Origin of the sequence: Streptomyces panacea (genome assembly GCF_040560175.1) — a bacterium.
GTDB classification, from domain to species: Bacteria; Actinomycetota; Actinomycetes; order Streptomycetales; family Streptomycetaceae; genus Streptomyces; species Streptomyces panacea.
In genome coordinates, this window is the sequence record NZ_JARJHW010000004.1 from 56,124 (window position 1) to 98,806 (window position 42,683).

At 71.0% G+C, this 42,683-nt stretch carries 40 protein-coding genes (1 of these 40 only partly in view); 26 read left to right on the top strand and 14 right to left on the bottom strand.

Annotated elements, in window-relative coordinates:
• From pafA to P3L51_RS02325, 12 genes are all read left to right on the top strand, one after another.
• Nucleotides 1-1,062: the 3' portion of a Pup--protein ligase gene (pafA, locus tag P3L51_RS02270; RefSeq protein WP_354603294.1), read on the top strand. Its footprint begins 300 nt before the window's first position; the window shows 1,062 of its 1,362 coding nt (coding positions 301-1,362); its start codon lies beyond the left edge, outside the window; its stop codon occupies nucleotides 1,060-1,062.
• Between the two features lie 125 nt (nucleotides 1,063-1,187).
• Nucleotides 1,188-2,126, top strand: coding sequence for an FKBP-type peptidyl-prolyl cis-trans isomerase (locus P3L51_RS02275; protein WP_354603295.1), 939 nt, complete (start codon nucleotides 1,188-1,190; stop codon nucleotides 2,124-2,126).
• Nucleotides 2,127-2,169: 43 nt separating this feature from the next.
• Complete coding sequence (locus tag P3L51_RS02280; RefSeq protein ID WP_354603296.1) at nucleotides 2,170-2,544, top strand: FKBP-type peptidyl-prolyl cis-trans isomerase; 375 nt, start codon at nucleotides 2,170-2,172, stop codon at nucleotides 2,542-2,544.
• Nucleotides 2,545-2,718: 174 nt separating this feature from the next.
• Nucleotides 2,719-3,675 carry a helix-turn-helix transcriptional regulator gene (locus P3L51_RS02285; RefSeq protein WP_354603297.1) on the top strand — a complete coding sequence of 319 codons (957 nt, stop codon included), beginning with the start codon at nucleotides 2,719-2,721 and terminating at the stop codon, nucleotides 3,673-3,675.
• An 18-nt stretch (nucleotides 3,676-3,693) separates the two neighbouring features.
• Nucleotides 3,694-4,665: a helix-turn-helix transcriptional regulator gene (locus P3L51_RS02290; protein ID WP_354603298.1), complete on the top strand. Its 972-nt coding sequence runs from the start codon at nucleotides 3,694-3,696 to the stop codon at nucleotides 4,663-4,665.
• Nucleotides 4,666-4,679: 14 nt separating this feature from the next.
• Entirely contained in the window at nucleotides 4,680-4,940 is a 261-nt protein-coding gene (locus P3L51_RS02295) for a hypothetical protein (protein WP_354603299.1), read from the top strand.
• A 17-nt stretch (nucleotides 4,941-4,957) separates the two neighbouring features.
• Entirely contained in the window at nucleotides 4,958-5,155 is a 198-nt protein-coding gene (locus P3L51_RS02300) for a hypothetical protein (RefSeq protein ID WP_354603300.1), read from the top strand.
• A gap of 204 nt (nucleotides 5,156-5,359) precedes the next feature.
• The gene (gene tatA / locus P3L51_RS02305; protein ID WP_354603301.1) at nucleotides 5,360-5,653 is read left to right on the top strand and encodes a Sec-independent protein translocase subunit TatA; all 294 of its coding nucleotides are present in this window, start codon (nucleotides 5,360-5,362) and stop codon (nucleotides 5,651-5,653) included.
• A 113-nt stretch (nucleotides 5,654-5,766) separates the two neighbouring features.
• A complete protein-coding gene (tatC, locus tag P3L51_RS02310; protein ID WP_354603302.1) occupies nucleotides 5,767-6,657 on the top strand; it encodes a twin-arginine translocase subunit TatC in 891 nt (296 codons plus the stop codon).
• A 17-nt stretch (nucleotides 6,658-6,674) separates the two neighbouring features.
• Nucleotides 6,675-7,571 carry a diacylglycerol kinase gene (locus P3L51_RS02315; RefSeq protein ID WP_354603303.1) on the top strand — a complete coding sequence of 299 codons (897 nt, stop codon included), beginning with the start codon at nucleotides 6,675-6,677 and terminating at the stop codon, nucleotides 7,569-7,571.
• A 68-nt stretch (nucleotides 7,572-7,639) separates the two neighbouring features.
• Nucleotides 7,640-10,468 (top strand): DEAD/DEAH box helicase, encoded by a 2,829-nt coding sequence (locus tag P3L51_RS02320; protein WP_354603333.1) that lies wholly within the window; start codon nucleotides 7,640-7,642, stop codon nucleotides 10,466-10,468.
• 156 nt (nucleotides 10,469-10,624) lie between these two features.
• Nucleotides 10,625-10,909 (top strand): DUF6355 family natural product biosynthesis protein, encoded by a 285-nt coding sequence (locus P3L51_RS02325; RefSeq protein ID WP_354603304.1) that lies wholly within the window; start codon nucleotides 10,625-10,627, stop codon nucleotides 10,907-10,909.
• An 81-nt stretch (nucleotides 10,910-10,990) separates the two neighbouring features.
• Here P3L51_RS02325 and P3L51_RS02330 read toward each other — a convergent pair whose 3' ends face one another.
• From P3L51_RS02330 to P3L51_RS02340, 3 genes are all read right to left on the bottom strand, one after another.
• Nucleotides 10,991-11,950 carry an ADP-ribosylglycohydrolase family protein gene (locus P3L51_RS02330; protein ID WP_354603305.1) on the bottom strand — a complete coding sequence of 320 codons (960 nt, stop codon included), beginning with the start codon at nucleotides 11,948-11,950 and terminating at the stop codon, nucleotides 10,991-10,993.
• 43 nt (nucleotides 11,951-11,993) lie between these two features.
• Complete coding sequence (locus tag P3L51_RS02335) at nucleotides 11,994-12,647, bottom strand: fasciclin domain-containing protein (RefSeq protein WP_354603306.1); 654 nt, start codon at nucleotides 12,645-12,647, stop codon at nucleotides 11,994-11,996.
• Between the two features lie 96 nt (nucleotides 12,648-12,743).
• Entirely contained in the window at nucleotides 12,744-14,378 is a 1,635-nt protein-coding gene (locus tag P3L51_RS02340) for a molybdopterin-dependent oxidoreductase (RefSeq protein WP_354603334.1), read from the bottom strand.
• A gap of 226 nt (nucleotides 14,379-14,604) precedes the next feature.
• Between P3L51_RS02340 and P3L51_RS02345 the strand changes: the two genes are divergently transcribed.
• From P3L51_RS02345 to P3L51_RS02365, 5 genes are read left to right on the top strand one after another with little or no spacing between them, the layout of a single operon-like run.
• Nucleotides 14,605-15,909, top strand: coding sequence for an NAD(P)/FAD-dependent oxidoreductase (locus tag P3L51_RS02345; protein ID WP_354603307.1), 1,305 nt, complete (start codon nucleotides 14,605-14,607; stop codon nucleotides 15,907-15,909).
• A complete protein-coding gene (locus P3L51_RS02350) occupies nucleotides 15,906-16,685 on the top strand; it encodes a DUF1365 domain-containing protein (RefSeq protein WP_354603308.1) in 780 nt (259 codons plus the stop codon). The genes P3L51_RS02345 and P3L51_RS02350 overlap by 4 nt, the downstream gene beginning before the upstream one ends.
• Nucleotides 16,682-18,058, top strand: coding sequence for a class I SAM-dependent methyltransferase (locus P3L51_RS02355; RefSeq protein WP_354603309.1), 1,377 nt, complete (start codon nucleotides 16,682-16,684; stop codon nucleotides 18,056-18,058). Before P3L51_RS02350 ends, P3L51_RS02355 begins: the two co-directional genes overlap by 4 nt.
• Nucleotides 18,055-19,449, top strand: coding sequence for a class I SAM-dependent methyltransferase (locus P3L51_RS02360; protein ID WP_354603310.1), 1,395 nt, complete (start codon nucleotides 18,055-18,057; stop codon nucleotides 19,447-19,449). Before P3L51_RS02355 ends, P3L51_RS02360 begins: the two co-directional genes overlap by 4 nt.
• The gene (locus tag P3L51_RS02365; RefSeq protein WP_354603311.1) at nucleotides 19,446-20,252 is read left to right on the top strand and encodes a DUF1295 domain-containing protein; all 807 of its coding nucleotides are present in this window, start codon (nucleotides 19,446-19,448) and stop codon (nucleotides 20,250-20,252) included. The genes P3L51_RS02360 and P3L51_RS02365 overlap by 4 nt, the downstream gene beginning before the upstream one ends.
• 126 nt (nucleotides 20,253-20,378) lie before the next feature.
• On the opposite strand, the gene P3L51_RS02370 is transcribed toward P3L51_RS02365, so the two are convergent.
• The 4 genes from P3L51_RS02370 to P3L51_RS02385 form a co-directional block, all read right to left on the bottom strand.
• Nucleotides 20,379-21,137 (bottom strand): anti-sigma factor, encoded by a 759-nt coding sequence (locus tag P3L51_RS02370; RefSeq protein WP_354603312.1) that lies wholly within the window; start codon nucleotides 21,135-21,137, stop codon nucleotides 20,379-20,381.
• Entirely contained in the window at nucleotides 21,134-21,718 is a 585-nt protein-coding gene (locus P3L51_RS02375) for a sigma-70 family RNA polymerase sigma factor (RefSeq protein ID WP_354603313.1), read from the bottom strand. The genes P3L51_RS02370 and P3L51_RS02375 overlap by 4 nt, the downstream gene beginning before the upstream one ends.
• A gap of 477 nt (nucleotides 21,719-22,195) precedes the next feature.
• On the bottom strand, nucleotides 22,196-23,044 hold the full coding sequence (locus P3L51_RS02380; protein ID WP_354603314.1) for a siderophore-interacting protein: 849 nt from the start codon (nucleotides 23,042-23,044) through the stop codon (nucleotides 22,196-22,198).
• Between the two features lie 115 nt (nucleotides 23,045-23,159).
• Nucleotides 23,160-24,065, bottom strand: a complete 906-nt coding sequence (locus P3L51_RS02385; protein WP_354603335.1) for a 5'-3' exonuclease — start codon at nucleotides 24,063-24,065, stop codon at nucleotides 23,160-23,162.
• A 286-nt stretch (nucleotides 24,066-24,351) separates the two neighbouring features.
• On the opposite strand from P3L51_RS02385, the gene P3L51_RS02390 reads away from it, so the two are divergent.
• The 4 genes from P3L51_RS02390 to P3L51_RS02405 all read left to right on the top strand — a co-directional run bounded on the left by P3L51_RS02390 (nucleotide 24,352) and on the right by P3L51_RS02405 (nucleotide 29,689).
• Complete coding sequence (locus P3L51_RS02390; protein WP_354603315.1) at nucleotides 24,352-25,509, top strand: quaternary amine ABC transporter ATP-binding protein; 1,158 nt, start codon at nucleotides 24,352-24,354, stop codon at nucleotides 25,507-25,509.
• Nucleotides 25,502-28,123, top strand: coding sequence for an ABC transporter permease/substrate binding protein (locus P3L51_RS02395; RefSeq protein ID WP_354603316.1), 2,622 nt, complete (start codon nucleotides 25,502-25,504; stop codon nucleotides 28,121-28,123). The genes P3L51_RS02390 and P3L51_RS02395 overlap by 8 nt, the downstream gene beginning before the upstream one ends.
• A 282-nt stretch (nucleotides 28,124-28,405) precedes the next feature.
• Nucleotides 28,406-28,957 carry a helix-turn-helix domain-containing protein gene (locus tag P3L51_RS02400; protein ID WP_354603317.1) on the top strand — a complete coding sequence of 184 codons (552 nt, stop codon included), beginning with the start codon at nucleotides 28,406-28,408 and terminating at the stop codon, nucleotides 28,955-28,957.
• 15 nt (nucleotides 28,958-28,972) lie between these two features.
• Nucleotides 28,973-29,689, top strand: a complete 717-nt coding sequence (locus tag P3L51_RS02405) for a helical backbone metal receptor (RefSeq protein ID WP_354603318.1) — start codon at nucleotides 28,973-28,975, stop codon at nucleotides 29,687-29,689.
• Here the strand turns inward: P3L51_RS02405 and P3L51_RS02410 are convergent.
• Nucleotides 29,628-30,791, bottom strand: coding sequence for a TDT family transporter (locus P3L51_RS02410; RefSeq protein WP_354603319.1), 1,164 nt, complete (start codon nucleotides 30,789-30,791; stop codon nucleotides 29,628-29,630). The genes P3L51_RS02405 and P3L51_RS02410 overlap by 62 nt on opposite strands.
• 70 nt (nucleotides 30,792-30,861) lie before the next feature.
• On the opposite strand from P3L51_RS02410, the gene P3L51_RS02415 reads away from it, so the two are divergent.
• Nucleotides 30,862-31,785 carry a LysR family transcriptional regulator gene (locus P3L51_RS02415; protein WP_354603320.1) on the top strand — a complete coding sequence of 308 codons (924 nt, stop codon included), beginning with the start codon at nucleotides 30,862-30,864 and terminating at the stop codon, nucleotides 31,783-31,785.
• A gap of 61 nt (nucleotides 31,786-31,846) precedes the next feature.
• Here the strand turns inward: P3L51_RS02415 and P3L51_RS02420 are convergent, their stop codons facing one another.
• The 4 genes from P3L51_RS02420 to P3L51_RS02435 all read right to left on the bottom strand — a co-directional run bounded on the left by P3L51_RS02420 (nucleotide 31,847) and on the right by P3L51_RS02435 (nucleotide 36,611).
• Nucleotides 31,847-33,313: an alkaline phosphatase PhoX gene (locus P3L51_RS02420; protein WP_354603321.1), complete on the bottom strand. Its 1,467-nt coding sequence runs from the start codon at nucleotides 33,311-33,313 to the stop codon at nucleotides 31,847-31,849.
• A 113-nt stretch (nucleotides 33,314-33,426) separates the two neighbouring features.
• Entirely contained in the window at nucleotides 33,427-34,116 is a 690-nt protein-coding gene (locus P3L51_RS02425; RefSeq protein ID WP_354603322.1) for a gamma-glutamyl-gamma-aminobutyrate hydrolase family protein, read from the bottom strand.
• 78 nt (nucleotides 34,117-34,194) lie between these two features.
• Entirely contained in the window at nucleotides 34,195-35,694 is a 1,500-nt protein-coding gene (eat, locus tag P3L51_RS02430) for an ethanolamine permease (RefSeq protein ID WP_354603323.1), read from the bottom strand.
• Nucleotides 35,695-35,858: 164 nt separating this feature from the next.
• Nucleotides 35,859-36,611 (bottom strand): FadR/GntR family transcriptional regulator, encoded by a 753-nt coding sequence (locus tag P3L51_RS02435; RefSeq protein ID WP_354603324.1) that lies wholly within the window; start codon nucleotides 36,609-36,611, stop codon nucleotides 35,859-35,861.
• Between the two features lie 78 nt (nucleotides 36,612-36,689).
• On the opposite strand from P3L51_RS02435, the gene P3L51_RS02440 reads away from it, so the two are divergent.
• Genes P3L51_RS02440 through P3L51_RS02455 form a run of 4 tightly spaced genes read left to right on the top strand, consistent with a single transcriptional unit; the run spans nucleotide 36,690 to nucleotide 41,230 of the window.
• Nucleotides 36,690-38,060 (top strand): glutamine synthetase family protein, encoded by a 1,371-nt coding sequence (locus tag P3L51_RS02440; RefSeq protein ID WP_354603325.1) that lies wholly within the window; start codon nucleotides 36,690-36,692, stop codon nucleotides 38,058-38,060.
• An 11-nt stretch (nucleotides 38,061-38,071) separates the two neighbouring features.
• Nucleotides 38,072-39,445 (top strand): aldehyde dehydrogenase family protein, encoded by a 1,374-nt coding sequence (locus tag P3L51_RS02445; RefSeq protein ID WP_354603326.1) that lies wholly within the window; start codon nucleotides 38,072-38,074, stop codon nucleotides 39,443-39,445.
• 3 nt (nucleotides 39,446-39,448) lie between these two features.
• Nucleotides 39,449-40,252 carry a 3-oxoacyl-ACP reductase gene (locus tag P3L51_RS02450; RefSeq protein WP_354603327.1) on the top strand — a complete coding sequence of 268 codons (804 nt, stop codon included), beginning with the start codon at nucleotides 39,449-39,451 and terminating at the stop codon, nucleotides 40,250-40,252.
• A gap of 54 nt (nucleotides 40,253-40,306) precedes the next feature.
• The gene (locus P3L51_RS02455) at nucleotides 40,307-41,230 is read left to right on the top strand and encodes a DUF2510 domain-containing protein (protein WP_354603328.1); all 924 of its coding nucleotides are present in this window, start codon (nucleotides 40,307-40,309) and stop codon (nucleotides 41,228-41,230) included.
• Between the two features lie 10 nt (nucleotides 41,231-41,240).
• On the opposite strand, the gene P3L51_RS02460 is transcribed toward P3L51_RS02455, so the two are convergent.
• Both P3L51_RS02460 and P3L51_RS02465 read right to left on the bottom strand, forming a co-directional pair.
• A complete protein-coding gene (locus tag P3L51_RS02460) occupies nucleotides 41,241-42,443 on the bottom strand; it encodes an amino acid deaminase/aldolase (RefSeq protein WP_354603329.1) in 1,203 nt (400 codons plus the stop codon).
• A gap of 49 nt (nucleotides 42,444-42,492) precedes the next feature.
• A partial coding sequence (locus tag P3L51_RS02465; protein WP_354603330.1) for a hypothetical protein occupies nucleotides 42,493-42,683 on the bottom strand: 191 nt, incomplete at its 5' end.

Here is a 42,683-nt window from a genome sequence, read left to right on the forward strand (position 1 = left end):
GGAATCGCGGGCGACGTCTATCTGTTCAAGAACAACACCGATTCGGCGGGAAACTCCTACGGCTGCCACGAGAATTATCTCGTCGCACGCCACGGGGAATTCTCCCGGCTCGCGGACATCCTCATCCCGTTCCTCGTCACCCGGCAGCTGCTCTGCGGCGCCGGCAAGGTGCTGCAGACTCCGCGTGGCGCCGTCTACTGCGTCAGCCAGCGTGCCGAGCACATCTGGGAGGGTGTCAGCTCCGCCACCACCCGTTCCCGTCCCATCATCAACACCCGTGACGAACCGCACGCCGACGCGGAGCGCTACCGCCGGCTGCATGTCATCGTCGGCGACTCGAACATGTCCGAGACGACCATGCTCCTCAAGGTCGGCGCCACGGATCTCGTGCTGCGCATGATCGAGGCGGGCACGGTCATGCGCGACCTCACCCTGGAGAACCCGATCCGGGCGATCCGCGAGGTCAGCCACGACATCACCGGTCAGCGCAAGGTGCGCCTGGCCAACGGGCGCGAGGCGTCCGCCATCGAGGTCCAGCGGGAGTACTACGAGAAGGCCGTGGACTTCGTCGACCGCCGGGGCATCCGCACCGGCACCGTGGAGCAGGTCCTGGAGCTCTGGGGCCGTACGCTCGACGCCATCGAGGCCGAGGACCTGGACCGGATCGGCACCGAGATCGACTGGGTCATGAAGTACAAGCTGATCGAGCGCTACCGGGCCAAGCACAACATGACCATGTCCCACCCCCGGGTCGCCCAGATAGACCTCGCCTACCACGACATCCACCGCCGCCGCGGGCTCTACTACCTGCTGGAGAAGCGCGGCCAGGCGGCCCGGATCTGCAACGACATGAAGATCTTCGAGGGCAAGTCGGTGCCCCCGCAGACCACCAGGGCACGGCTGCGCGGCGACTTCATCCGCCGGGCCCAGGAGCAGCGGCGGGACTTCACCGTCGACTGGGTCCATCTCAAGCTCAACGATCAGGCGCAGCGCACCGTGCTGTGCAAGGACCCGTTCCGTTCCGTGGACGACCGGGTCGAAAAGCTGATCGCCGGTATGTGATCGTCGAAGGGCGGCATCCGCCGTTCCGGAACGCGACTCGGGCCCCGTACGTTCCTCGTGCGGGGCCCTTGCCACGCCCTAGAGTGTCGAGGACCCAAACCTTCCGTCTGAGATCTGAGGAATTCGTGCGCCGACTTGCCGGCCTCGTCGTCATCCCCCTACTGCTGCTGTCGCTGGCGGCGTGCGGTGACGACGGAGGCTCCGACTCCACCTCGTCCAAGAACGGTTTTCCCGAGATCACAGCGGGTGCCAAGTTCGGTGAGAAGCCGACCCTCGGGAAGGGTGAGGGAACTCCGCCGAAGGAGCTGCAGACCGACGTCATCAGTGAGGGTGACGGCGCGAAGCTCAAGAAGGGCGACGCGATCCAGGTCAACTACCTGGGCCAGTCGTGGGACTCGACCAAGCCCTTCGATAACAGTTTCGACCGCAAGGCCCCCTTCGACCTGACGCTCGGCGCCGGCATGGTCATCCAGGGCTGGGACAAGGGCCTGGAGGGCCAGAAGGTCGGCAGCCGTGTCGAGCTGGTCATCCCGCCGGACCTCGGTTACGGCGCGCAGGGCCAGGGCGAGGACATCAAGCCCAACGCCACCCTTGTCTTCGTCGTCGACATCCTGAAGGCGACCCAGGTCCCGACCACCGCCAAGGGCACCGAGGTCGCGCAGGACAACGTCGACCTGCCCAAGGTCGGGGTCAACACCGACGGCAAGGCGCCCACGGTCACGGTCCCGAAGACGGACCCGCCGAAGAAGCTCGTCTCCAACTACGTGCTGGAGAGCAAGGGCGAGGTCGTCAAGGCCACCGACTCGGTCGTGCTGAACTACGAAGCGCTGCTGTGGACGGACGCCAAGACCTTCGACAGCACGTACAAGAACGGCAAGACCGTCACGTTCCCGCTGCCGCAGCTCACCCTCAAGGGTCTGAAGGACGGCGTCGTGGGCAAGAAGGTCGGCAGCCGCGTGCTGGTCGTCATCCCGCCGGCCGACGCGTTCGGTGACAAGGAGCAGCAGGGCATTCCCAAGAACTCCACTCTGGTGTTCGCCGTGGACATCCTGGCGAAGGTGTAACACTGTCCCGGTTGCCCCGTTCATCATTTAGAGGAGCAGTTCAGTGAGCATCGAGAAGCCCGAGATCGACTTCCCGGGTGGCGAGCCGCCGGCCGACCTGGAGATCAAGGACATCTGGGAGGGCGAGGGTGCCGTGGCCAAGGCGGGCGACACCGTCTCCGTCCACTACGTGGGTGTGGCCTTCTCCACCGGTGAGGAATTCGACGCCTCCTGGAACCGCGGTACGCCGCTCCAGTTCCAGCTCGGTCAGGGGAAGGTCATCTCCGGCTGGGACCAGGGCGTCCAGGGCATGAAGGTCGGCGGCCGTCGTCAGCTGACCATTCCCTCGCACCTCGCCTACGGCGAGCGTGGCGCGGGTGGCGGCGCCATCGCGCCCGGCGAGACGCTGATCTTCGTCTGCGATCTGGTCGCTGTCTGATCGACGTCTCCGTGTGATCGGCGTCGTCGGGCGATCGACGACCCCGTCCGGTCACTTACGGACAGACCGAGGGCCCATGCTGTCCGGCATGGGCCCTCGGCTTTTACCGGGGGACCCCCGGGCGGTACGGTCGACGCGCGGATGCGGCACTATCAGATGAGGTGTAGGGCGTCGATGGCCATTGCCAAGGCCGAGCGGTTGATGAATCTCGCGCTGTGCCTGCTCGGCACCCGGCGCCCGCTCAGCAAGCGCGAGTTGCGCGAGTCCATCGAGGCGTATCTGGAAGCCGGCTCCGACGACTCCTTCAACCGGATGTTCGAGCGCGACAAGGACGATCTGCGCGAACTCGGCCTGGTCATCGAGACGGTGGAGAATCTGGACGGCGAGACCGGCTATCTGGCCCGCCGCGACAGCAACCGGCTTCCCGCCATCACCCTGGACGCGGAGGAGGCCGCCGCGCTGGGGCTCGCCGCCAAGGTCTGGCAGCAGGCGCGTCTCGCGGGCGCCGCCAGCGGGGCGCTCCAGAAGCTGCGGGCCGCGGGCATGCCCGAGGCGGAGGACTCCTACGAGGCGCACCACAGCGCACTGGAGCCGCGCATCCCGGTCCACGAGGCCGCGTTCGAGCCGCTGATGCTCGCCTGCCGTGACCGCAGGACCGTCGTCTTCGACTATCGCAAGGCCAACGCCGCCAAGCCCGAGCAGCGTCAGGTGGAGCCGTGGACGCTGGAGTGCTGGCGCGGCCACTGGTATCTGGCCGGCTGGGACCGGGAGCGCCGGGCCGAGCGGGTCTTCCGGCTCTCCCGGATCAGTGGACGGGTCCGTTCCAGGACGGGGGAGTTCACCGCGCCGGTGCCCGACGTGGTCACGGTGCGCGAGACGGTCGAGAGCTGGGCCGGGGAGACGGCGACGCGCTCGGCCCTGATCCGGCTCCGTTCCGAGAGCGGGTATCCGCTGCGCGCCAGGGCGGTGTCGTCGCGGGAACTGGGTGACGGCTGGGACGAGTTGGAGATCCCGTACGGCCATGGCCTGGACGCCTGGCTGGTGGAGTTCGGCCCCGACGTGGTCGTGCTGGAGCCCGCGGATCTGCGGGCAGACGTCGTGGACCGGCTGCGCGCCGTGGCCAAGGCCTGAGGGGAACTCGTACACACCATGGCAGCCAACGCCATCGACCAGACCCGCCGGATGCTCTCGCTGGTGACGTATCTGCGGGAGCGCCCCGGCGCGCACGTCCAGGATGTCGCCCGCGCCTTCGGTATCACCGAGGACGAGTTGATCTCCGACCTCGATGTGCTGCCCATGTGCGGGACGAGTTTCCGGGGCGGTGACCTCCTCGACATCGACACCGACGGGGACCGTATCTGGTGGCACAACCCGGACGATGTCGCCGAGCCGCTGCGGCTGGCCGCTGACGAGGCCACCGCGCTGCTGGTGGCCGCCCGCGCCGTCGCCACCCTGCCGGGGCTGCGGGAGAGCGACCGGCAGGCGCTGCTGCGCGCGACCGCGAAGCTGGAGGCCGCCGCCGGGGAGGCGGCGGGTGCCAGCTCCCGGCTCTCTGTCACCTTCGAGTCCGAGGGCGGTGTCTTCGCCGACGTGGACCGGGCCATCTCGGAGCGGCGGCGGCTCTGGCTGCGTTACTACTCCCCGGCGCGGGACGAGCTGACGGAGCGCGAGGTCGACCCGATCAGGCTGTTCGCGGTGGGTCATACGTACATGGAGGCGTGGTGCCGGCTCTCCGAGGCACGGCGTACGTTCCGGCTCGACCGGGTCGCGGAGATCAAGCTGCTCGACGAGCCGGCCGCGCCGCCGGAGCTGGAGCTGCGCGACCTCTCGGAGGGGCTGGTGCAGCCGTCGGCCGACGATCCCGAGGTGGTGGTCGATGTCGGTCCCGGCGGGCGCTGGGTCGCGGAGTACTACCCGCACGACAGCGCGGAGGAGCTGCCCGACGGCGGGCTGCGGATCACGCTGCGTACGCCGGCGCCCGCCTCGTTGCGGCGGCTCGCGCTGCGGCTGGGCGGGGACGGGCGTATCGCGTCCCCGCAGGATCTGGCGGAGAGCGCGCGGCGGGCGGCCCGCGAGGCGCTGGCGGCGTACGACTCCGACGACTCGCACCACCAGAACTAAGAGATTTGGGGGATATGTCCATGATGGTCGGTTTCTCGACGTCGGCGTCCATGGTGCCGATCCTCTTCCAGGCCGCCTGCCCCGAGTGCCGGGCCCGCTTCGAGCTCTCGGCCGGGGCGCTGCGGCTCGCGATCGGCGCCAGCCGCCGTACGACGTTCTACTCGTTCACCTGCCCCGAGTGCGAGACGGCGGTGCGCAAGCCCGCCGGTGAACGCATCGTCGAACTGCTCACCGGCGGCGGCGTGCGGACGCTGCGCCTGCATTCGACCCCCTAGGAGAGAAGGCTCCTCGTATGTTCTGGCCCATGCTCGCCATCGCCCTGGGGTTCTGCGGGATCGCCGTTCTCGGCGTCCTCGCGATCCGCGTCTTCGTCGAGGCCCAGCGCCTCGGTCACCAGGTCGCCTCCACCACGCGGCGGATCAATCGGGCGGCGGAGGAACTGGAGCTGGCGGCCACCCGTCTCGCGAAGACCGGCGATGCCATCCGATAAATGGATGCACCCTCCCTCCATCACCAGTTCGGGCGGTAGGGTGACGAAGCGGTCTCGGACTGGAGGCGGGGGCCGTCGTAGGGAGTACGCACAGGCATTGCCCTGCGTTTACCCCTGCGGGTTACGATCGCTGCCAGCGCGATCGTCGGACATCTGTCCGGCTGTCGTCCCAGACTCTGTCGCCTCGGTGAAGAAGGTAATGCTATGGGTAGGCTCGGCCCCACCGAGATCATTCTTATTCTCGTCGTCATCATCCTGCTCTTCGGCGCCAAGAAGCTTCCCGACATGGCCCGTTCACTCGGCAAGTCGGCGCGCATCCTCAAGAGCGAGGCCAAGGCGATGAAGTCCGACGAGAACAAGAGCGGCACGGTTCCGACGGACCCGCCGACCGCTTCCGCCGACGCGGACCAGCCCGCCCCCCGGACCATCCAGGCGGCGCCCGGCGATGTCACCAGCTCGCGGCCCGTCGCGGAGCCGACCGACTCGACCAAGCGCTGATCCGACCCCCTGGGCCGATGCACGCACCGGGCACGGTGACGGCCTGCCGCACGAGATGAGGACGTGGGTTGCCCAAGTCTGCCCGCACAGAAGAGAAGGATCCCGAGGGGCGTATGCCGCTCGTGGAGCATCTTCGTGAACTGCGCAACCGGCTGTCGAAAGGGCTGCTCGCGATCGTCGTGGTGACGATCGTGGCCGTGTTCTACAGCGAGCAGATCATGTCCTTCCTCACCGAGTCCGTGCCCAAGTGCAAGGAAGGCGAGATCAGCGACGGCGGCAACTGCGCCACCGTCGTCTTCAACACCCTCACCTCGCCGTTCACCACCACGATCCGGGTCAGCCTCACCGCCGGCGTCGTCGTGGCCAGCCCCGTCTGGCTCTACCAGCTGTGGGCGTTCGTCGCTCCCGGCCTGCACAAGAGCGAGAAGAAGTACACGTACGCGTTCGTGGCGAGCGCGGTGCCGCTCTTCACGGCCGGCGCGTACCTCGCCTACATCATTCTGCCGATCAGCGTGAAGGTGCTCATCAGCCTGACGCCCGAGGGCTCCGGCAACCTCGTCTCCCTCGACGAGGTCCTCGACTTCACCACCCGTATGGTGCTGGTCTTCGGACTCGCCTTCGAGCTGCCCCTCGTGCTGGTCATGCTGAACATGACCGGAATCGTCACCGGCCGCCGGATGGTCGGATGGTGGCGCGGCGTCGTCATGGGAGTCTTCGTCTTCGGCGCGGTGATCACCCCGACGACCGACCCCGTGGGCATGCTCGCACTGGCCGGACCGATCGTCGTCCTCTACTTCTGCGCGGTCGCCTTCTCCCTGCTGAACGACCGGCGCAGGCGCCGGGGCAACCCCGACGCCGAGCTGGACGACGACGAGGCGTCCGATCTGGACCACACCCCGGAGAGCGTCGGCAGCGTCGAACCGGTCGCGTCGGTGGCAGCACTGCCCGAGCAGGCGGACAGCAACCGTACGGCCCGTGTGAACGGCTACGACGACGTCACCTGACCGGGCGAGCCGACCCCGTGACCAGTGAGATCAGCCTGTTCGTCAATCCCGCCGCCGGGCGCGGCAGGGGCGCGCGTGCCGCGCAGCCGGCCGCCCGCGCGCTCAGGGACGCGGGGTACTCCGTCCGTACGGTGCTCGGCTCCGACGCCGCCGACGCGCTGCGGCGCGCACGCGAGGCCGTCGCGGCGGGGACCGGCGCGCTGATCGCCGTCGGCGGGGACGGTCTGGTCTCCCTCGCACTCCAGGCCGTCGCCGGTACGGACACCCCGCTCGGCGTCGTCGCGGTCGGCACCGGCAACGACTTCGGCCGGGCACTGGGCCTGCCGGTCCGCGACCCCGCGGCGGCCGGCCGGATCGCGGCCGACGCCCTCAAGCACGGCGGAATCCGGGAGCTGGACCTGGGGCGGGTCGCGGGCCGGTGGTTCGGGACCGTCCTCGCCTCCGGTTTCGACTCACGCGTCAACGACCGCGGCAACCGCATGCGTTGGCCGAACGGCCGCCTCAAGTACGACCTGGCGATGGTGGCCGAACTGGCCGCCTTCAAGCCCGTCTCCTACCGCATGACCCTCGACGACGGCATCGAACGGGAGATCGAGGCGACCCTGATCGCCGTCGGCAACGGCCCCTCCTACGGAGGCGGCATGCGGATCTGCGCGGACGCCGCCATGGACGACGGACTCTTCGACGTGACCGTCGTCGGCGACTGCGGCCGCGCCACGCTGCTGAAGGTCTTTCCACGCGTCTACCGGGGCACGCACCTGAGCCACCCCGAGGTCACCGTCCACCGCACCACGAAGATCACCCTCGCCGCCCCCGGTCTCACCGGCTACGCCGACGGGGAACCGCTCGGCCCGCTGCCCCTGACCGCGCGGTGCGTCGCCGGGGCCGTACGGGTCCTCGCCCCCGGTCGCTGACGGGCGTCGGCAGCCCGCCCATAAAGATCCGCTGACTGTCGGAGGTGGCGGGTAGGCTCGTGAGCAAGATGACAGAGGACCTCACACCGGCCGAGCGTTACACCGCAGCTCGGATCCGCGCAGCCGAGCAGGCCACCGCACTCGCGCCGTTCCGCGAGATGTACGACTTCGGCCTCGATCCCTTCCAGATCGAGGCCTGCCAGGCCCTGGAGTCGGGCAAGGGCGTCCTGGTCGCCGCGCCCACCGGATCGGGCAAGACGATCGTCGGTGAGTTCGCCGTCCACCTGGCGCTCGCCGAGGGCCGTAAATGCTTCTACACCACGCCCATCAAGGCACTGTCCAACCAGAAGTACGCGGACCTGGCGAAACGCTACGGCGCCGACAAGGTCGGGCTGCTGACCGGCGACAACAGCGTCAATTCCGACGCGCCGGTGGTCGTCATGACCACCGAGGTCCTGCGCAACATGCTCTACGCGGGCTCGCAGTCGCTGACCGGCCTCGGCTATGTCGTGATGGACGAGGTGCACTACCTCTCCGACCGTTTCCGCGGCGCCGTCTGGGAAGAGGTGATCATCCACCTCCCCGAGTCCGTGACCCTGGTGTCCCTGTCGGCGACGGTCTCCAACGCCGAGGAGTTCGGTGACTGGCTGGACACCGTCCGTGGCAGCACCGAGGTCATCGTCTCCGAGCACCGCCCCGTGCCGCTGTGGCAGCACGTCTTCGCGGGCCGCCGGATGTACGACCTCTTCGAGGAGAGCACCGACCACGGAGGCCGCGGTGGAGCCCGCCGCGAGGTCAACCCCGACCTCTCCCGGCTGGCCCGGACGGAGAATCAGAAGACGTACAACCCGCGTGACCGCCGGCGCGGCAAGATGGTCCGCGAGGCGGACCGGGAGCGCGAGCGCAGACAGCGCGGCCGGATCTGGACGCCCGGCAGGCCCGAGGTCATCGAGCGGCTCGACGCCGAAGACCTGCTGCCCGCCATCACCTTCATCTTCAGCCGGGCCGGCTGCGAGGCGGCCGTACAGCAGTGCATGCACGCCGGGCTGCGGCTCAACGACGACAACAGGCGCGCACGGGTCCGCGAGATCGTGGAGGCGCGCACCGCGTCCATCCCCACCGAGGATCTGCATGTCCTGGGGTACTACGAGTGGCTGGAGGGCCTGGAGCGCGGTATCGCCGCCCACCACGCCGGCATGCTGCCGACCTTCAAGGAAGTCGTCGAGGAGCTGTTCGTACGGGGTCTGGTCAAGGCCGTGTTCGCCACGGAGACCCTGGCGCTCGGCATCAACATGCCCGCCAGGTCCGTCGTCCTGGAGAAGCTCGTCAAGTGGAACGGCGAGCAGCACGCCGACATCACGCCCGGTGAGTACACCCAGCTGACCGGCCGGGCCGGCCGGCGCGGCATCGACGTCGAGGGCCACGCGGTGGTCCTGTGGCAGCGCGGCATGGACCCGGGCGCGCTCGCCGGTCTCGCGGGCACGCGCACCTACCCGCTGCGCTCCAGCTTCCGGCCGTCGTACAACATGGCGGTCAATCTGGTGCAGCAGTTCGGCCGGCACCGCTCGCGCGAGCTGCTGGAGACCTCGTTCGCGCAGTTCCAGGCGGACAAGTCGGTCGTCGGGATCTCCCGCCAGGTCCAGAAGAACGAAGAGGGGATGGACGGCTACCGGGCGGGCATGACCTGCCACTTGGGGGACTTCGAGGAGTACGCGCGGCTGCGCCGCGACCTCAAGGACCGCGAGACGGAGCTGGCCAAGCAGGGTGCCGTGCAGCGGCGGGCCGCCGCCGCCTCCTCGCTGGAGAAGCTCAAGCCCGGCGATGTCATCCATGTCCCGACCGGCAAGTTCGCCGGCCTCGCGCTGGTGCTCGACCCCGGACTGCCCGCCGGGCGGGCCAACGGGCACCGGGGCGTGGAGTACCACGACGGCCCCAGGCCGCTGGTCCTGACCGCCGAGCGGCAGGTCAAGCGGCTCGCGTCGATGGACTTCCCGGTGCCGGTCGAGGCGCTGGACCGGATGCGGATCCCCAAGAGCTTCAACCAGCGCTCGCCGCAGTCGCGCCGCGACCTGGCGTCCGCGCTGCGTACGAAGGCCGGGCATGTGGTGCCGGAGCGGCACCGCAAGGGGCGCGCGCCGGCCGCCGACGACCGTGAGATCGCCCGGCTGCGTGGGGAGTTGCGCGCGCATCCGTGCCACGGCTGCGACGAGCGCGAGGACCACGCGCGCTGGGCCGAGCGCTACCACCGGCTGCAGCGGGACACCCGGCAGCTGGAGCGGCGGATCGAGGGCCGCACGAACACCATCGCCCGCACCTTCGACCGTATCGTCGCCCTCCTGACGGAGATGGACTATCTGCGCGGCGACGAGGTCACGGGCAACGGCAAGCGGCTCGCCCGGCTCTACGGCGAGCTGGACCTCCTCGCCAGCGAGTGCCTGCGCGAAGGCGTGTGGGAAGGGCTCTCTCCGGCGGAACTGGCCGCGTGCGCCTCGGCGTTGGTCTTCGAGGCACGCCAGTCCGACGACGCGGTGGCGCCCCGGCTCCCGAGTGGCGCCTCGAAGGCCGCCCTCGGCGAGATGGTCCGCATCTGGGGCCGCCTCGACGCCCTGGAGGAGGACTTCAAGATCAACCAGGCGGAGGGTGTCGGCCAGCGCGAGCCCGACCTCGGCTTCGCCTGGGCCGTGCACATGTGGGCGTCGGGCAAGGGGCTCGACGAGGTGCTGCGGGACGCCGAGATGCCGGCGGGTGACTTCGTCCGCTGGTGCAAGCAGGTGATCGACGTCCTCGGGCAGATCGCCGCGGCGGCCCCCCGCGAGAACAGCACGGTCGCGAAGAACGCCCGCAAGGCGGTCGACGGAGTGCTGCGCGGGGTGGTGGCGTACACCTCGGTGGGGTGACGGCGGGGAGCGAGCAGCCCGGGGAGTCGTCCAGTTCAGTGACCTGACGGACGCGTGCGGGTGAATTGGACGGCTACTCAAGGTAGTTGATGGGATGCTCTCCGTGTGCACCGATATCGGTGCCCGGGTCTCACGCCCTCAACAAGGAGTAGCCGCATGCGCGTTCGTCAGTCCCTCCCCGCCCTCGTCGGCGCTGTCGCCATGGTCCTGGGCATGTCCACCGCGGCCACCGCCGCCCCGTCGGCCGCCGCGACACCCTGTGGCTACTACTCGTCGTCCAGCGACTCGTACTACAACCACTGCACGAACGACGGCTCGCGCATCGTCATCGAGGTCGAGGTGTCGGGCTGGAACTACGAACAGTGTGTGGGCCCCGGCGTCACCTGGCTCGGCTCGAAGAGCAAGGTCAGCGACGCGTGGTACGTCGGTCGCACCTGCTGACACCGACTCGCGCACCTTCGTGCCGACGAAGGGCCCGGACATCCGCTGTCCGGGCCCTCCGTCATGCGGTCACCACGGGCGTCAGGCCGCCAACCGCCCGGCGAGCCGGACCAGTTCCGGCGTACGCAGCACGCGGTCGCCGTAGCCGGGCAGGGGTACATGGAGCGGGTCCGTCCAGCGGTGGGGAATCGCGGCGAAGCCGTACACGGCGCCCGCGAGCGCGCCGGTGACCGCCGCGACCGTGTCCGTGTCACCGCCCAGATCGATCGCCGCCGCCAGGGAGGTTTCGAACGAGCCGGTCGTGCGCAGCGCCCAGAGCGCCGAGCCCAGACACGGCCACACCGCGCCGTTGAACTCCGTCGCGTCGTCGGGGTGCCAGCCGGGGTCGAGCACGGTGGCCCAGCGCGGACGGTGGTCCTCGCGTACGTCACGGAGCGCCCCGGGCACGGCGGCCACCGGATCACCGCCGTCCAGCCCCACGCGGATCAGCTCGTGCAGCACGGCCGTGCCCTCCCAGGCCGCCGCGTCGCCGTGGGTGAGCGCCGCGATCCGGCGGGCGGCCGCCATGGTGGCGTCGCGGCCCGCGGCGGCGAAGTGCACGGCGGGGGTGGCCGCGCGCATCAACGAGCCGTTGCCGGCGGCCCGTCCGGAGCGCTGGAAGTGGATGGGCGCCGCGAGATCCCAGGGATCGCCGCTGAGCAGGACCTGTTCCGTCTGGAGCCCGATGTCCTTGGGGTCGGCCGCGGCCCAGCGCCGGAACCGCTCGAAGACGTCGGGCAGTTCGAGGCCGCCGCGTTCCAGCAGCGACTCGCCGATCAGCACCGCCATCTGTGTGTCGTCGGTGGCCTCGCCCGGATCCCAGCCGCCGCCTCCGCACATCTCGCCCACGCCGTCCGGGAAGCGGGCGGTGAAGACACCGGCGGGGCCGAACTCGAAAGGTGCCCCGAGCGCGTCGCCGACAGCTGAGCCGACGACCGCTCCGAGCACCCGATTCGTTCGTGCCGTTCCGCCCGAAGGGGTCGGCCGATCCACAGGAGTCATCCGGTCAGGATAAGGAGACCGGACGACCCCCGTGGGTGCGGGACTACTTCGGCATCAGCACCGTGTCGATGATGTGCACCGTGGCGTTGGCCGTCGGGACGTCACCGCAGACGACGGCGGCGGAGTCGTTCACCTTGTACGCGTCGCCCGAGCCCGCCGTGGTCAGCGTGCTCTTCTGGAGGGTGTCGTACGTGCCGCTCTCCAGCTGCTTCTTGGCCAGCTTCTCGCCCACGACGTGGTAGGTGAGGATCTTGGTGAGCATGGCCTTGTCCGCGAGGACCGCGTCCAGGTCGGCCTTCGGGATCTTGGCGAAGGCGTCGTTGGTGGGCGCGAACACCGTGATGTTCTCCGCGGTGTTGAGGGTGTCGACCAGGCCGGCCTTCTTCACCGCGGTGACCAGGGTGGACAGCTCCGGGTTGTTGGACGCGGCGGTCGCGACCGGCGCCTGGCCCATGCCCTCGAAGCTGCCGGGGCCGGTCTTCGGCACCGAGGCGCAGGCCGGGCCGAACGGCGCGTCGGCGGTGTCGCCCGCGGCGTCGTCGGCCGTGTCCTCCGGGGCCGCCGCCGTCTCCTCGGCGGCGGACGAGGAATCCGACTTGGTGTCCTTGTCGTCGCTGGAACAGGAGGTGAGCGCCAGCGGAAGGGCGACAGCGGCGACAACGGTGACGGCGGCACGCTGGAAACGGGTGATCTTCATAGCAATCTCCTTGAAAGGTGGTGCTGTTGATACAGGGGGTGTCATTGGCCGATGGGCCGTGGGTCAATGGGTGCTTCGGTACGTGGTGGGGCTGGCTCAGTCGACGGCGACCACCACCGAGTGCCAGCCGGTCGCGCCGTTGGGCACGGTCCCCACGCGCTTGTCCGTCTGGGTGTTGCCGTCCCGGTCCGTCGCGCGGACCTCCAGGGTGTGGCTGCCGGACGTGGCGGGCCACTCCCACAGCCACTGCCGCCAGGTGTCCTCGCTGTCCTCGGCGGCCAGCTCGGCGCGGTTCCACGCACCGCCGTCCACGCGCACCTCGACCCGCTCGATACCGCGGTGCTGCGCCCACGCCACTCCGGCGACGGGCACCTTGCCCGCTTTCGGCGAGGCGAAGGGGCGCGGCGTGTCGATCCGCGACTGGGTCTTGATCGGAGCCTGACGGGACCAGGTCCGCTTGACCCAGTACGCGTCGTAGTCGGCGAACGTGGTCAGTTCGAGGTCTTCCAGCCACTTGCACGCCGACACGTATCCGTACAGGCCGGGGACGACCATGCGGACCGGGAAGCCGTGGTTGAACGGCAGGGGTTCGCCGTTCATGCCGACCGCGAGCATCGCGTCGCGGCCGTCCATGACCGCGTCGACCGGGGTGCCGATGGTCATGCCGTCCACGGAGCGGGACACCAACTGGTCGGCGGGGCCACCCTTCGAGGGGGGCTTCACGCCGGCCTCGGCCAGCAGGTCGGCCAGGGGGACACCGATCCAGCGGGCGTTGCCGACGTACGGGCCGCCGACCTCATTGGAGACACAGGTCAGCGTGATGTCCCGTTCGATCAGCTTCCGTTGGAGAAGATCCTGGAAGCTGAGGGTGAGTGGCCGGGGGACGCCCTTGCCGTGGATGCGCAGACGCCAGCTCTCGGCGTCCACACGGGGCACGACCAGGGCGGTGTCCACCCGGTAGAAGTCCTTGTTGGACGTGGTGAACGAACTCAGGCCGCGGATCCCCAGATCCGCTCCCGCCGGTATCGGCGGGGCCGCTGAGGACGGGGCGGGCAGGACGACGGTCCTGCGTGAGGCCGCGGCCTCGGCCGCCCCTGACGCGTTGAGTCGTCGGCCGAGGACGCCCGCTCCGGCCGATACCGCCGCGGCGGCCGTCGCGGCGATGACGAATCCGCGCCGGTCGAAGGAGCCGGGGTGGGTGCCGGGGGCGGTGCCGGTGCCGCCATCGGTGCTTTCCGCGGGTCCGCCGGTCTCCGCCGTTCGTGTGACGGCCCCGTCCGTCCCCCGATCCCCATGGGGGGACGGACGGGAGGCGAGCCTGCCGGCCAGCAGATACATCACTCCGCAGGCAACCAGACCGCCCACGATCGAGGGCAGGGCGTCGGAGACACGGCCGTCGGGCCGCTCCACCGCCGCCAGTGCGCCGATCGCGCCGAAGACCAGGACCGCCGCCGAGCCGACCTTCCGGTATCGCAGCGAGGCCACGCCGACCGCCATGGCGAAGAGCGCCAGGAGGGCCAGGATGCCCAGTTGCAGCACCAGCTTGTCGTCGTTCCCGAAATTCCGGACGGCGAAGTCCTTCACCGGTGCCGGTGTGCGGTCGATGACCGCGCCGCCCACCGCGGTGACAGGACCCGCTTCGGGCCGTACGGCCGCCGAAACCAGCTCGGCGACGCAGAGCGCCGCGAGCCCGGCGATCAACCCGCCGAGCGCGGCCAGGGCGCCGCGCACCACTCGTACGCCACGCGGACCATGGCCGGTCTCGCTCGTCGGGTCTTTCCGATCTTCGCTCACACCGGCCATTCGGTGCGACATGCAAGGCGGATTGGTCTGTAACCCGAAGGAATTAAAAGTAGGACCGGCGGCAGAAAGATCGCCGCAGACACCAATCCGTCGGCCGCTGTGGCTCGAATCCTCCCCGAGGGGCTGTGCCCGAAGCCGGACCGGAGGGAACTGTATGAGTGGGGTGGGCGAGCGCCCGCTTACGGCGGTAGTCGGCGGCGGAGTGGCCGGACTCACCGCCGCGTACGTACTGCGGCGTTCGTACGAGGTGTCGCTGTACGAGGCGGAGGCACGTCTCGGCGGCCACGCCCACACGCACGACGTCGCGTCGTCCGACGGCCGGACGCACCGCGTCGACTCAGGGTTCATCGTCCACAACGAACGCACGTATCCGCTGCTGCTGCGGCTGTTCCGGGAACTGGGCGTGGACACCCAGGAGTCGGAGATGAGCATGTCCGTACGGTGCGACGGCTGCGGGCTGGAGTACGCCGGTGCCCGGGGGCTCGCCGGTCTGTTCCCGCGCCCCGGCCATGTGCTGCGCGGGCGGTATCTGCGGATGCTCACCGAAGTGCCCGCCTTCCACCGCCGGGCGCGGCGGCTGCTGGCGCGGGAGAGCGCGTCCGGAGCGGGCGCCGGAGCGCGCGCCGACGAGGCCATGACGCTGGGGCGTTTCGTCGCGGACGGCGGCTTCTCGCCGTACTTCGTCGCCCACTTCCTGACCCCGCTCGTCTCGGCCGTCTGGTCCTGCGACGCCGGAACGGCCCTGCGCTACCCGGCCCGCTACCTCTTCCGCTTCCTGGACCACCACGGCCTGCTGTCGGTGACCGGCTCACCGGTGTGGCGGACCGTCAGCGGCGGCTCGCGCGAGTACGTCGAACGCGTCGGCAAGCAGCTCGACGCCGTCCACACGACGGCGCCCGTCCGGTCGGTACGGCGCGACCCGCGAGGTGTGGAGATCACCACCGCCGACGGCTCCACCCGGCGCTACGACTCGGTCGTCATCGCCGTCCACCCCGACCAGGCCCTGCGGCTGCTCGCCGACCCGACCGACGACGAACGGCAGGTGCTCGGCGCGTTCCGCTACTCGCGCAACGCCACCGCGCTGCACACCGATACGAGCGTGCTGCCGCGCAGCCGCGGCGCCCGCGCCTCCTGGAACCTGACCATGCCGTCCTGCGCGGCGGACGCCGGCCGGGTCCGGGTCAGCTACGACATGAACCGGCTGCAACGCCTCGACGCCCCCGAGAACTTCGTGGTGTCGCTCAACGGCGCCGACCGCGTCGACGAGGACCGGGTGCTCGCCCGGATGACGTACGAACACCCCGTCTACACACCCGAGTCGGTGGCCGCTCAGCGCCGGCTCCCCGCGCTGAGCGGGCCGGTCACGGCGTACGCGGGGGCGTACCACGGGTGGGGGTTCCACGAGGACGGGTGCCGCTCGGGCGTCGACGCCGCCGCCGCGCTGGGGGTGAGGTGGTGAGCGCCGGGGCTCCCGTGTCCGCCGCCCCCGCCGCCGTTCCCGCGCTCTACCCCTGCACCGTCACGCATGTGCGGACCGCGCCCAGCCGTTACGACCTGCGGCTGCGCACCTACATGTGGCTGATCGACCCGGACCGCCCGCCCCGGCTGCCCCGCGTGCTGCGTCCGCTGGCCCGTTTCGACGCGCGCGACCACTTCGGCGGTACGTCGCCGACGATCCGCGCCGGACTGGAGACGTATCTCGCGTCGCGCGGCGTGGAACTGGGCGACGGGCGGGTGGCGATGCTCGCCCACGCCCGGGTCCTCGGCCACGTCTTCAACCCGCTGACCCTCTACTGGTGCCGCGCGCCCGGCGGCGAGCCGCTGTGTGTCGTGGCCGAGGTGCACAACACGTACGGAGAGCGGCACTGCTATCTCCTGCGGCCGGGCGAGGAGGCCGCCGACGGCGAGGAGGGCTCCTTCTGGGTGGACAAGGAGCTGTACGTCTCGCCGTTCTTCCCCGTCGACGGCGGCTACCGGATGCGGCTGCCCGAGCCGGGGGAGCGTCTGAAGCTGACGGTCCATCTGGAACGTGACGGGGGGCGGCCGTTCACCGCGACCGTACGAGGCGTGCGGCGCGCGGCCACCCCGTGGACCCTGCTGCGGGCCGCGCTGCGCCACCCGCTGTCCACGGCCGTCGTCTCCGCCGGTATCCGCTACCACGGCATCCGTCTCTACCTGCGCGGTCTGCCCGTGCAGCCCCGTCCCCGACACCGCCCCCAGGAGGGTGTGAAATGAGTGTGTCCGTGTCCCCGCCGTCGCCGGCCTCGCCCGAGTCCCTGACAGCCACGGCGTCGTCAACGGCGTCCGCGACGTCTGTGGCCTCCACGGCCTCAACGGCCTCAACGGCGTCCGCGGCGTCCGCGACGGAGCGGCAGGAGCCCGCCGTCGACGCGCGGCTCTGGCCGGACGTGGCCCGGCTGCCGCAGGCCTCCTGGCTGCGTACGGCCGTCGCCGAGCGCGTGGTCCGCCACGCGCTGGCCCGGCTGGCGCTGCGCGTCAGGCTGGGGCAGAACGAGACACTGGGCCTCGGCGGACCGCTGATGGTCGTGCACGAGCCGCACGCGTTCTTCCGGCGGATCGGTGCCACCGGCCTGATCGGCTTCGGCGAGTCGTACATGGCGGGCGAGTGGGAGGCCGACGACCTCGTCGCCGTCCTGACCGTCCTCGCCGAGAACGCGGCCGTCCTCGTCCCCGCCCCGCTCCAACGGCTGCGCCGGATCTGGGCGTTGAAGCGGCCCGACGCGCAGCGCAACACCCCCGAGGGCTCGCGCGACAACATCAGCCACCACTACGACCTGTCGAACGAGCTGTTCTCGCTCTTCCTGGACGAGACCCTCTCGTACTCCTCGGCCCTTTTCCGGGGATTCCCCGCCGACGCGTCGCTGCTGCCCGCCGCACAGCATCGCAAGATCGACCGGCTGCTCGACGAGGCACGGGTGGGATCCGGTACCCGACTGCTCGAAATCGGCACCGGCTGGGGCGAGTTGGCCATACGGGCGGCGGCGCGCGGCGCGCGGGTCGTCACGGTGACGCTCTCCCAGGAGCAGCTGGCCCTCGCCGAGAAGCGGATCGAGGCGGCCGGCCTGGCTGACCGGGTGACGGTACAACTGCGCGACTACCGGCAGGTGCGGGGCAGCTTCGACGCCATTGTCAGCGTCGAGATGATCGAGGCGGTCGGGGAGGAGTTCTGGCCCGAGTACTTCACCACGCTGGACAGGCTGCTGGCGCCCGGTGGCCGGATCGCGCTCCAGGCGATCACCATGCCGCACGACCGGCTGCTGGCGTCACGCACCACCCACACCTGGATCGGCAAGTACATCTTCCCCGGCGGGCTGACCCCCTCCGTCGAGGCGATGGAGCAACTGACCTCCTCGCACACCTCGTTGCGGGTCGTCGAGCGGGACGGATTCGGGCCGCACTACGCGCAGACGCTCCGGCTGTGGCGCGAGCGGTTCGTCGAACAGGAGGCGGAGGTCGACGCGTTGGGGTTCGACGCGACGTTCCGGCGTATGTGGACCTTCTATCTCGCCTACTCCGAGGCCGGGTTCCGCTCCGGCTATCTCGATGTCCAGCAGATGGTGCTCGCCAGGGAAGGAACGACCCGATGACGGCCACCCGGCCCGCCCGTGTCCCGGGGCCACGCACCGGTACCCGCACCGGAGCGGCCCACCAGCTCCTCGCGCTCGCCGAACAGATCCTCGGTGCCCGGCCGCCGGTGCGGTTGCGCGCCTGGGACGGCAGCACCGCCGGCCCCGAGGGCGCCCCGGTGGTCGTCCTGCGCTCGCGCCGAGCCCTGCGCCGACTTCTCTGGCAGCCCGACGAACTCGGCCTGGCCCAGGCGTACATCACCGGTGATCTCGACATCGACGGCGATCTCGCCGACGGGCTGCGCACCGTCTGGGGCGCGGCCCGCGAGCGCGGAGCGCGCCCGCCGAGACTCACCCTCGCCGACCGGGCCCGCGCCGTCGGCACCATGCTGCGGCTCGGCGCGCTCGGACCGCGCCCGCCCGTACCCTCCTCCCAGGCCAGGCTCGGTGGCACGCCGCACAGCAAGGCACGGGACCGGGCCGCGATCAGCCATCACTACGACCTGTCCAACGACTTCTACGCCCTGCTGCTCGACGAGACCATGGCGTACTCCTGCGGCTACTGGACGAAGGACGAGACCGACGGGACCGACGAAGGCACCGACGACGGGACCGACGACGGGACCGGGGGCGAGCCCGCGTACGGCCCCGCCGACGCCCAGCGCGACAAACTCGACCTGGTCTGCCGCAAGCTCGGGCTCGGGCCCGGCTCGACACTGCTGGACATCGGCTGCGGCTGGGGATCTCTCACCCTGTACGCCGCCGAGACGTACAGGACCCGCGTCACCGCCGTGACGCTCGCCGCCGAGCAGGCGCGGTACGTACGCGAGCAGGTGAAGGCGCGCGGCCTGGGGGAGCTGGTCGAGGTACGGCTGTCGGACTACCGGGACATCGAGGCCGGTTCGTACGACGCGGTGTCGACCATCGAGATGGGCGAGCACGTCGGCGACGCCGAGTACCCCGGCTTCACCGCCACGCTGCACCGCATGCTCCGTCCCGGGGGAAGGGTCCTGGTGCAGCAGATGTCGCGGGGCGCGGTGGCGCCGGGCGGCGGTGCGTTCATCGAGTCGTACATCGCCCCCGACATGCACATGCGCCCGCTCGGCGACACCGTCTCGCTGCTGGAGGGCGCGGGTCTTGAGGTGCGGGCCGTGGAGTCGATGCGCGAGCACTACACGCGTACGATCCGCGCCTGGCACCGCACTCTGGAGGAGCGCTGGGCCGACTTCGGCGCGCTCGTCGGCGAGGAGACCGCGCGCGTCTGGCGCCTGTACCTGGTGGGCAGCGCCCTGGCGTTCGAGGAGCGCCGGATGGGCGTGGACCAGATCCTGGCCGTACGCCCTTCGGAGCGGGGGCGCAGTGACATGCCGCCCACCCCGCGGCACTGGTACGGAGAAGGCGGGACACGGTGAACGGATATCCCTGGGGCGCGTTCGGCCAGGGTGTCGCTCTCGCGGCGCTCGCCGCGGCGGCCGTCATGCTCGTGACCTTCGCGATCGCCGTCGCCAAGGGCCTGCACCGGATCGTCGACATCGCCTGGGGGATCGCCTTCACGGTGGTCGCTGTGGCCGGCTACGCGGCGTCGGCGGGGGAGGGCGACGACACGCGGCGGCTGCTGGTGACCGTGCTGACCGCCGCCTGGGGGCTGCGGCTGGCCGTCCACATCGCCCGGCGCGGGCGGGGGCACGGCGAGGACGCGCGGTACGAGGCGATGCTCGCCAAGGCGCCGGGCAACCGGAATCTGTACGCGCTGCGCATGGTGTATCTGCTGCAAGGGCTGCTGGTCGTGCTGGTGTCGCTGCCCGTACAGGCCGCGCAGTACATCCCCGGCGGCCTCGGCCCGGTCGCATTCGCCGGCTGCGCCGTCTGGCTCGTCGGACTGGTCTTCGAGTCGGTCGGCGACGCCCAGCTCGCCCGGTTCAAGGCCGATCCGGCGAACAAGGGCCGGATCATGGACCGTGGCCTGTGGAGCTGGACCCGGCACCCGAACTACTTCGGTGACTTCTGTGTCTGGTGGGGCCTGTTCCTGATCGTCTGCGACGACCCGGTGGTCGCGGCGGCGACCCTGGTCAGTCCGCTCGTGATGAGCTTCCTGCTGATCAGCGGCAGCGGGAAGCGGCTGTTGGAGCGGCATATGGCGCGTCGGCCGGGCTTCGCCGCGTACGCCGCCCGTACGAGTGGTTTCTTTCCGCTGCCGCCCAGGAAGACGGGCTGACGCACCGACCTGGCACGCTTCCACGGACCGCCGACGGCCCGCACCCTTTGTCTTCGGGTGCGGGCCGTTCGGTCGCGCCGGGCATGTCGTTGCTTCGGCCGTTCGGTCGTTCGGTCGTTCGCTCGTTCAGGCCGGGAAGTTCATCAGCGCCACCGGGTCGGAGGTCGGTTCCGGAGAGCCGCCCGCCGGTTCGACGGTGATGCCCATGCCCGACGCAGCCCCGACGGAACCGGCCATCAGCACCGAGTCCGACGTCGCCGAGGGGTCCATCAGCCCCGCGTCCCGCATCGTGCCGTCATCGTTGAACCAGAGCTGGTACACCTTGCCGCTGGGCGGCTTCGCCAGGCCCGAGGCGATGAACGCCGCCTTGTCCTGCGCCCGTGACACGACGACCGTGCCGGTCGCTCCGTCGGTCAGCCCGCCCGTGCGGATCTTGGCGTCGGGCGCCGCGAGCACGGCGGCCAGTGCCTCGGCCTGCTGCTGCGAGGTCGACGCCCGCGCACGGGCGTCCTGGGCCTCCTGGTGCTGCCACACGGCGACTCCGCCGAAGCCTGCCGCGGCGGCGAGGCAGGCCGCCAGCGCGAAGCGCGGCAGCGCGCGCGCCTTGGCGGTCCCGCCGCCGGCGCCGCGGGACTCCCGCGTGACCCTGGGCGGTTCCTGGCGCTCGGCGGCGATCCGCCGCAGCACCTGCTGCTTGAGTTCGGGCGGCGGTGTCACGGCCACGGCCAGCCCCAACCGCGTGGTGGTGGCGGTCAGTTCGCGTACTTCCTGGGCGCAGGCCGGGCACACCTCCAGATGCCTCTCGAACTCGGCGCGCTCGTCGGGCGCCAAGGCGTGCAGCGCGTAGGCGCCGGTCAACGTGTGCAGTTCGGCTGTGCTGCTCATGCGCTCACCCCCAGGCAGTCGCGCAGCCGGATGAGTCCGTCGCGCAGTCGTGTCTTGACCGTGCCGAGCGGCACGGAGAGCAGTTCGGCCACTTCGCGGTAGGCGAGCCCCTGGTAGTACGCCAGTGTGACCGACTGGCGCTGGAGTTCGGTGAGAGTACGTACACAGCGCCGTACCTGTTCGCGCTCCAGCCGGGATTCGACCTGTTCCGTCACCTCGTCGAAGGCCGGTGTCCGGTCCAGCAGCGCCGCCCGGTGCTCGCGGTCGCTGGACGCCTGGGCCGAGCGGACCCGGTCCACCGCGCGCCGGTGGGCGAGGGTCAGCACCCAGGTCATGCCGCTGCCTCGGGACGCCTGGAAGCGCGGGGCGCTGCGCCAGACCTCAAGGAGGACTTCCTGGGTCACCTCCTCCGACTGGGCGGGATCGCGCAGGACGGAGCGGACGAGTCCGAGTACGGGTCCGCAGACCAGGTCGTACACACGGGCGAACGCCTCTTGGTCGCCCCGGGCCACCTGGCCCAGCAATTCCTGCAGGTCGGGCCCGGCAGAAGCGGGGCCGCCGATATGTACGGCTTGTTTCACGCGGCTGTTCCTCCACGGTGCGGGCGGGTGTGCCGTCCGGCACGGCGGACGGTTTCACCTGCTTGTTCGGAGCCGCGTTCGCGACGGATTGGTCCGGTCTCCGCGCCGACCGTGCCGACCCTCCGTCCCGATCGTGTCATGGTCGGACAAATTAGCGATATGGCGCGAGTCGTCGCCCAGTGCTCCGGCGCCGCCCCCATGGCGACCGGCCGCGAGAACCTGGTGCCCCGGGCCGTCTCTACGGCCTCCGGAGCGCCGAACCGACCACCCGGGTCGCCGCGCCGCTGAACCGCTTCGCGCTCAGCGACACGGTGGAGCGCCCGGTGCGGGGCCACTCGGGAGGTATGCGGCGCCGTCCCGACGTGGCACGGCCTTCCCGGCGCCGTCCCGGATGCCGTCCTGGAGGCCGAACATCGCGGACTGCACCCCGGTGAACTGGACGATCGTCGCCGGGTGTTCGGCCGGACAGGCGTGGTCTCAGTCCTTCGAGCCGTCCTCCTGCTCGCGCTCCACCTGCTCGTTCCACTCGCGCTTGACCGCGCGCCACGCCTCGTCGTCCTGGCCCAGCCGCCAGTAGCCCGATATCGACAGCCGCTCACGCGGGATCTGCCGGTCGTGCCGCAGATGGCGGCGCAGCTCCTTCACGAAACCGGCCTCGCCGTGCACGAAGGCGTGCACATCACCGGTGGGGAAGTCCAGCGCCCGTACGGCGGCGACCAGCGCCTCGCCGACCGGGCGGCCCCCGCGGTGCAGCCAGACGATCTCCGCTCCGGCGGGGGCGGCGATCTTCTGCTCCTCGTCGGCGCCTTCGACCTCGACGAACACATGGATCCTGGCGCCCTCGGGAGCCTGCTCGACGGACGCGGCGATCGCGGGCAGCGCGCTCTCGTCACCGACGAACAGATGCCAGTCGGCGGCCGGGTCGGGGGCGTACGACCCGCCGGGACCCAGGAACAGCACGGTGTCGCTGGGCTTCGCGGCGGCGGCCCAAGGCCCCGCCAGACCCTCGTCGCCGTGCACCACGAAGTCGATCGTGATCTCCCCGGCGGCCCGGTTCCATTCGCGCACCGTGTACGTACGGGTCGCGGGCCACTGCTCGCGCGGGAAGTCCTCGCGGACGCGGTCCATGTCGAACGGCTCGGGATAGCTGACGCCCTCGGGGGCGAAGAGCAGCTTGACGTAATGGTCGGTGAACTCACCCGCTTCGAGCCCGGCGGGTCCGTCGCCGCCGAGGACCAGGCGCACCATGTGCGGCGTGATGCGCTGACCGCGCACCACCCGTGCCTCGTGGACCTTCGGTGACTTGCGGGCCTGCTGTGCTGCCACGGCGTTTCCCCTGACTGGTACGGCACGCGACCGCGGCTCTGCGGTCGTGCGGTGCTTAGGTATACCTAAGTTAACACTCCGCCGTCGCTGGGCACATGGTCCGCGGCTCCCTCCGTCACTTCCCGAGCGTGGTCAGCAGCCGGTGCAGCGCGTTGTGCAGACCCCAGCGCGCCGCCAGCGCGTCCAGCGTCTCCGGGTCGAGCGGCTCGGCGGGCAGCGCCGGGTCGAAGTCCGGCAGCGGGACGTCCCCGGCGACCCGCACCACCGTCGGCGCGACCGCCACGTAGGCCCTGGACTCGTCCAGCCGCTTGCGCCGCGAGGGCGTGAGGCCGGACCGCGGATCGTCGACCGCCGCCATGATCCCGGCCAGATCGCCGTACGCGTCGAGCAGCTTGGCCGCCGTCTTCTCGCCGATCCCGGGCACGCCGGGGAGCCCGTCGCTCGGATCGCCGCGCAGCAGCGCCAGATCGACATAGCCGGAGCCGTCGACCCCGTACTTCTCGCGCAGCCACGCCTCGTCCGTCACCTGGAGCGAGCCGACCCCCTTGAGCGGGTACAGCACCCGCACCTGGCGGGCGTCGTCCACCAACTGGTAGAGGTCGCGGTCGCCCGTGATGATGTCCACCGGTCCCGACGCGGCGCCGGTGAGGGTGCCGATCACATCGTCCGCCTCGTACCCCGCGACGCCCACCCGCGCGATCCCCAGCGCGTCCAGCACGGCCGCGATGATCGGCACCTGGGGCGCGAGCGTGTCCGGCGTCTCCTCCTCGTCCGGCCCCTCCGGTGTCTCCACCGCCACGCGATGCGCCTTGTACGACGGGATGAGATCCACCCGCCACTGCGGCCGCCAGTCCGCGTCCCAGCAGGCCACGAGATCGTCGGGGTGATGGTCCTGGACGAGCCGGGTGATGAAGTCGAGCAGGCCCCGGACCGCGTTGACGGGCGTGCCGTCGGGGGCGCGCACCGAGTCGGGGACCCCGAAATAGGCCCGGAAGTAGAGGGAGGCGGTGTCGAGGAGCATCAGGCGTCGCGTCACACCCCGATGATGCCGTATCCCACTGACAGCGGCCGGACGGTGACCGCCCGACCCCGCCCGATCCCCTCTGACCTGCGAGGCGGCGCCGCGCAGTGGTGTGGACCACATAAGCGTTTGGTTCCCGCGGGCCAGGGCAGGCGCGCATGCGGAGCGGACCCGGGCGCGGACTCTCACAGACCGTCGACCGGCCACGCGGGCCGACCCCGTACCGCTCCACGGCCCGCCGGCGGGGGTGGCGGGCCGTTTCTCATTTCGACGGCGTGAGGTATATGTGTCCAGGCTGCAGGCGGAACACCTGTACAAGGTATTCGGCGCACGACCCGAAGAAGCGGTGAGACAGCTCGAAAACGGCACGGACCGCGAAGAGTTGCGCGCCGACGGTACGACCGCAGCGGTGATCGATGCCTCGTTCTCCGTCGATCCCGGTCAGATATTCGTCGTGATGGGACTCTCCGGCTCCGGGAAGTCCACCTTGCTGCGCATGCTCAACGGACTGCTGGAACCGACGGCCGGGCGCGTGCTCTTCGACGGCCAGGATCTGACCGCCCTGAGCCCGGCCGAGCTGCGCACCGTGCGCTCGACCAAGATCAGCATGGTCTTCCAGCACTTCGCCCTCTTCCCGCACCGCAGTGTGCTGGAGAACGCGGGATACGGCCTGGAGGTCCAGGGCGTACCCCGCGCCGAGCGGGACGGACGCGCCACCCAGGCGCTTGAGCTCGCGGGCCTGGCCGGCTGGGAGAAGGCCTGGCCCGACGAGCTGTCCGGCGGTATGCAGCAGCGCGTCGGCCTGGCCCGCGCGCTCGCCACCGACGCGGACCTGCTGCTCATGGACGAGTCGTTCAGCGCGCTCGACCCGCTGATCCGCCGTGACATGCAGGACCAGCTCCTGGAACTCCAGAAGCGGCTGAAGAAGACCATCGTCTTCATCACCCATGACCTCAACGAGGCCATGCGGCTCGGCGACCGGATCGCCGTGATGCGGGACGGCGAGATCGTCCAGCTCGGCACCGCCGAGGACATCCTCGTCACCCCGGCCAACGAGTACGTCGCCTCCTTCACCCAGGACGTCGACCGCTCACGGGTCCTGACCGCCGGGGCGATCATGGCGGACGCCGACTCCGCCCATGGCAGCCGTACGGACGGCGGCAAGGTGTTGCGTACCGACAAGGACGTGCTCGCGGCGGCGCCCGCCACCGTCTCCGCGAGCACCCCGATCATCGAGCTGTTCACCCCGTGCTCGACCAGCTCGGTCCCCGTCGCCGTCGTCGACGACGAGGGGCGGCTCGTCGGAGTCGTACCGCGCGCCAGGCTGCTCGCCGTACTCGGCGAGCCGATGACGCCCGCCGACGCGCCCGCCGGCACATCGGCGCCGGTGGGCCGGGGCGGCCCGGAAACGCTGTCCGTCGACAAGGAGGCGGCCAGTGCCTAGGCTCCCGCTCGGCGAGTGGGTCGACAGCGCCGTCGACTTCCTCCAGCGACATCTCTCCTGGCTGTTCGACGCGATCAGCTCACTCGTCACCGGCATGTACGACGCCGTCGACGCGGTGCTCAACGGTCCCGAACCGCTGCTCCTCGCCGGCATCCTGGCCGTGCTCGCCTGGTGGCTGCGCGGTCTGCTCGCGGCCGTGCTCGCCTTCGCCGGTTTCGCGCTCATCGACTCGATCGAGCTGTGGGAACTCGCGATGTCGACGCTCTCGCTGGTGCTCGTCGCGACGATCGTCATCCTGGTCATCGCGGTGCCGCTCGGCGTCTGGGCCTCGCGCTCGGCGACCGTCAGCGCCGTCATCCGGCCCGTGCTCGACTTCATGCAGACGATGCCCGCGATGGTCTATCTGATCCCCGGCATCATCTTCTTCGGCGTCGGCGTGGTCCCCGGCATCATCGCGACGATCATCTTCGCCCTGCCGCCCGGCGTCCGTATGACGGAGCTGGGCATCCGGCAGGTCGACGCCGAACTGGTCGAGGCCGCGGAGGCGTTCGGCACCAGCCCGCGCAACACCCTGCTGCGCGTCCAGCTCCCGCTCGCGCTCCCGACGATCATGGCCGGCGTCAACCAGGTGATCATGCTGGGCCTGTCCATGGTCGTCATCGCGGGCATGGTCGGCGGCGGCGGCCTCGGCGGCGCCGTCTACCGCGCCATCGGCAACGTCGACATCGGCCTCGGCTTCGAGGCGGGCGTCTCCATCGTCATCCTGGCGATGTATCTGGACCGGCTGACCGGCGCGCTGGGCCGGCAGGTCTCGCCGCTGGGCCGCCGCGCGCTGGCCAAGGCGCAGGCGATGCGCGGTTCGCTCAAGATCTCGGACCATCGTCCGCGGCCCTCGGTCGCGGTGGTCGGTGTGGTCGTTCTCGCGCTCGTCGCGGGCGGCATGAGCATCTTCGGCGGCGACAAGACCACGACGGTCGCCGGGGACGGCGACGTCGGCCAGGGCAAGAAGATCAACATGGGCTACATCCCCTGGGACGAGGGCATCGCCTCCACCTTCCTCTGGAAGGAGCTGCTGGAGCGGCGCGGTTACGAGGTCGAGGCCACCCAGTACGAGGCCGGGGCGCTCTACACCGGCCAGGCGAACGGCCAGATCGACATCCAGACCGACTCCTGGCTGCCGACCACCCACGCCACCTACTGGGACAAGTACCAGGACAAGCTGGAGGACATGGGCTCCTGGTACGGCGAGACATCCCTTGAGCTGTCCGTGCCCAGTTACGTCAAGGGCGTCGACTCGCTGGCGGATCTCAAGGGCAAGGCCGGCCAGTTCAAGGGCCGGATCATCGGCATCGAGCCCAGCGCGGGCGAGATGGGCATTCTCAAGGACAAGGTCCTCAAGGAGTACGGCCTCGAAGGCGAGTACAAGGTCGTCGACGGCTCCACGCCCGGCATGCTGGCCGAGCTGAAGCGCGCGTACGAGAAGAAGGAACCGGTCGTCGTCACGCTCTGGTCCCCGCACTGGGCGTACAACACCTACGACCTGAAGAAGCTCAAGGACCCCAAGGGCACCTGGGGCGAGGGCGACGGCGTGCACACGCTCGCCCGCAAGGGCTTCTCCGCCGAGAACCCGAGCGTCGCCAAGTGGCTCAAGAACTTCAAGATGACCGAGGAACAGCTCACCGGTCTTGAGGCGAAGATCCAGGGCGCGGGCAAGGGCAAGGAGCAGGAGGCCGTACGCGCCTGGCTGAAGGACAACCCCGGACTGGCCGACAAGTGGACCCCGGCGGGCGGCGTCAGCAAGGGCGCGAACGGCAAGGACGAGCGCGAACGGCCCATCGAGGTCGCCTGGTTCCCCTGGGAGGAGGACATCGCGGCCACGTATCTGTGGAAGGCGGTGCTGGAGGACCGGGGCTACAAGATGAACCTCAAGCAGTTCGAGGTCGGTCCGATGTACACGGCGATGTCCCGGGGGCAGATCGACGTCCAGTTCGACGGCTGGCTGCCCAACACACAGAAGAAATACTGGGACAAGTACGGCGACAAACTCTCCGACCTCGGCTCCTGGTACGGGCCGACATCCCTGGAGATCGCCGTACCCTCGTATGTGAAGGGCGTGGACTCGCTGGCGGATCTGAAGGGGCGTGAGGACGAGTTCAAGGGCCGGATCGTCGGCATCGAGCCCGGCACCGAGACCATGAACATCCTCAAGAACAAGGTTCTGCCCGGATACGGCCTGGACGGCGCCTACAAGGTCGTCGACAGCTCGACGCCCGGCATGCTGGCGGAGCTGAAGCGGGCGTACGGCAAGAAGCAGCCCATCGCGGTCATGCTGTGGACCCCGCACTGGGCCTACAACGAGTACGAGCTGACCAAGCTGAAGGACCCGCGGAAGGCCTTCGGCGAGGGCGACCAGATCCACACGGTGGGCAACAAGGACTTCCCCGAGAACTATCCGCAGCTGACCGAGTGGTTCAAGGACTTCAAGCTGAGCGAGCAGCAGCTCGCCGGCCTGGAGAACGAGATCCAGAAGCGCGGGACGGGACACGAGGAAGAGGCGGTGAAGGCCTGGATGGAGAAGAATCCGGGCATCGCCGATCAGATCGCTCCGCAGTAACGGAGAGTGTCGAAAGCCGGCGTGACGAAGTACCGGCCGTACGTCCGCCGGCCCATGGCCGGCGGACGGGGCCCGGACGCCGTGCGGATGACGGCCCCACCAGTGGTGGGACGGCCCCGGCGGCCGGACGATGGAGGTCTGTGACCGGCCGTCGTCACGGTTGCCGGGGCCGTCCGTTTCCCCGGGGTTCACCGCGGTGCCCTCCGGGCCGGGTGAGACAGACCGCCCTTGCGGGGCCGTCAACTCTGAGAAGATGACGATCCGGCCGGAGGGAGCCCAGACATGGACGACAAGGAAGCGCTCAGGGTGGGCGCCGCCGTCCGCAGGCGGCGCAGGTCCCTCGGGCTGACGCTGGCGGCCGTCGCCGACCGCAGCGGACTGTCCGTACCCTTCCTCAGCCAGATCGAGAACGAACGCGCCCGGCCGAGCGCCCGCTCGCTGGAGCGGGTCGCGGGTGCTCTGGAGACCACCATCGCCGCGCTGCACGCCGCGGCCGACTCGGCACGCACGGTCGATGTCGTACGGGCCGACGACGGCGCCGGTACGGGCGTACGCCGGGTGGCCCGCGGCGGACACCAGCTGCACGCCAAGGAGTACACCGGCGAACTGGACACCGGGCGCGAGTACCAGCACCGCAACGACGAGGTGATGTACATCGCCGACGGATCGGTGGAGGTCGAGGCCGAAGGCCGCGCCTACCGGCTGGAGCGCGGCGACACGCTGTACCTCTCCGGCGGAGTCACGCACCGCTGGCGCGCCACCGACCCCGGTACCCGCATCCTGGTCGTCGCCGTCGCGGAACACATCGACGCGACGTTCGACACCCGGCGCTGAGCGGCGGGCCGCGCCGTGCGGATCGTCTCGCTCGTCCCCTCGCTCACCGAGGCCGTCGCGGTCACCGCGCCCGGACTGCTGGTGGGCGCCACCGACTGGTGCAGCCACCCCGCCGACCTCGACGTCGTACGTGTGGGCGGCACCAAGAATCCCGACATCGCAGCGATCACCGCGCTGCGCCCCGACCTTGTCGTCGCCAACGAGGAGGAGAACCGCGAGCCGGATCTGGCCGCGCTGCGGGCGGCGGGCATCGAGGTGCTGGTCACCGAGGTGCGCGACCTCGACCAGGCGTTCTCCGAACTGGAGCGGCTGCTCGTGGCGGGCTGCGGGCTCGCGGTGCCGCGCTGGCTGGACCAGGCGCGCGACGCCTGGGCGGCGGTGCCACCCCCTTCTCCGTACGAAGGAGGGCGCCGGGCGGTCGTACCGATCTGGCGCAGGCCGTGGATGGTGCTCGGCCGGGACACCTTCGCGGGTGATCTGCTGGCCAGGCTCGGCGTGCGCAACGTCTACGGCGACCGCGCGGAGCGCTACCCCCGCATCCCGCTGGAGGAGCTGCGGGCCTCGGGCGCGGACCTGGTCGTCCTGCCCGACGAGCCGTACCGCTTCACCGCCGACGACGGCCCGGAGGCCTTTCCCGGACTGCCCGCCGCGCTGGTCGACGGGCGGCTCCTCACCTGGTACGGGCCGTCACTGGCCGAGGCGCCGGGGGCGCTGCGGGCAGCGCTCCGCTGACCACGCCGTGGACGGTACGGGTCCAGACGACCGCCCAGGCGGCCGTCAGCAGGGCGAACAGACCGAACGCGAGCCATGACAGGGCGACCAGGCCCGTGGCGCGGGAGAGCCCTGCTGCGCCGGTCACACACGTACCGACGGGGAAGGTGAAGGCCCACCACGTCATCGAGAACGGCATCCCGCGCCGTATCGCGCGCGTCACCGTCGCGACCGCCAGGGCCAGCCACAGCAGGGCGAAGCCCAGCACCGGGACGCCGAACAGGACGGCGAACGTCTCCGGGACGGCGAAGGCGGGCGTGGCCCGCGCGAAGTGGCCGGCCGCCGTCGTGGACTGCCCGAGCGGGCCGAGTACCAGAAACAGCGCGGGGGTCAGGGCGACGGGCAGCGGACCGAACCGCACGAGCCTGCCGAAGACCAGCGGCAGCAGGGTGAGGGTGGCGAGCAGGCTCATGCCGAACAGGGCGTAACAGGCGAGCAGCAGCGCCTCGCGCCACTGCCCGGCGGGCAGATAAGGGATCAGGGCCGGGCCGAGGGCCGCCGACACCATGGGCGCCACCACCGGCAGCAGCCACACCGGGGACGCGTCGGCGGCCCGTACCCGGTGGCGTACCACCAGCAGATACGGGATGCCCACGGCCGCCGCCAGGCCGACGAGTGTGCCGACCGTGAACAGCACGGCGTCCACGGCAACGGCCGCGCTCTCACCGATCACGTGCCGGCCCACGGTGAGGGTGGCGCCGCCGACCGCCAGCAGGGCCATCGCCAGACATCCGTAGAAGGGCGCCACGGCGGGGTCGAGCAGATGGGCGCGGGCCTGGTCGCGGTGGTGGATCCAGTGCCCGGCGCGGGCGGCCAGCACGGCCAGGAGCATCAGCGCGGACAGGGCCCACACGGTTACGCAGACGGCACGCACCACGGGGGTGAGCGCCGGGTCCCAGGGGAGCGCGGCGCCCGCGCTCGCGACGATCGCGGTGCCCATCACGCTCGCGTACCAGTTGGGCCCGACGTGGCGCAGGGCCGGGAAGCGCCCGGGACGGGCCGGCGCGAGTGGCTTCGTCGGGGACTTCGTGAACGTCGGGGCGGCCGGGGTGAGGGTGGGCATGCTCGCACCCTCCTCGCTCCGCGGCCTCCCCACCAGGCCCCTTGATGCTATGAGGCCATAACCTGCGTGTATGACCGATGAGCCTCCTGTGACCCTCGCCCACCGCGTACCCGAGCTGGGCGCGCTGGAGCTGCTCATCGCCGTCGCCCGGCACGGCAGCATGGGCGGGGCCGCCCGCGAGCTGGGCATCAGCCAGCCGGCGGCGAGCAGCCGGATACGGTCCGTCGAACGGCAGCTCGGCGTGAGCCTCTTCGACCGGTCGCCGAGCGGTTCCCGGCTCACCGAGGCGGGGGCGCTCGTCACCGACTGGGCGCGGCAGATCATGGAGTCGGCGGAGGCGTTCGACGCGGGCGCGCAGGCGCTGCGCGACCGGCGTGACTCGCGGCTGCGGGTCGCCGCGAGCATGACCATCGCGGAGTATCTGCTGCCCGGGTGGCTCATCGCGCTGCGCACGGCCCGGCCGGACACGGCCGTCTCGCTCCTGGCCGGCAACTCGGGCGCCGTGGCCGCGCGGCTGCTCGGCGGCGAGGCGGACCTCGGGTTCGTGGAGGGCCTGGCCGTGCCCGGAGGGCTGGACGGCACGGTGATCGGCCGCGACCGACTGGTGGTCGTGGTGGCGCCGGCACACGCGTGGAGCGGACGGCGTACGGCGCTGACGCCCACCGAACTCGCGGCCACCCCGCTGATCCTCCGTGAGGAGGGCTCGGGCACCCGCCAGGTACTCGACGCGGCACTCGCCTCCTACGGAGGTCTCGCCGAACCGCTGCTCGAACTGTCCTCGACGACGGCGGTCAAGGCGGCGGTGGTGAGCGGCGCGGGACCCTCGGTGCTCAGCGAACTGGCCGTGCGGGAGGAGCTGGCTGCCCGCCGCCTGCTGGAGGTGGAGGTGGCGGGCATCCATCTGCGGCGTGACCTGCGAGCCGTCTGGCCGACGGGCCACCGCCCGACCGGCCCGGCGCGGGAGTTGCTGTCGCTGACGCGGGCGGCGCCGTGACGGCACGGGAGGCCGCCGCCCGCACCCCGGGGACGGGGGCACGGCCGACGGTGGTGGTGCGTCAGCGCTGGTGGCGCCAGGGGCCGGTGATGGCCAGCAGGATGCCGGGGTTCTGGATGCTCGCGTACAGCGTCTTGCCGTCGGGGGAGAAGACGACACCGGCGAACTCGCTGTACTCGGGCTCCTCCGGCGTACCGCCCTTCAGTTCGTTGCGCGCGATCGGGTAGGTCCGGCCCGAGTCCGTCGCGCCGAACAGGTGCTGGACGCCGTCGCCGTCCTCGGCCAGGATCACGCCGCCGTACGGGGACACCGTGATGTTGTCCGGGCCGTCGAACGCGCCGTCCTTCGACGGGTCCTGGTTGATGCCGAGGATCAGCTTGAGAGTCAGCTTCCGGTGGGCCGGGTCGTAGAACCACACCTGGCCGTCGTGCTGCTTCGGGCTCTCCTCACGCGCGTAGGAGGAGACGATGTACGCGCCGCCGTCGGCCCACCACATGCCCTCCAGCTTGCGGGCGCGGGTGACCTGGGTGTCCGTGAACTGCTCGCGCACCGGCACGGTCCTGGCGTCCCGGTCAGGCACGCTCACCCAGTCGACGCCGTACACGGTCCCGGCCTTCGTGGCGCGGGACAGGTCGTCCACGAACCCGCCCCGGGAGTCGAAGCACTTGAACGCCTCCAGCACACCGGCGGTGTCGGAGAGCCCGCGCAGCTTGCCCCGCCCGTGACGGAAGCCCTTCGGCGGAGTCCAGCGATACAGCAGGCCGTTCGGCTCGTCGGCGTCCTCGGTGAGATACAGATGGCCGCGCTTGGTGTCGACCACGACGGCCTCGTGGTCGTACCGGCCGAGCGCCTTGATCGGCTTCGGGTGCTGGTTCGCTCGGCGGTCGTACGGGTCCACCTCGAAGACGTAGCCGTGGTCCTTGGTCATGCCGTCCTCGCCGGCCCTGGTGGTGTCCTCCTCGCAGGTGAGCCAGGTGCCCCAGGGGGTGCGACCGCCCGCGCAGTTCTCCTGGGTGCCGGTGAGGGCGACCCATTCGGTCACGTGGTCGCCGTGCTTGGAGATCTCGACGACGGTGCAGCCGCCGGGGGCGGCGGGGTCGTACGCGAGGCCCGGCGTCAGGGGTACGGGGAAGTCGACCTCGGCGCGGTCGCCGCCCAGCTCGTGGTTGACGACCAGGAGCGTGGAGCCCCGGGTGCCGCGGAAGGTGGCCGTGCCGTCGTGGCTGTTCGGGGTGAACTCGCCGCTGTCCAGCTTGGTGACACCGGCGTGGTTGACGACCTCGTACGAGAAGCCGGCGGGCAGCGCGAGCAGCCCCTTCGGGTCGTCGATCAGCGGGCCGTATCCGGTCTTGCTGTCGAGCGGGCGGGAGGAGGACCGGGCGTCCTGGTCGCCGCTCGCGGCGGGCGTGTCCGCGTTCTCCTCGGCGTAGGCGTACGCGCTGGCGGTCGACAGCACACCGGCGGTGCCGACGAGGGTGAGCCCCGCGGCGGCCGAGGTCTTGGAGAAGTCTCTACGAGTGATGGGCACGTTCATCTCCTGGGGATGGGCGGGGTCCGACGGCCATGCTGAATCGAGCCCGGCACACGGTTCCGCCCACCCGCGAACAGCGGGTGAACGCAACACCATCAACATGTGCCGTCTCACCCGTCGTTGCGCGCCGCCTCCACCAGCGCCGCCATCACCCGCACGTCCTGCCCCATCTCCGGATGCCACTGCACCCCCAGCGCCCACCGGTCGTCGACCAGCTCCACCGCCTCCACCGTCCCGTCGGCCGCGTACGCCGAGGCGATCAGGCCCTTGCCCAGGCGGTCCACCGCCTGGTGGTGGGAGGACGGGACGTCCGACTCCTCAGGGACGACCGTTCCGTAGCGGGTGCCCGGGACCGGCTTCACCGGATGCTCGCCGAAGACGCCGAGGGTCGCGGCCGTGTGGCCCTCCAGGTGCTGGACGAGCGTGCCGCCGAGGGCGATGTTCAGCAGCTGCATGCCCCGGCAGATGGCCAGGAGCGGCGTTCCGGACGTCAACGCCGCCTCGATCAGGGCCAGTTCCCAGTCGTCCCGCTCCCTGTCGGGTGGGCCGGTACGAGGGTCGGGCTCGGCCCCGTACCGTACGGGCTCCACATCCGGACCACCGGCGATCACCAGACCGTCGAGCCGGGCGACCACGGAGGCTGCCGTGGCCGACCCGTCCGGCGGGAGCATGACGGCGACGCCGCCCGCGCGCTGGACGAGCCGGGGATACCCCATGGGCAGCAGGGCGGCGGGCAGCTCCCAGACGCCCCACTTGGCCGACGTCTCCAGATAGGTGCTGACGCCGATGAGCGGCTTCACTGAACGTTCCTCCGTCGGTGCCGTGCTGTTCTGTGCTGTTCCGTGCTGTCGTACGGGTGGTGCGGGTGGTGCGGGGGCTCACTCCCGTTTCAGGTCGGCCTCGGCCGCCGCGAGCGCGGCGAACTCCTCCTCGGGCGCGGCGGCCACCAGCCGGTGCCGACTGTAGAAGGCGAAGTAGGCGAGAGCCACGACATAGACGCCCAGCGCGATGAAGGCGGCGTCCTTGTCCACCAGGAACGTCGCCACCAGCGCCGACAGGGCCAGTACGAACGCCACGCCCGATGTCAGCATGCCGCCGGGGGTCCGGTACGGACGGTGCAGGCCGGGCTCGCGGCGCCGCAGCACCAGGTGCGAGAGGGCCATCAGGGCGTACGAGATGGTGGCGCCGAAGACCGCGACGTTCAGCATCCGGCCGCCGTTGCCGCTGCCCGCCGCGAGGGCGAAACCGATCGCGCCGGGTATCAGCAGGCCCAGGTACGGCGCCTTGCGGCTGCTCGTCAGCGAGAGGAAGCGTGGCAGATAGCCGGCGCGGGAGAGCGCGAACAGCTGCCGGGAACCGGCGTAGATGAGGGAGAAGAAGGACGCGACCAGACCGGCGAGCCCCGCGTAGTTGACGAACCGGCTGAGCGCCGTGGGCTCGCCGTCGCCCTGGAGCGCGACCACCAGCGGATTACCGGCCTCCATGACGGCGGCGGAACCGCGCGCGCCCGTGGCGGCGAAGAACGTGAGCAGCGCCAGCAGCACCAGGACGCCCATGGAGATCGACAGGGCCCGCGGCATCGAGCGCACCGGGTCCTTGGCCTCCTCGGCGGCCAGCGGCACGCCCTCGACGCCCAGGAAGAACCACATGCCGAACGGGAACGCGGCCCAGATGCCCAACAGGCCGTACGGCAGCCAGGAGTTGGACCCGAACGCGTCCTCCTGGACAGGGATGTCGTTGAGGCCGCTGCTGTCGAACTCGGTGAACGCGCCCACCGCGAAGATCAGCAGCGCGGCGACGGCGATGGCCGTCACGACCAGGCTGAAGCGCAGCGCCTCGCCGACGCCCCAGAGGTGGATGCCGATGAAGATGGCGAAGCAGGCGAGATAGACCGGCCAGCCCGCCTCCAGCCCGAAGAGGTTCAGCGACTCGACGTAGTCACCGATGAAGATGGAGATCGCGGCCGGCGCCAGGATGTACTCGATGAGGATGGCCGTGCCGGTCAGGAAGCCGCCCCAGGTGCCGAGCGCGCGGCGGGCGAAGCCGTAACCGCCGCCCGCCGTGGGCAGGATCGCGGACAGTTCGGCGAGCGAGAAGACGAGACAGGCGTACATCGCGCCCATCAGGAGGGTCGCGATGGCGAGCCCGCCGAAGCCGCCCTCGGCGAGCCCGATGTTCCAGCCGGAGAAGTCGCCCGAGACGACGTACGCGACGCCGAGGCCGGTCAGCAGCAGCCAGCCGGCGCTGCCGCGCTTCAGTGTGCGGCGTTGCAGATAGGCCGCGTCGTCGGTGGAGCCGCCGCCCGGTGCGGGGCCCGGCGGACCCGGCGGACCGGACGGGCCGGCTGGTGGAATACGGGAGTCCGTGCCTTCGGCCATGAGCCGCTCCTGCCTCGGGTTCCTGCCACGGGTAAAGGTGTGAGGCCACACCATTGCGGCCGGAATCGCTCGCGCGCAAGCCCTCTGCGTTAAGCGACTGTTACGGACCCGACGGCCGGGACGGCCGGGGCCCGCGGAACCCCACCACCCCCGCTACCCCGCTCTCAGGCGAGAAACCCCCGCAACAGCGCCGCCGTCCCGCCGCAGTGCTCGCGCATCACCTCGCGCGCCGCGTCCGCGTCGCCCTCCAGGACCGCCTCCACCAGCACCGTGTGCTGCTGTTGGGAGTGCTCCAAGTTCCTTACCAGCAGCGGGATGCAGTCCAGCAGGTCGTTCACGGTCGCGCGCACCGATGCGTACTGCTCCGTCAGCCGCGCCGAGCCCGACAGCTCCGCCAGCGTCAGATGCAGCAGCGTGTCCAGGCGGCGGTAGTCGCCCAGCGGGGCGTCGTGCGTGGCCGCCAGCGCCGTACGCAGGCGGGCCGCCCCGTCCTCGGTCAGGCCGTGCGCCGCGCACAGGCCCGCCGCCCCGACCTCCAGCACCTCACGGAAGCGCAGCACGTCCTCGATGTCGACCCCGGAGACCCGCCGCCGCAGCTCCTCCTCGACCCCCTGCGCCGGGGTGTCGGGCCGGGGCCGTACGAACGTGCCGCCGTAGCGCCCCCGCCGGCTCTCCACCAGCCCCTGGTCCGTGAGGACCTTCAGCACCTCGCGCAGCGTGACCCGGCTGATCCGCAGCCGCTCCGCCAACTCACGCTCCGCGGGCAGCCGTTCACCGCCCGCCACCAGACCCAGACGCAGCACCTGGAGGATCTGCTCCAGCGCCTCCTCGAAGCCGTTGCCCGCCCGCACGGGGCGCAGGACGGGCGTCAGCCGGTCGCCCGGCTCACTCTGCTTCGCCGCATCCTTCTTCGCCACGTCGCCGTTTCCCCTTCCCAAGCAATGGTCTCCCGGAATACCTTAAGGTCCCCGGCTGGCCGATGGAGGAGTTGTCCCGTGGCAGACCGCACCCCCCCGCTCTCCGTCGAGGAGCTGCGCGCCCTGGTGGCGAGCGGCGAGATCGACACCGTGGTCCTGGCCTTCCCCGACATGCAGGGCAGACTCCAGGGCAAGCGGTTCGCCGCGCCGTTCTTCCTTGAGGACGTACTCGAACACGGCACCGAAGGCTGCAACTACCTCCTCGCCGTCGATGTCGAGCTGAACACCGTCGACGGCTACGCGATGTCCTCCTGGGACCGCGGCTACGGCGACTTCGCCATGCACCCCGACTTCTCCACCCTGCGCCGCGTCCCCTGGAACGAGGGGACGGCGATGCTCATCGCCGACCTCGCCTGGAACGACGGCTCACCGGTCGTCGCGGCGCCCCGCCAGATCCTGCGCCGCCAGCTGGAGCGCCTCGCCGAACACGGCTACACCGCGCACGTCGGCACCGAACTCGAGTTCATCGTCTTCAAGGACACCTTCGAGCAGGCCTGGGACAGCGGCTACCGCGGCCTCACCCCCGCCAACCAGTACAACATCGACTACTCCATCCTCGGCACCGGCCGTATCGAGCCCCTGCTGCGCAGGATCCGCAACGACATGACCGCCGCCGGTCTGACCGTCGAGTCCGCCAAGGGCGAGTGCAATCCGGGCCAGCACGAGATCGTCTTCCGTTACGACGAGGCGCTGCTCACCTGCGACCAGCACGCCATCTACAAGACCGGCGCCAAGGAGATCGCCTCCCAGGAAGGTGTCTCGCTCACCTTCATGGCCAAGTACAACGAGCGCGAGGGCAACTCCTGCCACATCCACCTCTCGCTCCAGTCCGCCGACGAGCCCGGCACGAACGTCATGGCGGGCGACGACGCCCACGGCATGTCCCCCGTGATGCGCCACTTCCTGGCCGGCCAGCTCGCCGCGCTGCGCGACTTCTCCGTGCTGTACGCGCCGAACATCAACTCCTACAAGCGTTTCGCGCCCGGCTCCTTCGCCCCCACCGCCGTCGCGTGGGGCAACGACAACCGCACCTGCTCACTGCGGGTCGTCGGCCACGGCCGCTCCATGCGCTTCGAGAACCGGTTGCCCGGCGGCGACGTCAACCCCCACCTGGCCGTCGCGGGCCTGGTCGCGGCGGGCCTGTACGGCATCGAGCACCAGCTCGAACTCCCCGAGGCATGCACCGGGAACGCCTACACCTCCGCGTACGAGCAGGTCCCCACCACCCTCCGCGAGGCAGCCGAGCTCTGGGAACACAGCCCCATCGCCAAGGCCGCCTTCGGGGACGAGGTCGTCGCCCACTACCTCAACCTGGCGCGTGTCGAACTCGCCGCCTTCGACGCCGCCGTGACCGACTGGGAGCTGCGCCGCTCCTTCGAACGCATGTGAGGAAGAAAGACGTGCCCGACCAGCCCCACGCCCATCAGATCCTCAACCCGGCGACCGAGGAGGTCGTCGCCACCGTCCCGGCGACGAGCGCCGCCGAGGTCGACACGGCGGTCGTACGGGCCGCCGGCGCCCAGCGCCGGTGGGCGGACGCCGCCCCCGCCGACCGGGCGCGCCTGCTGCGCCGCTTCGCCGCCGTGGTCGACGACCACCTGGAAGAACTCGCCCGGCTGGAGGTCGAGGAGGCGGGCCACACCCTCGGGAACGCCCGCTGGGAGGCGGGCAACGTCCGCGACCTCCTTGACTACGCCGCCGGGGGAGTGGAGCGCCTGACCGGCCGCCAGATCCCGGTCGCGGGCGGGCTCGACATCACCCTCCTCGAACCACTCGGCGTCGTCGGCGTCATCGCCCCGTGGAACTTCCCCATGCCCATCGCCGCCTGGGGCGCCGCACCGGCCCTGGCGGCGGGCAACGCCGTACTCCTCAAGCCCGCCGAGACCACCCCGCTGACCGCTCTGCGCCTGGCCGAACTCGCCCTGGAAGCGGGCCTTCCCGAGCATCTGTTCCATGTCCTGCCGGGCGCCGGGGACGTCGCCGGTCAGGCACTGGTCGAGCACCCGGGCGTCGCGAAGATCGTCTTCACCGGCTCGACGCGAGTCGGCAAGGAGATCATGGCGAGGAGCGCGCGGCTCGTGAAGCGCGTGACCCTCGAACTCGGCGGCAAGAGCCCCAACATCGTCTTCGCCGACGCCGACATCGAGCGCGCGGCTGCCCAGGCGCCGATGGCCTTCCTCGACAACGCCGGACAGGACTGCTGCGCCCGTACCCGCATCCTCGTCCAGCGCACCGCGTACGACCGGTTCCTCGAACTCCTCGCCCCGGCCGTCCGGTCGGTGGTCGTCGGTGACCCGTCGGACGAGAGGACCCAGATGGGTCCGCTGATCTCGCGCGCCCAACTGGAGCGCGTACGCGGGTACGTCCCCGACGACCGGGCGGCCGTACGGGGCAGCGCACCCGACGGGCCGGGCTTCTGGTTCCCGCCGACCGTCCTCACCGACATCGCCGCCGACGACCCCGCCGTGACCGAGGAGATCTTCGGCCCGGTGGCCGTCGTGATCCCGTTCGACGACGAGGAGGACGCGATCCGCCTCGCCAACGACACCGAGTACGGGCTCTCCGGCTCCCTCTGGACCCGCGACCTCGGCCGCGCGCTGCGCGTCTCGCGCGCCGTCGCCGCCGGCAACCTGTCCGTCAACTCCCACAGCAGCGTGCGCTACTCGACCCCGTTCGGCGGCTACAAGCAGTCCGGCGTCGGACGCGAACTGGGCCCCGACGCACTCACCGCGTTCACCGAGACCAAGAACATCTTCATCAGTACGGAGGCCTGACCCATGCCCGACGAGACCAACCAGAGCGCCGAGACCCCCGTCTGCCGCCGGCTGATCGGCCGCACCGCCGTCATCACCGGCGCGGGCAGCGGCATCGGTCTCGCCACCGCGCGCCGGCTCGCCTCCGAAGGCGCGCACGTCGTCTGCGGCGACATCGACGAGACGGCGGGCAAGGCGGTCGCCGACGAGGTGGGCGGCACGTTCGTACGGGTCGACGTCACCGACGCGGAACAGGTCGACGCCCTCTTCAAGAAGGCGTTCGACACGTACGGCAGCGTCGACATCGCCTTCAACAACGCGGGCATCTCCCCGCCGGAGGACGACTCGATCCTCACCACCGGCATCGACGCGTGGCGCCGGGTCCAGGAGGTCAACCTCACCTCCGTGTACCTCTGTTGCAAGGCCGTCCTGCCCTACATGCGACAGCAGCGGCGGGGCTCGATCATCAACACCGCGTCGTTCGTCGCGACCATGGGCGCGGCCACCAGCCAGATCTCCTACACCGCCTCCAAAGGAGGCGTGCTCGCCATGTCACGCGAACTGGGCGTGCAGTTCGCCCGCGAGGGCATCCGGGTCAACGCGCTCTGCCCGGGACCGGTCAACACCCCGTTGCTGCGCGAACTGTTCGCGAGCGACCCGGAGCGGGCCGCGCGGCGGCTCGTACACATTCCGGGCGGACGCTTCGCCGAGGCGGAGGAGATCGCCGCGGCGGTCGCGTTCCTCGCCAGCGACGACGCGTCGTTCGTCAACGCGACGGACTTCATGGTGGACGGCGGCATCGGCGGGGCGTACGTGACACCGCTGTAGGGCGTGTCCGGGCGCGGCGGACGGGCCGCGTCGGCCACGGCCTAGGGTGGCGGAATGAGCATGACGACTCCGCCCGGGTGGTACGCGGACCACGGCGTGCCCGGCACCGAGCGATGGTGGGACGGGGGCGCCTGGACCGCGCACACCCGGCCGCTCGGTGGGGTCGCGGCTCCCGTGCCGCCGTACCAGCAGGGGTACTCGCAGCCGTACCGACCGCCGTCGGCGCCCCGCGGGCGTGGGGCGATCGTCGCCGCCGGGGCCGCCGGGATCGTCCTCGTCGGCGCGATCGTCGCAGGCGTCACGCTGCTCGGCGACGACGAGGTGAAGACCGTGCCCCCGTCCGCGCCGACCACCGGCGAGCCCGCGCCGGGGCCGACGGGCGGCACCGGTGACGAGAGCCCGGACGTCGATCCCACCGTGCTCGTCGACCAGCTCAACGGCATCACCCTGCCCATCCCGGACGGCTGGGAGAAGTCCGACAGCGTCGTCGACCGGTCGATCACCATGACGACCGTGGACGACTACGAGTGCCCCGGCGACTCCGGCCGGTACTGCCAACAGGGCCGGGTCATGTCCTTCACCGCCACCCAGACCGACGCGGCCACTCCCGAAGCCCTCGCCAAGGAGGACATCCAGGACGCGTCGGACGCCCTGTACGACGAGGACTCCATCGGCACCAACCTCTACGGAGGTGTCACGTCGCACACCGTCGCCAGGTCCGCGGCCGTCACCGTCGCCGGACGCACCGGATACCTGGTGCGCTGGAAGGTCAAGACAGCTTCGGGGCCCGGCGGTTACGTCCAGTCGCTGGCCTTCCCCTCGACCATCGGCGCCGAATCACTGATCATCGTGCGGTTCGGCTTCGACGCGGGGCCCAAGGGCCCGCCCCTCAGCGGCATGGACACGATCACCCGGGGCATCCGCAGAATCGGCGACGCGACGGGCGGCGGCGTCGGCAGCTCCATCGGCCCCTCCTGAGTACGGCGCCTCAGAGGTACGTACGGCCCTCGCCCCGGTACGTCGGCACCGTCGCCGTCACCCGGTCGCCCTCGATCAGCCGCAACTCCTCGAAGCGCTCGCACAGTTCCCCGGCCTTCGCGTGCCGGAACCACACCCGGTCGCCGATCAGCAGATCATCGGCGGCGGAGCCCAGCAGCGGCGTCTGCACCTCGCCCGCGCCCTCCTGGGCGTCGTACCGCAGCCCCTCCGGCAGATACGGCTCCGGCAGCCGGTCCCGGCCCGCCGCGCCCGACGCCGGGTAGCCGCCGCCGAGCACGGTCACCACGCCGACACCCGGCCTGCGCACCACCGGCTGCGCGAAGAGCGCGGCCGGACGGCCCGTGAACGAGGTGTAGTTGTCGAACAGCCGCGGTACGTAGAGCCCCGACCCGGCGGCGATCTCCGTCACCGAGTCCTCGGCCGCCGTGTGCTGCACACTGCCCGTGCCGCCGCCGTTGACGAACTCCAGCTCCGGTGCCACCAGCCGCACCGCGCGCACCACGGCCCTGCGCCGCTCCGCCAGCTCCTTGCGCGCGGCGGACTGCATCAGCCGCACCGCGCGCGAGCGCAGCGGCCGGCCCGCGACCGAGTCGCCGACACCCGCGACATGCCCCTCGTACGCCATCAGCCCCACCAGCCGGAAACCGGGCCTGCGGGCGATCGACCTGGCCAGCTCGGCCAGTTGGGCCGGCTCACGCAGCGGCGAGCGCCGGGCCCCGATCCGTACCCGCCCGCCGAACAACTGGAACGCCGTGTCCAGCTCCAGACAGACCCGGATCTCCTCCGTGCCGCCCGCCCGCGCGAGGTCGACGAGATCCAGCTGCGCCGGATCGTCGACCATCACCGTCACGGCCGCGGCCAGCTTCGGATCGGCGGCGAGTTCGGCGAACGCGCCCCGGTCCACCGACGGATAGGCGAGCAGCACGTCGTCGAAACCGGCACGCGCCAGCCACAGCGACTCGGCCAGGGTGAACGACATGACGCCCGCGAAGCCGTCACGCGCCAGGACCCGCTCCAGCAGCGCGCGGCAGCGCACCGACTTGCTGGCGACCCTGATCGGTTTGCCCGCAGCCCGGCGGACGAGATCGTCCGCGTTGGCGTCGAAGGCGTCGAGATCGACCACGGCGAGCGGGGCGTCCAGATGGGCGGTGGCCCGGTCGTACCGGGCCCTGTCGGTGGCGCGGGGAGTCATCGTCCGAGCTTGCCAGACGGGCTTACCCGACGGTAGGGGGATGTTCTGGTCAGATCCGCCCGGACCTGCGGAGCTGTCCCCGCGGGGTGCTCTCCAGCCCGTAGAGTGACGCCCACGCGGCGACGAACGGGCCTGCCCCGGGCGGCGATCCGTCGTGGACCAGGCCGTGATCACAGGGGGGCGGATGAGTACCGAAGCGCGGCGCGCGCCCGTACCGCCCCGCCCCGCCGGCCCTGTCTC

Excerpts from the sequence above, each read along its gene's own strand:
- P3L51_RS02335 (WP_354603306.1), bottom strand. The coding sequence starts at position 12,647 with ATGAAGATCACCCGTTTCCAGCGTGCCGCCGTCACCGTTGTCGCCGCT.
- P3L51_RS02455 (WP_354603328.1), top strand. The coding sequence starts at position 40,307 with ATGAGCATGACGACTCCGCCCGGGTGGTACGCGGACCACGGCGTGCCC.
- P3L51_RS02330 (WP_354603305.1), bottom strand. The coding sequence starts at position 11,950 with ATGACTCCTGTGGATCGGCCGACCCCTTCGGGCGGAACGGCACGAACG.
- P3L51_RS02285 (WP_354603297.1), top strand. The coding sequence starts at position 2,719 with ATGGCCATTGCCAAGGCCGAGCGGTTGATGAATCTCGCGCTGTGCCTG.
- P3L51_RS02385 (WP_354603335.1), bottom strand. The coding sequence starts at position 24,065 with ATGCTCCTCGACACCGCCTCCCTCTACTTCCGGGCCTATTTCGGGGTC.
- P3L51_RS02450 (WP_354603327.1), top strand. The coding sequence starts at position 39,449 with ATGCCCGACGAGACCAACCAGAGCGCCGAGACCCCCGTCTGCCGCCGG.
- P3L51_RS02415 (WP_354603320.1), top strand. The coding sequence starts at position 30,862 with ATGACCGATGAGCCTCCTGTGACCCTCGCCCACCGCGTACCCGAGCTG.
- P3L51_RS02300 (WP_354603300.1), top strand. The coding sequence starts at position 4,958 with ATGTTCTGGCCCATGCTCGCCATCGCCCTGGGGTTCTGCGGGATCGCC.
- P3L51_RS02325 (WP_354603304.1), top strand. The coding sequence starts at position 10,625 with ATGCGCGTTCGTCAGTCCCTCCCCGCCCTCGTCGGCGCTGTCGCCATG.
- P3L51_RS02295 (WP_354603299.1), top strand. The coding sequence starts at position 4,680 with ATGTCCATGATGGTCGGTTTCTCGACGTCGGCGTCCATGGTGCCGATC.
- P3L51_RS02400 (WP_354603317.1), top strand. The coding sequence starts at position 28,406 with ATGGACGACAAGGAAGCGCTCAGGGTGGGCGCCGCCGTCCGCAGGCGG.
- P3L51_RS02460 (WP_354603329.1), bottom strand. The coding sequence starts at position 42,443 with ATGACTCCCCGCGCCACCGACAGGGCCCGGTACGACCGGGCCACCGCC.
- P3L51_RS02345 (WP_354603307.1), top strand. The coding sequence starts at position 14,605 with ATGAGTGGGGTGGGCGAGCGCCCGCTTACGGCGGTAGTCGGCGGCGGA.
- P3L51_RS02320 (WP_354603333.1), top strand. The coding sequence starts at position 7,640 with ATGACAGAGGACCTCACACCGGCCGAGCGTTACACCGCAGCTCGGATC.
- tatA (WP_354603301.1), top strand. The coding sequence starts at position 5,360 with ATGGGTAGGCTCGGCCCCACCGAGATCATTCTTATTCTCGTCGTCATC.
- tatC (WP_354603302.1), top strand. The coding sequence starts at position 5,767 with ATGCCGCTCGTGGAGCATCTTCGTGAACTGCGCAACCGGCTGTCGAAA.
- P3L51_RS02410 (WP_354603319.1), bottom strand. The coding sequence starts at position 30,791 with ATGCCCACCCTCACCCCGGCCGCCCCGACGTTCACGAAGTCCCCGACG.
- P3L51_RS02290 (WP_354603298.1), top strand. The coding sequence starts at position 3,694 with ATGGCAGCCAACGCCATCGACCAGACCCGCCGGATGCTCTCGCTGGTG.
- P3L51_RS02360 (WP_354603310.1), top strand. The coding sequence starts at position 18,055 with ATGACGGCCACCCGGCCCGCCCGTGTCCCGGGGCCACGCACCGGTACC.
- P3L51_RS02355 (WP_354603309.1), top strand. The coding sequence starts at position 16,682 with ATGAGTGTGTCCGTGTCCCCGCCGTCGCCGGCCTCGCCCGAGTCCCTG.
- P3L51_RS02370 (WP_354603312.1), bottom strand. The coding sequence starts at position 21,137 with ATGAGCAGCACAGCCGAACTGCACACGTTGACCGGCGCCTACGCGCTG.
- eat (WP_354603323.1), bottom strand. The coding sequence starts at position 35,694 with ATGGCCGAAGGCACGGACTCCCGTATTCCACCAGCCGGCCCGTCCGGT.